Raw genomic sequence first — 57671 nt, forward strand, 5'->3', positions numbered from 1 at the left:
GGCCGGGTACGAAACCGGTCGGCGTGCTGGAGAAACCGAAGAAGGTCAGCACCATCAGGCCTGCATACACGAGCAGGGCGATGCCGCTGCTGCGGATGACCCGGCGCACGGTGCCGACGTAGCCATGACTGGCACGGTCGAAGAAACGGTTGAACGGACGGAACAGCCAGCCACCGAAGATTCTGTCGAGCACTTTCGAGAAGCGGTCTTTCGGCGCGTCGTGACTTTTCAGCAACACAGCAGCCAGTGCTGGCGACAAGGTCAGCGAGTTGAATGCCGAGATCACTGTCGAGATCGCGATGGTCAGTGCGAACTGTTTGTAGAACTGCCCGGTGAGGCCGGAAATGAATGCCGCCGGAATGAACACCGCACACAGCACCAGTGCCGTGGCCACGATCGGCCCGGTCACTTCACGCATGGCGCGCTTGGTCGCTTCGACTGGCGTCAGTCCGAGTTCTATGTTCCGTTCGACGTTTTCCACCACGACGATGGCGTCGTCCACCACGATACCGATGGCCAGTACCAAGCCGAACAGCGATAGGGCGTTGAGCGAGAAGCCGAACAGGTGCATGACCGCAAACGTACCGATCAACGATACCGGCACCGCCACCAACGGAATGATCGAGGCGCGCCAGGTCTGCAGGAACAGAATCACCACCAGCACCACGAGGATCAGCGCTTCGAACAGGGTGTGCACCACCGCCTCGATCGAGCCACGAACGAAGATCGTCGGGTCATACACGATGCTGTAATCCATGCCCTGCGGGAAGCCTTTCTTCAGCTCTTCCATCTTGCCGCGCACTTCGTTGGAAATGTCGATGGCGTTGGAACCGGGACGCTGGAAGATCGGGATCGCCACCGCTGGCTGATTGTTCAGCAGCGAGCGCAAGGCGTATTGGCTGGAACCCAGTTCAATGCGTGCAATATCCTTCAGGCGCGTGATCTCACCGTCGTCGCCTGCGCGAATGACGATGTTCTCGAACTCTTCCTCGGAAACCAGACGGCCTTGAGTGTTGACCGACAGCTGGAAGCTTTGCGCGGTCGGGGCAGGGGGCGCGCCCAGTTGACCGGCGGCGACCTGACGGTTCTGCTCGCGAATCGCGGTCACCACATCGGTGGCGGTCAGATTGCGCGAAGCGGTCTTGTTCGGATCAAGCCAGACGCGCAGCGAGTAGTCGCCCATACCGAACAACTGCACATCACCAACACCACCCAGGCGAGCCAGCTCATCCTTGATGTTGAGGATCGCGTAGTTGGACAGGTAGAGCATGTCGTAGCGCTTGTCCGGTGAGGTCAAGTGCACAACCATGGTCAGGTCGGGCGAAGCCTTGTCGACGGTGATACCGATGCGCGTCACTTCCTCGGGAAGCTTCGGCTCGGTTCGGGTCACCCGGTTCTGCACCTGCACCTGCGCGTTGTCCAGGTCAGTGCCCAGGGCGAAGGTGATGGTCAGGGTGATCTTGCCGTCGGCGGTCGACTGCGAGGACATGTACAGCATGTTCTCGACGCCGGTGATGGCCTGCTCCAGCGGAGCGGCCACGGTTTCACCGATGACTTTGGGGTTGGCGCCGGGGAAGTTGGCGCGCACGACCACGGTCGGCGGCACGACTTCCGGGTATTCGCTGATCGGCAACTGGAACAGCGAGATCGCACCGGCGATCAGGATCAACAGCGACAGCACCGCTGCGAAGATCGGCCGGGAAATGAAGAATTGGGAAAAATTCATCGGAGTTGTCGTCCCTTAACCGCGTGGGGTCGTAGCAGCCAGCTTCGCAGCCGAACCCGATGCGCCCTTGGCAGGGGCAACTTTGGGCAGGTTGCTGGCTTCCAGCGCTTGACGTTGTTGAGCGAGGGCGGCGAGGGTCTGCTCGCTGGCCATCGGAATCACCTCAGGGGTGACCGGTGAGCCAGGACGAACCCGTTGCAGACCCTTGACGATGATCGTGTCGTCCTTGTTCAGGCCGTTGCGGACGATGCGCAGGCCTTCGATTTTCGGACCGAGTTCAACGGCGCGGTAGGCGGTCTTGTTGTCGCCATCCATCACCAGCACAAACTTCTTGCCCAGGTCAGTGCCCACGGCTTCGTCATTGATCAGCATGGCGTTGTAGGTGCCGCTGCCGACCAGTTTCAAGCGAGCGTAGAGGCCAGGGGTGTAGGTGCCGTCAGCGTTGTCGAAGACTGCGCGACCACGGATGGTGCCGGTTTTCGGATTGACCTGGTTGTCGACGAAGTTCATCTGGCCCAGGTGCGGGTTGCCGTCCTCGTTGGACAGGCCCATGTACACCGGCGTAGTGGCGCCACGCTGGCCGTTGCGGGCCAGTTCGGTGTATTTGAGGAACACGCGTTCGTCGGCGTCGAAGTAGGCGTAGACCTTGTCGGTGGAGACGACGCTGGTCAGCGCGGTGGTGTCGGCGGTCACCAGGTTGCCGGCAGTGATTTCGGCGCGGCTGACGCGGCCGCTGATCGGTGCGGTCACGCGGGTGAAGCTCAGGTTCAGTTTGGCCAGGTCCAGTTGTGCCTGCAGAGCACCAACGGCGGCGCGGGCTTCTTGGGCGGCGCTGGTGCGCGAGTCGGCCAGTTCAGCGGAAATGGCGTTGCTGGCACGCAGACGTTCACCGCGCGCCGCTTCGTTTTCGCTGCGGGTGGCGGTGGCGCGGGCTTGAGCAACCAGAGCTTCGAGGCGGCGTACCTCGGCCTGGAACGGACGCGGGTCGATCTGGAACAGCAGGTCACCTTTCTTGACCAGCGCGCCTTCGGTGAACGCGACCTGATCGATCTGGCCCGAAACCCGTGGCCGGATTTCTACGGTTTCCGGGGCTTCGAGGCGCCCGGTAAATTCGTCCCACTCGTTGACCGGTTGTTCCAGCACCTTGGCCACGCTGACCTTGGCAGCGGGCGGGGCGCCGGCAGTCTCCGGAGTTTTGCCGCAGGCGCTCATCACCAGTACGGCCAGCATGGCCAACGGGAAGCGCAAATGTTTGAGTGATTGTTCCATGGATGCAATCCGCCGAAGTATTGAAGATGGGCGGATGATGCTCGGCGCGGGTGTGATGGCACGAATCGAATGAAGCAAAGGTAACTATCATTCGGAATGATATAAGCGCCGAGGCAGCCCTCTAGCATGCACCTTTCGTTAGGGGGCTAACAATGTGTTTTCTTGCAATTCTTTCTTGCGTGACGAGCAATGATCGAGCAAGGCCCTGTCGAGATGGGCGTCATAAATAAAGAAACGGCCATGAGGCCGTTTCGATCCGCGATTGCCGCTATTGATCAGTTGAAGCCTTTGCGATTGGCACCGAAGCGATTCGGGCCAGGCTGGCTGTCTTGCGCCAGAAACACGATGTTGACGATGGGCAGCAGAATCCACCAGCCGCTGCGGTCAGTGTCGTGCATGCGCCGTACGCCAACAGCGAGGCTCGGCAACAGCATTGCCAGGTTGTACAGGCTCTGCAAGGCGCCACCGGTCTTGAGCATGGCGTCAAAAACGCTCATGACAATAGCGATGCCCATGTTGATCAGAAAAAACATCCAGTATTCACGGCGCGTGGCGCGTCCGGTGAACACGGCATATTTCTTCAGTGCTTCCACGTATGGGTTGCCGCTCGCCATGACGGGGCCACTAGCAATGGAATGCAGTGGCGCTTGAGGTGCGCCGCATTGGGGGCATGCCGATGCCAGAGTACTTATTTCCTTGGCGCAACCACGGCAGAAAACCAGGCTCATGTTTTTTTCCCTAAAAAATGGTCAGTCGAAAGACGGGACAGATACATCCCGGTGTTTTCGTTGGTGCAGATGTCGTCGCCAACGAGAGCAGAGACTGAATGCCCGGCTCTCCATTGGCGGGGCGGCGGTAATCTAATCGTTACCATAAGGTTTGTCATCGGCTCTCCGCTGTCGATTTGTGGGTCTGCGGCTAAACCCAAACCCGATCGTCACCAAATCCACTTGGGGCGTGAGGCATGCGAACGCATTTCGCTCTAACATGAGCTGATATTCATGCCGTCAGCTTCTGCCACCCCCGGAACTTTCCTATATGCGCGACCTGCCCCCGACCGCGACCCTGCGGGCTTTCGAAGTGGCCACTCGGCACCCGACGTTCACCGCTGCCGCTCAAGAACTGCACGTGACCCAAAGCGCCGTCAGTCATCAGCTCCGGCATCTGGAAGAACTTTGGGGATTGCAATTGTTCGAGCGCGGCAAGGCGTTACGCCTTACAACAGCGGGGGCGACGCTGGCGCCGATCGTGCGCGAGTTTTTCATGAGCCTTGAAGCAACGCTGGAGGATCTGCGCGAGCAAAAGGACCGGGTTCGCCTGACCGTCAGCACCACTTATTCGTTTGCCTTGAAGTGGCTGCTGCCACGCTTGCCGAATCTGTCGCGCCTGCACCCGGAGCTGTTGGTGTCGCTGGATACCACGGACACGATCATCCATTTCGCCAGCGGCGAAGCTGATGTCGCCATTCGCTTGGGCAAAGGCAATTATCCCGGTCTGTATTCGGAGTTTCTGTTTGGGGAGCAAGTGTTTCCCGTGGCCAGCCCCGAGATGCTGCAGCGCGTCGGCACGCCGGGCAGTCCCGCGGAGTTGCTGCAGATGCCGTTACTTATCCGCGACGGCGCCGAGTTGGCGCCGAAATGGGAGGTGTGGTTTCAGTCCGTCGGGCTGGAGTTTTTACCGCTGCGCGAAGGCGTCAGGTTTGGTGATACCAATATGACGGTGGAAGCTGCGTTGCTCGGCCAGGGTGTGGCGCTGGTGCGCAGCGGCCATGTCGAAAACGAAATCGCCGATGGCCGTCTGGTGAGGCTGTTCGATGTGCCGTTCACTTCGCCTTTGGCCTACTATTTCGTCTGCCCCAAAGGCATCGAAGCCCAGGCACACATTCTCAGTTTTCGTGACTGGTTGCTCAGTGAAGCATTGAAGGTGCAGAACCCCCAACGCTGAAGCATGAGCTTTTGCTCATGCTGCAATGAGGAAACTTCGCTGTAATGCCAATGCCCGAGATGCCTAGAATGCGGCATGCCAATCCATCTCGTACTCCTCGTTCTGTTCGCCGCGCTCCTGCACGCCAGCTGGAACGCGTTGCTGCGCGGCGGCGCCGATCGGCTCTGGTCGATGACAATAATGTGTGTGGCCATCGCCATCGTCTGCCTCATCGCCACCTTTTTCATGGCCGCGCCTGCACCTGAGAGCTGGGGTTATGCGCTACTCTCGGCACTGCTGCACGTTGGTTATAACCTGTTTCTGGTGCGCAGCTATCGGGTCGGCGACCTTGGGCAAATCTATCCGATTTCCCGTGGGTCGTCGCCAGCGCTGATCACCCTCGGCGCCGCGCTGTTTGCCGGCGAAACCATTACCCCCGCCGAATTGCTCGGCATTGGTCTTGTGTCGGGCGGGATCATGTCCCTGGCTTTTCGCGGGCGCAGCCTGTCGGTGCCGAGCTTGCCGTATGCGCTGGGCACCGGTTGTTTCATCGCTGCCTACAGTGTGGTCGATGGCATTGGCGCCAGACTGTCGGGGGCGCCGCTGGCTTACACAGTTTGGATGAGCGCCCTGTGGGGCGTGCTGATGCCGCTGGTGTATATCGGCCTGCGCGATGCTCGCAGTCTGTTTTCCGTACGGCCCGGAATGCTGACCGCTGTGGTCGGCGGACTGGTCTCGTTGCTGGCCTACGCAATCGTTATCTACGCCATGAACGAAGCGCCACTGGGCGCGGTGTCGGCGCTGCGCGAAACCAGCGTGTTGTTCGCGGCATTGCTCGGCTATTTGTTTCTCGGTGAAAAGCTCACCGTCCGCAGGATGCTGGCGTGCGTGGTCATCGCCAGCGGCGCCATCATCATCGGCTGACACAGCCCAACTGCTGAGGAGAACGTCGCATGGGTAACGTTTCGCAGGCCCCGCTGATTCTGATCACCGGCGGCAGTCGCGGAGTCGGCGCCGCCACCGCCCGACTCGCCGCAGCACAAGGCTACGACGTTGCCATCAGCTACGTCGCTAACGAGTCCGCCGCTCTTGAGGTGGTGGCCGATGTCGAAGCGCTTGGGCGCAAAGCGTTGGCCGTGCGTGCCGACAGTGCCAACCCTGAGCAGGTCGCTGATTTGTTCTCGGCCATTGATCGTTCATTCGGGCGGATCGACGTTCTGGTCAATAACGCTGGCGTGCTGGCGAAACAGTCACGCATGGAGGACCTGAGCTTCGAACGCATGCAGCGCATCTTCGCGGTCAATGCTCTGGGACCGATCCTGTGCGCGCAGCAAGCGGTGAAGCGCATGGCGTATCAGCACGGCGGCACAGGTGGGGCAGTGATCAACGTTTCTTCTGCCTCGGCGCGCTTGGGCAGCCCGAATGAATACGTCGACTACGCAGCATCGAAAGGCGCGCTGGAAACCTTCACCATCGGCTTTGCCAAGGAAGTCGCGCGCGAGGGAATCCGCGTCAACTGCATTCGCCCGGGGCACATCTATACCGACATGCACGCCAGCGGCGGCGAGCCGGGGCGGGTGGATCGCGTGAAGGACTCGATCCCGATGGGCCGGGGCGGTCAGCCGGAAGAGGTAGCGCGGGCCATCTTGTGGCTGGCCAGCGCGGAGGCTTCATTTGTCACCGGGACATTTCTGGATGTGACGGGTGGCAAGTAATTGCTAGAGGCTATCCGGATCGCCGAAAAACATCTGAATTCGCGACCGTAACCACCGCTCTCCCGGGTCGTTATCCTGCGACCCACGCCATGCCATGTGCAATTCAAAGGTCCGCGTCGGCAGTGGCGGATCTTCAGCACGAAGCCCTCCAGCTGCCGTCAGTGCGTCCGCCGTGTAATCCGGCACGGTCGCGACGATATCGGTGCCCGCCAGCAGGGTGCCCAGTCCGTTGAACTGTGGCACTGCCAGCACCACGTGCCGTTTGCGTCCGAGTTTTTCCAGTTCTTCATCGACGAAACCACTGAGGTCGCCAGCGAACGACACCAGTGCGTGCGGTCGGGCGCAGTAGTCGTCGAGGCTCAGCGGCCCCGGCACGGTGTCGGCGCGCAGCAGCTTCGGTGCGCTGCGGCGCAGGACCTTGCGCTTGGCATTGGCCGGCAGGTCGGTGGTGTAGCTGACGCCGATCGAAATCTCGCCGGAGGCCAGCAGGCCCGGCATCAAGATGTAGTTGACCCGGCGCACGACGAGGACGATGCCTGGTGCTTCGGCGCGCAGGCGCTTGAGCAGCATGGGCAGCAGGGCGAATTCGACGTCGTCGGATAACCCAATGCGGAACACCGACGTGCTGGTCGCTGGATCAAAATCGGCGGCACGACTGACGGCGGTCGAGATCGAATCAAGGGCGGGCGAGAGCAGGGCGAAGATTTCCACCGCGCGCGCGGATGGTTCCATGCTGCGGCCGGTGCGGACAAACAAGGGATCGTCAAACAGGCTGCGCAGGCGCGACAGAGCCGCACTGATAGCCGGTTGGCCGAGGAACAATTTTTCCGCGGCCCGAGTCACACTGCGTTCGTGCATCAATGTTTCGAACACGATCAGCAGGTTCAGGTCGACACGACGCAGGTCATTACGATTCATCTGGAGTCCTGGCAGAGTCATCAAACTTGACGAGGGCGACCATATGAGAACAATGGCCGGCATGAATCTTACGGGGAAAGGCTGGTACTCTGCACCGGAAAATTCAGCTTTACTGCGACGGTGGCAGGCCTTTTTCCATGGAATTTGCCAATGCCGCCCTTGATGCGGAATCAATGACAGGCATGTCGACTATTAATAGCCGCTGATGGTCTTGGGTCGAAAGCCCAGATAGAGTTCATGGCATTAGAGGTTACTTTGACGAGGTTTGCGATGTCCCGCACGATCCGTTTTCACAAGTTTGGTCCGGCCGAGGTGCTCAAATGCGAAGAGCATGCGGCTGCTCAGCCAGGTCCTGGCGAAGTGCAGGTGCGTGTCGAGGCAATCGGCATCAGTTGGTACGACACCCTGTGGCGCCAGAACCTGGCGTCGTCCCAGGCACGTCTGCCTTCGGGCCTCGGTCATGAAATGGCTGGGGTGGTCACTGCGGTGGGCGCCGATGTCGACGACCTGTCCGTCGGCGACAAAGTGGCCAGTTTTCCAGCGGAAAGCCCGAACGACTATCCGGTGTACGGCGAGTCGATCGTCTTGCCGCGCACCGCGCTGACCCGTTATCCCGATGTGCTCAGCCCGATCGAAGCGAGCGTGCATTACACGCCGCTGCTGATCGCCTACTTCGCTTATGCCGATCTTGCGCGGGTCAAACCGGGTCAATTTGCGCTGGTGACTGACGCCAGCCACTGCGCCGGCCCGTCGTTTGTGCAATTGGGCAAAGCGCTGGGTGTGCGAGTGATCGCCGCGACCAAATCGGCGGAGGAGCGGGAGTACCTGCTGTCCCTCGGTGCGGAGAAGGTCATCGTCACCGAAGAGGAAGATCTGTTGATGCGCATCAACAAGATCACCGACAACCGCGGCGTCGATGTGGTGTTCGATGGTCTTGGCGGTCCGCAGATGTCGTTGCTTGGCGATGTGCTGGCGCCACGCGGCAGTCTGGTTCTGTACGGCCTGCAGGGTGGTAATCAGACTCCGTTCCCGGCGTGTGCAGCGTTTCAGAAGAACATCCAGTTCTTCGTGCACTGCATCGGCAACTTCACCGGCAAGCCGGAGCTGGGCATTGTCCAGGACCACGTCGCTCTGCAGCGTGCGCTGCGTGACATCAACCAGTTGACCGCTGACCGCGTGCTCCTGCCGCTCAAGACGCGTGTATTCCCGTTCAACGAGTTCGTCGAGGCGCATCGCTACATGGACGAATGCCCATGCCGCGAGCGAGTGGCCCTGCAAGTGGAAACCGCGTAAATCCGCTCATCAGAGTCCGTGGCCGCCACGGACTCTTTTCTGTTTAGATCCTCCGCTGTCAGTAAACCCTCCCTGATATCGACGCATTGGCCCTTTCAGTAACTGAACTGGTTTTTGCCGTTCATCTGTATCTTCTAATCACACTATAAGCACTGATAATTGAATGATTACTTTCATCTCAAGGAATGAGCTATGGCTGTGCATTCAATTTGTCCGAGGCAATATCAAATCGCTGGCTCGGCTGGCTTCGTCAATTTCTGTTTAATTGCTGTAGGGCGATTCGGAAGTTGCTTCTCCTTTTCTTGTAATGATTTGTCGTGGGACGTTGTGGGAAGTTTCCTCAGATCATTTGCGTATGGCGAAAGCCCAATGAATACAGGTAGTTGAGCGTGACGCTTGGCATCTGGATGGCTTTATTCAGGTGAAGTGTTTCAAATAACTACAACTTTGTAAGTGTTAGCATTTCAGCGTCTATTACTTATTGATCCAATTGCCGCGCGCCCATTGTCATGTCTGCGCGGCATGAAACTTTTGATACCGGGTAAATACCGATGAGCACGATCCATGATCAGGCAATGAACTATGTCTATCAGCAAGTATTGCAGCGTCTGCTGAGTTTCTTTTCCCGAGCCGAACGCACGGCATTGCAGTTGCTGATACAGCGCCTGGTGGTGGCCGCTGGCGGCATGGAAAACATTGGGCAATTCAAGGTGCTGGTGCCTCAGTCCGGCCTGCGTGACGGCTGCTACACGCTGGCCTTGCTTCGGGCTGCGCAGTTGACCATTGCCGGTCGTGCCCCGGCGACCTTCCAGTTGCGCGTGGCGTCCCTGCGCTGGAGTGGCGACAGCCCGCTCGCCCTGCAAAACCTGCATCGCAGCTACAGCGCACTGTTTCTTTATGACGATCCGCGGGTCGAGGTGCTGATGGTCGATAACCGCGAAGTGTTGCCGTTCGACCATCGCACACCTGTGAGCAACGAAGGACGCGAGGCCAGCCGCGTCAACCTGCTGCTGGTCGGGCACTGTCGCACCTGGCTGGAAACCCCTGAGTTATGGGATGACGCCTATCTGGCGACGGCCGAGTACTACAGCCAGATCGCGCGCTGGAACAATGGCGTCGACGCCATGATCAGCACCGAAACCAAAGGCAGTCAGCAGCATTTCCTCGAAGGTCTGAACCGTGCACTGCAGCGAGTGGCAATAGCCGGTCCAGAACTGGTCAATGCCGGATTCGAAGCGCTTTTTCCGCTGCTCGATGGGCTCGGTGATGATTTTTACCGCGAGCTGCGCGCAGATGATGACCGGATAGCGTGGCGCCCGGAAGGTGAGTTCGAAGCTTGCCGGCGCACCAGTTTCATCGACATCAACGATATGATGGTCGGCAAAATCGAGGATCGCTGGCCGCTGCTGGGCGAATTTCTCGGTTATGAACCTGATGATCTGGCGCTGTACCAGGGCGAAGCGGTCTTTGCTGATCCTTTGATCTCGGCGCACGTGCGAGGTTTGTACGCACGCTTCATCGAGGGGCGCGCCTATGAGGCGGGTATCGACGATTATGTTCGTCACACGCTGGTCGACATGCGGCGAAAACAGGTCGCTGAATCTGTCTGCGAGCACTTGCTGGCCAGCTATGACAATGCCGGCGGGCCAGAGCAGCTGCGGGTGCTTGCCGAGGACTACCTCGTCAATGGTTTCGGATTGAGCGAAACGCAGCTGGTGTGCCTGCTGTTTGCACCGTTCATCGACAACGGCAAAGGTCTCGAACGGTTCTTGCGCAATTGTCATCCCGGCATGCTGGTCGCCATGCCTGACCTGCACCGCGCCATGCAAGGCTTGCACGCGCCGGAGCAGGTTTTGAAATGGATAACGGAAGTGAGCGGGTTGCCAGTCAGGTTGGTGATCCGTCTCTATGCAACGGGCCCTGTGCAGATTCATCCGCCCGCGCAATCAGCCTCGGAGAATACGGATACTGATCAAGCGGGTTCGGCCTCGTCATTCGAGCGGTCGACGGAACGCTGACGGTGAGCCGGAGCCTGGATTGTGAACCGATATCTACGGAAATGAGGGTGTGAAAAGCGCGCGGGACAACGACTTTGTTTATCAGGCAGTTTATCGATATCTGACCACGCTGATTGATGCTGCCGGAGGTGGTGCGGCGGTACGCATGCCTTCCTTGCGACAACTGGCGGACCGGCTGAATGTCTCCATTTCAACGGTGCAATACGCCTATTCGCTTCTGGAAAAGGAAGGCCGGGTCTATTCGATAGCCAAGTCAGGGTATTACGCGCAAGCGCAGTTCAGCATGGACGCACCCGGCAACGGCAATGATCTGCTGGAGACCCTGTACGTCAACGCCAGACGTCCCGGAATGTGTGTGTTGAGCGCCGACGAACCGGCCTCGCTGCAACCGCTGGACAGTCCATTGTTGACGTTGGAACGTGAGCTTCTGCGCCAATATCCGCGTCAGCTACAGACGTTCGTGCAACCTTGCGGAGAGCTGGAATTGCGGGTTGCCCTGGCAGCGCGGTACACGAGTTCGACAGAGCATTTCTGGCATGCCGATGATATTTATATCGGTGCTGATCTGCGCGGAGTCCTGGAAATTCTGATTTCGGTGCTTGGGTTGCGTCAGGCTACCGTGATCGTCGAATCACCTTGCGACTGGGTGATATTGCGCCTGCTCGAGTCGTGCGGGGTGCGCGTGATCGAGTGGCCATTGCTTGCCCGAGGCGCGCTTGATCTGTCGGCACTCGAATCACTGCTGAAGAACGAGCCGGTACGTTTGATCCTGCTGTCTTCCGTGTTGAGCATGCCCCAAGGCAACGGTTTCACTCGCGAATGTCAGCGGGCCACGGCGCAGTTGCTCAATCATCATGGCGTCTGGGTACTGGAAAACGACTGCTACAGCGAGCTTGACGAGCGCAATGATTCGCAGCGTTTGCGCAGTTGGCTTGATCCTGAGCGTCTGCTGGTGTTTTCCACTTTCGAGAAATTAATCGGCGCGGAAGCACCATTCGGTTTTGTCTTGTCGCGTCACTGGCGCGAGGAATTGCAGCGCCATTTTCTGCTGCGCGCGTTTCGCTTGTCGCCCATTCGCCAGAAGGCGATTGCCCGGTTGTTGAATGGCGGGCGGCTTGATCAGCATTTATCTGTGCTGCGGCGAATGCTGGGTGAGCGGCGAGCCGTGTTGATCCAGGTGCTGCACGAACGTTTGGGCGATACGCTGCAGATAGTCGAGCCGCAGGGCGGGGCGACGGTGTGGGTGCGTTCGTTACGGCCGGTCGACATGGCGAATGTGTTCCGTCGTCTGCTCAAGCAACAGGTCATCGTGGCCCCCGGCGAGCTGTTCAGCCTGCAAGGTCTGCATGCGGATCATCTGCGGTTAAGCGCGTTGCACCACGGCGAGCGGGATCTGCCGAGTGTCATCGGCTTGCTCGGTGATGCCTTGCGCCTGTCACCCGGTGCATAACGTTAAAAAACATCGGGCGAGTTTCGGATACATCCCGTCGCACGGTGGTCAAACTGCCAGTAAACTGCGCTGCATTTCCTGAACCACTCCGATTTCAGAGGTTTTTGCATGACACTCAGTCCTTTTGCGGGCAAACCGGCACCGGCAGAACTGTTGGTCGATATCCCGCGACTGGTTACGGCCTATTACACCGGCCAGCCTGATGCATCGATTTCTACCCAGCGAGTGGCGTTCGGCACGTCCGGCCACCGCGGCAGTTCGTTCGATTTGAGTTTCAACGAATGGCACGTTCTGGCCATCAGCCAGGCGATCTGCCTGTATCGCGAAGCCCAGGGCATTACCGGCCCGCTGTTCGTCGGCATCGACACCCATGCATTGTCGACCCCGGCCGGCGCCAGCGCGCTGGAAGTCCTCGCCGCCAACGGCGTCACCGTGATGATCGCCGAAGGCGATGAGTACACGCCGACCCCGGCAGTTTCCCACGCCATTCTCTGCTACAACCGCGGCCGTACCTCTGGCCTGGCGGACGGTATCGTCATCACGCCGTCGCACAACCCGCCACAAAGCGGTGGCTACAAATACAACCCAACCAACGGTGGCCCGGCCGATACCCACATCACCAAGTGGATCGAAGCTAAAGCCAACGAGCTGCTGGCGAACAAACTGGCCGGGGTCAAACGCATCAGCTACGAACAAGCGCTCAAGGCCAGCACGACCCATCGCCACGATTACTTGAACACTTATGTCGCCGACCTGATCAACGTCATCGACTTCGATGCCATCCGCGACGCCAAGCTGCGTCTGGGTGTCGATCCGTTGGGCGGAGCAGGGGTGCGCTACTGGTCGGCCATCGCCGAACACTACCGTCTCGACCTGGAAGTGGTGAATAAACAGGTCGATTCAACGTTCCGTTTCATGACCGTCGACTGGGACGGCCAGATCCGTATGGACCCGTCGTCCAGCCACGCGATGCAGGGCCTGATCGGCCTGAAAGAGCGCTTCGACGTGGCGTTTGCCTGCGACCCGGATCACGACCGCCACGGCATCGTCACGCCGTCCGGTGGTTTGCTCGCGCCGAACAACTATCTGGCGGTATCCATCGACTACCTGTTCCAGAACCGTCCGCAATGGCGCGCCGATGCCGCCGTGGGCAAAACCGTGGTCAGCAGCGGTCTGATCGACCGCGTGGCCAAGCGCCTGGGCCGTCGCCTTTACGAAGTGCCGGTCGGTTTCAAGTGGTTCGCCGACGGTCTGTTCGATGGCTCGCTGGGTTTTGGCGGTGAAGAGAGCGCTGGCGCGTCGTTCCTGCGCAAGGACGGCGGCGTTTGGAGCACTGACAAGGACGGTCTGATTCCTGCCTTGCTCGCCGCCGAAATGACCGCGCGCACCGGGCGCGATCCAAGCCAGGCCTACCGCGCGCTGACCGACGAACTTGGCGAGCCGTTCTCGGTACGTGTCGACGCCAAGGCCAACCCTGAGCAGAAGGCACTGCTGAGCAAGCTGGCGCCGGAACAGGTCACCTCGACCGAGCTGGCAGGCGAGAAGATCCAGAGCATCCTCAGCCATGCACCGGGCAACGATCAAGCCATTGGCGGTCTGAAAGTCATGACCGAGAACGGTTGGTTCGCCGCGCGTCCGTCGGGCACTGAGGACATCTACAAGATCTACGCCGAAAGCTTCCTCGGCGATGACCACCTCAAGCAACTGGTGGCCGAAGCGCAAACGTTGGTGGATGGCGCTATTTCCACTAAGTGATGCGCACATAAAAAAGGGCAACCGTAATGGTTGCCCTTTTTTATTGCCTGCAGATCAAGCCAGGTCGACCAGTACGATCTCGCTGTCCTCGATCGCCGTGACCGTCAGCACTTGCTCGTGGGCCACCGCCACGCCGTCACGCGCTTGGGCACGCAAGCCATTGACCTCGATCACGCCGGTGGCCGGCACCAGATAGGCGCGACGCCCTTCATCCAGTCGGTATTCAGCGGTTTCACCGGCCTTGATGTTCGCCGCCACCAGACGTGCATTGGCGCGAATGTGCAGGCTCTCATCGTCGCCGTCCTTGCCGCTGGCCAATGTCACAAAACCCTCGCGCTCGCCTTTGGGAAACGGCTTGGCTCCCCACGAGGGCGGCGCACCGGTTTCGGTCGGCAGAATCCAGATCTGGAAGATCTTGGTTTCCTTGTCTTCCAGGTTGTACTCGCTGTGAGCGATGCCGGTGCCGGCGCTCATCACTTGTACGTCGCCAGCTTCGGTGCGGCCCTTGTTGCCGAGGTTGTCCTGGTGCGTGATGGCACCTTCCCGCACGTAAGTGATGATTTCCATGTCGCGGTGCGGATGCTGCGGGAAACCGGTGCCTGCGGCGATGATGTCGTCGTTCCACACGCGCAAGTTGCCCCAGCTCATCCGCTGCGGATCGTAGTATTCGGCAAAGGAAAAGTGGTGATGCGCGTCCAGCCAGCCATGATGGGCGCCGCCCAGCGAGCTGAAGGGTCTGAGTTCAAGCATGATCGTCTCCTGATAAGGGTCGTCAGGGGGTGGGCCCCGTGGTTGATGACGACGATCATCTATCAGGCAATCATCGATAAAAAGCGCAAAAACTGCTGCATCATGATCAAGTTATTAGATGGGAAGGCGCTACGAAATCATCGCATCCGACTTTCAATTCGTCGCCTAAACCGATGACCTGTAAGCATTTCGCTAGAACTGAGAAGCAAATGCAGACACCATAGCCGCCACAGCCTCACACCCTGGAGTCCGTCAGCGTGACGCAACACACCCCCGATCTTCCCCCTGAACTTCGTCCACTGGCCGAGATGCCCTGGTTCAAACGTCTGGCCGCGCGATTCTTTGGTCACGGGTTGACCAAGCTGCGCGCCCAGCACCGGGCGTCGTGGCTGCACGGGCAAGCCGACGGATTTCGCAGTGGCCACACCGCTGGTGTCGAATACGGTTTCAAGGAGGGCAAGCTTGAGGGTTTCGAGGAAGGCCGGCAGGTGCTGCTGATTCGCGACAGCCGCAACACCGAGCATCGGCCGCCCAGCGTCGATAACCACCTGTTCGATGACTGGCGCCTGCCGCTGACGGCGGAACTGAAGAAACGCATCAAGGCTGACGTTGCCCGTTTGCTCCCGCGCCACGCCCAGCCCAGCGCTGCACAGTGGAAAATGATCTTCAGCGATACGCCGTCCACCTCGGTGGTGGCCGGTGCCGGCGCAGGTAAGTCGACTACGTTGGTGCTGCGCATTCTGTTGCTCAGCCATTATCTGGGTTTTGAGCTGGATTCGATGACCGTGGTGACCTTCACCCGCGAATCGCGAAAGGACTTCATCAACAAACTGATCGAAATCTTCACGCTGTGGGGGCAGCCGCTGAACCTCAAGCAGGCCCGCGAGCTGGTCAGAACCTTCCACTCACGCATCTTGCCGATGGTCCGCAGCCTGCCGGGTTTCGAGCGTTTGCAGGCCTTCGAGAACCTCAGCGATCGCCCGCAAAGCGGCGCAGAGGAGGTCGACAGCAATCCGTTTGACCTGCGTATCAATGACGCGCAGCGCCAGCAACTTAATGCTTGTTATCACCGCCTGTTCAACGACGATGAGCGTTTCCGCCAGTTGATCCAGCCGCTGTCCCGTGCCGGATTACAGTTGAAGGAACTGGAACGCGATCACCCCGATGTGCAGAAACGCATGGCGGTCACCGAACTGGCGGCCAAGCGCGATGAAGAGCTCTGCGATGTGATTGAGGATCTGTGGTTTCGCGCAGGGGCGTGGCCGATCAAAGGCATCGAACCGAATCGGCAGGCCTTCGAAATCAATGGTTCGAAGTTCCACGTTCATGGCTATATTCCCAGTCTCGATGCCTGGGTGGTGCTCGGCTTTGATCCCAGGGAAAACGCCCAGCTGACCCGACCCAACGCCAAGCTGAGTGTCCGTGCAGAGTGGGCGGTCAAGCGCACCCTGTTTCAAGCTTTCTGTCGTAAGCCATTGATATGGCTGGATAGTTACGAGTCATCCAGGCGCGTTCTTGCGACGTTGGCCGGAGATGCCAGCGCCGGTCCCGGATTTGATTACAAGGTCAAGGGCGAGCTGGCATCCGCGCCATTGCTCGATTGTTTCGTCGGCGCAGCGGGCTTTATCGAAAACCTCGGCCTGGATGTACCGGACGCGGTCAGTCGGATGAGCTTCGCCAAGGACGATCCTGATCGCTTTTTCTTTGAGGCCCTAAGCCTGTTCTGGCGGGCATTTGAAGATCACTTGCTGGATCAGAAACCGCCAGTGATGACCTACAACCGCATGTTTGCGCTGTTCAGCGAGCACTCGCCGGAAAACCTCAAGCTGCTCAGCGATGAACTGCTGCGACCCATGGCGCATCTGATGATCGATGAATTCCAGGACGTTTCGCCGCAAATCGTTTCGTGGATTCGTGCCAGCCTCAATGAAATTCGCAGCCGCGGCCCGGCCATGCACGTCGGGCGCGGGGCACAGCGTTCGTCGCTGTTGTGTGTCGGCGATGACTGGCAATCGATTTACGGCTGGCGCGGCAGTTCGCCGAGCTACTTCATGGAGTTCAACAAGGAATTCCCCTCGCCGAGCACAACGCGGGTCATGCTCAGCGACAACTACCGCAGCCATCAGCACATCATTGATGCCGCCGAACACATTGTTCGTGCAGCGCCAGCGATCGCGGGCAAGAAGGCCAAGGCCAGTGGTGAGTCCAAGCCGCTGCACCCGGTGAATGTGCTTGAGCGTGATGATGAAGGGCTCGGTCAGCGCCTCGCCGAACATTATCGACGGGGCGATTCAATCTTGATGCTCTATCGAAAAAGCAGCGATAAGTTATTGATTGAACAGCATATTCAGCCTGTACTTAATGTCGATTCGAGCTTGCCTTACGATGCGCGGCGGCTGAAACAACTGACCTATCACAGCGCCAAAGGCTTGCAGGCCGATGCGGTGTTTCTGCTGGGCGACTGCCAGCATCTGACCAGCTCGCCGTACAAGAATCAGGTCTATCGCATGGCTGGACTCGGCAAAACCGGCGACAGCGAGCCATATGACAGTGCGCAAAAGGATGAAATCCTTCGCCTCGCCTACGTTGGCATCACCCGAGCCGTCAGCCATTGCTACTGGTACGTCGAACCGCAGGAAACCCAAGCGGTGAACATGCCGCGAGCTTCGGATCGGGTTGCCAAGGGCAAGCCATTCTTTGTCGATCATCGAAACGAAAAGGCCAGCGCCTGAGCAACAAAAAGCCCGCATCGCTGCGGGCTTTTTCTTTTAAATCAGTTGGTTATGCGTAGTTCTTCAGAGATTCCGGAGGAGTAAAAGCCTCCAGCTCATCCTCGATGGCTTCGATGATTCGCTCGACATCCGCCGCATTCATCACCGTCGCACAGGGAATACCGGCGATGGCAATCATGGTTTCGCCGCTGGCACGGTCGAACAGACGGGCGATCATGCTGCCCGGCGCATCCATCGTCGCCTCGAAGCCCATTGGATGAAAATGCCAGCGCATCAGCTGGCAGGCGTTGGGAAAAGTGACTTTGCTGAACCCTTTATTCATGGTGTTGCCCGCCTGCTTCATCGAGCGCTTCCTTTTGCTCATGTTAGGTGGGAAGAGCCTTCATTGGCTCAACCAGTGCTTGAGCTTTAAAAGTAGCATCCGTGTGTGAAAAAACTGTGAGTTTTTTCAGTCCGTTTAGCGATTGATTCGCATTTTTTGATGTAAGTCACTGGCTCGTCGATTATCGCCAAAACGCCACCATGGATTTTTCATTGAAGCGGCAGAGGAAGTTGGGCAAGCTCGGTTCTTTTTCGCCGAGCCGCTTATGCACGCTGATGACGACGGCCCAGAACAGACCCAGGCCACGGCTGCCACGGTCATGCGCTATCACCTGAGCTGGAAGCACCGGGATCTGGACAGCGTGATGGCGCTTTATCACGCCGATATCCAGTACAACGATTTCTTTCAGAACCGCGTGCTTGGTCTGGATGAGTTACGCGAATACGTGCGGGTGAGCATGCCGCGAGAATCCGACGAACTGCTCGAACATTGCGACCGCATTCGGGTGGACGGCAACACCGCGTTCATTCAGTACGAGGTGACCCTGCGCGGCGGCGATGGCCTGGTGTCGTTCCGCTCCAGCGAAGCGATCACGGTCAAGGACGGCTTGATCTGGCGTGTCAATGAATATGCCTCGCTGGTGCGTACCCAGGCCGACGGTAGCGCGACGCCGAGCCAGCGCCCGGCGGTCAGTCGTCTCGGTCTGTCACCGCGGCAACTGAGTTTCATGGCTGAAGACCTGCAGCAGTATTTCGAAAAGCAGCAACCTTATCTGGATCCTGAGCTTGACCTGCAACGGGTGGCGAAGGAGTGCGGCTACAGCCGCAATCAGATTTCCTATCTGCTAAACCAAGTGCTGGGGCAGAGCTTCTATCGCTACGTCAATCAGGCGCGCCTGCAACATTTGCTGCGCACGCTGGACCGCGCCACGCCACCGTTGCGCGTCGACGAGCTGGCCTTTGCCGCAGGCTTCAACTCGCTATCGGCATTCTATAAATGCTTTCGCGAGCACACCGGCCAGTCGCCCAAGGCCTATGCCAAACAAATTTCTCTGCGGGCACGCGCGCAAGACATCCACTGAAGGCAGCCACTAGGATCGACGCCATCGAAGGTTTTCAGTGGCGGAGTCTGGCATGTCGGCGTGGCGCACGATCAGTTTGTGGATGGATCAGCTCGATGAGCCGCTGCTGGCGCGACCTGCGTTGGAGCGGGACCTGGACGTCGACGTGGCGATCATCGGCGCCGGTTACACCGGTCTGTGGACGGCGTACTACCTGAAAAAACAGGCGCCCGGCCTGGATATCGCCATCATCGAGGCGCAAACCGCCGGATTCGGTGCGTCCGGGCGTAATGGCGGCTGGCTGATGGGCAACCTGCTCGGCGAGGATCGCCTGTTGGCCGGGATGTCGCCAGAGCAGCGCCGCGCCTCATTCGACCTGCTGCACAGCATTCCCGATGAGGTAGAGATCGTCCTCGAACGCGAAGACATCGACTGCGATTACCGCAAGGGCGGGGTGCTTTACTGTGCTGCGCGCTATCCGGAACAGGAGACCGTCCTGCGCGAATACCTGAGCAAGCTGCACGCCCAAGGCCTGACCGACAACGATTACCGCTGGCTCAGCCCCGAGCAACTGGCCCAACAGATCCGTGTGGCCAAGCCCTACGGCGGCATCTTCGCTCCCCATGTCGCGACCATTCACCCGGCGAAACTGGTCCGTGGCCTGGCGCGGACCGTGCAGAACATGGGCGTGAAGATTTACGAGAACAGCCCGGTCACCCACTGGCAATCCGGCAGTTTGCGCACCGCCAAGGCCAGCGTGCGCAGCCGTTGGATCGTCCCGGCCGTGGAAGGCTATTCGGTGACGTTGCCGCCGCTGGGCCGTTATCAGTTGCCGGTGCAAAGTCTGATTGTCGCCACCGAGCCGCTGTCCGCTGCGACCTGGGACGAAATCGGCCTCAATCGCGGCCAGGCGTTCAGTGAATTCAGCCGCCAGGTCACCTATGGCCAGCGCAGTGCCGACAACCGCCTGATTTTCGGCGCCCGTGGCGGATATCAGTTCGCCGGCAAGCTGCGCCAAGACTTCAACCTCACACGCGATGAGGTCGAATTGCGCCGCTATCTGTTCGGTGAACTGTTCCCGCAACTGAAAAGCGTACAGATCACCCACGCCTGGGGCGGCAACCTTGGCATGTCGCGGCATTTCAAACCGCACATGCTCTGCGACCGCGCCAACGGCATCGCATTGTCTGGCGGTTATGGCGGCGAGGGCGTCGGTGCCAGCAATCTCGGCGGCCGGACCCTGGCCGATCTGATTCTTGAGCGCGACAGCGAGCTGACCCAGCAACCGTGGGTCCTGCCTGACGGTGGCATTCATGCGCTGCGTGCCTGGGAGCCAGAGCCATGCCGCTGGCTCGGCTACAACGCGATCATCAAAAGTTTCGTGCACGAAGACCAGACCCTGGCCAATCCCGCGACCGCGCCCTGGCGGCGCAAGCTCGCCAGCCGGGTCGCCGGGTTCATGGAAGGTTTCATGCACTGAACGCCGTTTCCCTCAATAAACAGGTCACGCCATGAGCATCACCCAATTCAAGAACACCGCCACGCTTGAGCTCGAAGAATCCAACCCGGTCGCCGTGCCCCTCGGCGAGCCCGTCGCCATTGCCTCGACCACCAGTGTCGAGCGCGACGACGGTGTCGAAACCGGCGTCTGGGAGTGCACGCCGGGGCGCTGGCGGCGGCAGATCACCGCGCAGGAGTTCTGCCATTTCATTTCCGGGCGCTGCACCTTCACCCCCGACGGTGGCGGCGAAACCCTGCACATACAAGGCGGCGACGCACTGATGTTGCCAGCCAACACGCTCGGGATCTGGGATGTCCAGGAAACCGTGCGCAAGAGCTACGTGCTGATTTTCTGATTGTTCGATCCTTTGATTGCCTGCCAACAAAAAAAGCCCATACAGGAATCGCCCCATGATCCAGAAAACCCTCGCATTGGCGCCGCTGCTGCTGGCCGCTTCCGTCAGTCACGCGGCCGAGACGGTCAAGGTCTACAACTGGTCCGACTACATCGCCCCGGACACCACGAAGAATTTCCAGAAAGACACGGGCATTGGCGTCACCTATGACGTCTACGACAGCAACGAAACCCTCGACGGCAAGTTGATGACCGGCAAGTCCGGTTACGACGTGGTTTTTCCGTCGAACCACTTCATGGCGCGGCAGATTCAGGGTGGGGCGCTGAAGACACTCGACAAGAGTCAGTTGCCGAACTGGAAGAACCTCAACCCGGCGCTGCTCAAGGCCTTACAGACCAATGACCCGAACAACGAGCACGGCTTTCCGTACCTGTGGGGCAGCACCGGCATCGGCTACAACATCGCCAAGGTCAAAGCGGTATTGGGCGACGATGCGCCGGTGGATTCCTGGGATCTGATCTTCAAGCCCGAGTACATGGAAAAATTGCAGAAGTGCGGCGTGGCGATCCTCGACAACGGCCCGGAACTGCTCCCGGCGGCGCTCAACTACCTGGGCCTGCCGCACCACAGCAAGAATCCCGAAGACTACAAGAAGGCCGAAGCGCTGCTGATGAAAGTGCGGCCCTACGTCAGCTACTTCCATTCCTCCAAGTACACCAGTGATTTGGCCAACGGCGACATCTGCGTAGCAGTAGGCTTTTCCGGCGACATCCTGCAAGCGGAGAACCGCGCCAAGGAAGCGAAGAACGGCGTCGAGATCGGTTATGCGATTCCCAAGGAAGGCGCGGCGATCTGGTTCGATATGGTCGCCATGCCCGCCGACGCACCGGACGAAAAGGCCGGCTACGCCTTCATGAATTACCTGCTGCGCCCCGATGTCATGGCCGGCATCACCAATTACGTGCATTACGCCAATGGCAACGAACAAGCCGACAAACTGATCGACCCGGCGATCAAGAACGACACCAAGGTTTACCCGAGCCCGGAAATGATGGGCAAGCTGTTTGCGCTGGAAGCGATGCCGCTGAATATCGACCGGATTCGTACGCGGGTGTGGAACAAGATTCGTACCGGTAGCTGAGTTTCAGGCCAGTATACAAGACTCCTGTGGGAGCGAGCCTGCTCGCGAAGCGGTTTGTCATTCGACACTTATGTTGAGTGGCTTGGCGTCTTCGCGAGCAGGCTCGCTCCCACATTCGTTATTCGATGGATCAGAATAGTTGATATCAAAGCACTGGCACCGCTGACTGAAAGTGTGACTCGCCCAACAAATCCAAACTTACCGATATTTAATATTTAAATAGAAAATCGTCAGACAATTTCCACCCTCATCGCAACTAAAAACAATCTTTTCTCCCCGCACGCTTTGTTTACGGCAGTTTCCTGATACCACCAAATTGGATCGCAAAAAAACTCTTTACGACGGATTTCCAATTGTGTCAGGTTCGTTACGCCTTCATTGGGCGAGTGATAGGACGATCTCGCCAAAGATCGTCCTGTCGGACAAAAACTGTTCCATTGCTAAACAAGGAAGTGTGTTTATGTCGAAAGTTAAAACCAATGCTGTTGATTCCGCCGAACAGGCTTTCCAGCTGGCTGCATTCAGCTCGGCGTACAACCAGATCAATAGCTTCAGCCATCAGTACGACCGCGGCGGCAACCTCACGGTCAATGGCAAACCCTCGTACACCGTCGACCAGGCGGCTACGCAATTGCTGCGTGACGGCGCTGCCTACCAGGACAAGGACGGCAGCGGCAAGATCGAACTGACCTACACGTTCCTGACCTCGGCCTCGAACAGCACGATGAACAAGCACGGCATCAGCGGGTTCAGTCAGTTCAGCGCGCAGCAGCAGGCGCAGGCCAAGCTCGCCATGCAGTCCTGGGCCGACGTGGCCAATGTCACCTTCACTGAGAGAGCCTCGGGCGGCGACGGGCACATGACCTTCGGTAACTACAGCGGTGGCCAGGATGGCGCTGCGGCGTTTGCCTATCTGCCGGGGACCGGCGCCGGTTATGACGGCACCTCGTGGTACTTGATCAACAGCGGTTACACGCAGAACAAGAACCCGGATCTGAACAACTACGGTCGTCAGACCCTGACCCACGAAATCGGCCATACCCTGGGCCTTGCTCACCCTGGCGACTACAACGCCGGCAATGGCAACCCGACCTACAACGATGCGACTTATGGCCAGGACACCCGTGGCTACAGCGTCATGAGTTACTGGAGCGAGAGCAACACCAACCAGAACTTCAGCAAGGGCGGCGTCGAAGCCTATTCGTCCGGCCCGCTGATGGATGACATCGCCGCGATTCAGAAGCTCTACGGCGCCAACACCAGCACCCGTACTGGTGATACCACCTACGGCTTCAATTCCAATGCTGGCCGCGATTTCCTCAGCGCTTCGTCGTCGAGCGACAAAGTGGTGTTCTCGGTCTGGGATGCCGGCGGCAAGGACACCCTGGACTTCTCCGGTTTCACCCAAAACCAGAAGATCAACCTCAATGATGCTTCGTTCTCCGACGTTGGCGGCCTGGTCGGCAACGTGTCGATTGCCAAGGGCGCGATCATCGAGAACGCGATTGGTGGTTCGGGCAGCGATCTGTTGATCGGCAACGGTGTGGCCAACGAACTGAAGGGCGGTGCCGGCAACGACATCCTGTACGGCGCTGGTGGTGCTGACAAACTGTGGGGCGGTTCTGGTTCGGACACTTTCGTGTTCGCCGCCAGCTCGGACTCCAAGCCGGGTGCGATCGACCAGATCCTCGATTTCGTCAGCGGTCTGGACAAAATCGACCTGACCGGGATCACCAACGGCGCGGGCCTGCACTTCGTCAACAGCTTCACCGGTTCTGCCGGTGATGCCGTGTTGACCTCGTCGGGCGGCAATAGCCTGTTGTCGGTGGATTTCTCCGGGCATGGCGTGGCTGACTTTATCGTCAGCACCGTTGGCCAGGCAGCGACCAGCGACATCGTCGCGTGATGTGAAGGGAAAGCGGCGCCCTGGCGTCGCTTTCTTCACTTGCATCGGTAGGCATCGTACGCAACGCTAAAGGCTGGAGCGAAATTTCCCATGACCTACAGAGCTTTTACCTACACGGCATCGGCGTGGCTTTCAGCGGCGCTCGTTACGATTTCAGGAGCAACAGTGATGGCAAGCAGCCTCAGACTTGAAGAATCCTCCGTGTTTGCCGGGAAGTGGCAGGCAACACTGTCCAGCACACTCGATGACCTGCGAGCGCAAAAGCTCCAGGACAAGGCATCGAATACTTGTACCGTCGAACTGCTCGCCAACAAGACCGTTGGCCAGGGCGCAGACTGTCTGGGTGCGTGGCTCGAGCAAGCCCCGATCGGCTGGTTTCCTGATCCTGACGGCTTGTCGATCACCGGTAACGAAGGCTCAAGAATCCAGTTTTTCAGCCGACAACGTGACGGGTTATATCTGGCGACTTTGAAGTCCGGGCTGATCGTCACGCTGGAACGTACGGCGCCCAATAACTGATCTGCCTTTTACAAACCAATATAGCTATAGCGATTCGTCGCATGGTTATAAGCAAGGTAAATAAAATCAACTGCGCCGCATTAATCCGCGCTAGTTGTTATGAAAGTGTAAATGGGCACCACGGAAGTGTATTCCGGGATGGTCGCTTAATTAATTGAAGTCGCGCCTCTCCAGGGCGATGAATACTGTTCAGGAAGAATCAATGAAGATGGCGAAGGCCCCAGCCACCGCTCCGTTAATCAAGGCACTGGGTGACTACAAGAGCATCTTGATCAGCGTCGGGTGTTTTACCGCGCTGATCAACGTGTTGATGCTGGTGCCGTCCATCTACATGCTGCAAGTTTACGACCGGGTGCTGTCATCGCAGAACGAAACTACTCTGGCAATGCTGTCGCTGATGGTGGTCGGCTTCTTCGCCTTTATCGGCCTGCTGGAAGTGATCCGCAGCTTTATCGTCATCCGCATCGGCAGCCAGTTGGAGCGCCGCTTCAATCTGCGCGTCTACCAGGCCGCATTCGAGCGCAATCTGTTCAAGGGCGAAGGCAACGCCGGGCAGTCGCTGGGCGACCTGACCCACATTCGCCAGTTCGTTACCGGCCCGGCGCTGTTCGCCTTCTTCGATGCGCCGTGGTTTCCGGTCTATCTGTTTGTCATCTATTTGTTCAATGTCTGGCTCGGCGTGCTGGCTACGGCGGGCGCGCTGTTGTTGATCGCTCTGGCCTGCCTCAACGAATACATGACCAAAAAGCCCCTCGGCGAGGCCGCCGGTTTTTCCCAGCAGTCCAGCCAGTTGGCCACCAGCCACTTGCACAACGCCGAAACCATTCAGGCGATGGGCATGCTCGGCTCGCTGCGCAAGCGCTGGTTCGGGGTGCATTCGCGCTTTCTCGGCTTGCAGAACCAGGCCAGCGACACCGGCGCGGTGATCAGTTCGCTGAGCAAGACCCTGCGCCTGTGCCTGCAATCCCTGGTGCTGGGCCTGGGCGCGTTGCTGGTGATCAAGGGCGACATGACTGCGGGGATGATGATCGCCGGTTCGATCCTGATGGGCCGCGTGCTGAGCCCGATCGATCAACTGATCGCCGTTTGGAAGCAGTGGAGCGGGGCGAAGCTGGCTTACCGCCGTCTCGATGCGCTGTTGCAGGCGTTTCCGCCCAGCGACGAGGCGATGGCACTGCCGGCACCGAAAGGCCAGATCACCTTCGAACAAGTCAGCGCCGGCCCGCCCGGGCAGCGTGCAGCCACTTTGCACATGGTCAATTTCAATCTGAGTGCTGGTGAAGTGCTGGGTGTGCTCGGCGCTTCCGGTTCCGGCAAATCGACGCTGGCTCGAGTGCTGGTCGGCGTGTGGCCGGTTCTGGGCGGCACCGTGCGCCTCGACGGCGCCGATATTCATCGCTGGAACCGCGATCAGCTTGGTCCTTACATCGGTTATCTGCCGCAAGACATCGAGCTGTTCAGCGGTTCCATCGCCGAGAACATTGCGCGTTTCAGTGAAGCCGATCCGCAAAAAGTCGTAGCCGCCGCGCAACAGGCCGGCGTCCACGAAATGATCCTGCGCTTGCCGCAGGGCTACGACACCAAACTGGGCGAGGACGGCAGCGGCTTGTCCGGCGGCCAGAAGCAACGCGTGGCCCTGGCTCGCGCCCTGTACGGCACGCCGAGTCTGGTGGTGCTCGATGAGCCCAATTCCAACCTCGACACCGTCGGCGAAGCGGCACTGGCCAGCGCCATCGCACAACTCAAGGCGCAAGGCACGACGGTGATTCTGGTCACCCATCGTTCATCGGTATTGGCTCAGGCTGACAAATTGCTCGTGCTCAACGATGGTCGTTTGCAGGCGTTCGGCCCGAGTCAGGATGTGCTCAAGGCACTTTCCGGTCAGCAGGAACAGCAACGCGAAAAAGCCGCACAAGCACCGGGCGGGCTCAGCATGAGCCGGCAGTATCAGCCCACGACAAGGAATTCGGGTGTATGAGCAGCGCCAGCATGAACACTGAAAACGAAGCGAACATGGAACACGCCTACCTCACCGAGCGCCCGGAACGCGATGCAAAATTCTTCGCGCGCATGGGCTGGATCCTGGCCATCGTCGGCGCTGGCAGTTTCTTCACCTGGGCGGCACTGGCGCCGCTGGATCAGGGCATTCCGGTGCAGGGCACCGTGGTGGTGTCGGGCAAACGCAAGGCTGTGCAGTCGATGAGCAGCGGCGTGGTCAGCCGGATTCTGGTGCGCGAAGGCCAGATCGTGAAGCAGGGCCAGCCACTGTTCCGCCTCGATCAGACGCAGGTCGCCGCCGATGTGCAATCGCTGCAGGCGCAGTACCGCATGGCCTGGGCCAGCCTCGCGCGCTGGCAGGCCGAGCGCGACAACCTCAAACAAGTGACCTTTCCGCCTGAATTGAGCAACGACCCGGACCCGCGCCTGGCGCTGGTGCTGGAAGGCCAGCGGCAACTGTTTAGCAGCCGCCGCGAAGCGTTCTCCCGGGAACAAGCGGCACTGCGCGCCAACATCGAAGGCGCCACCGCACAACTGGCCGGAATGCGCCGCGCCCGCAGCGACCTCAATGCCCAGGCCAGTTCCTTGCAGCAACAGTTGAGCAACCTGCAACCGCTGGCCGACAACGGCTACATCCCGCGCAACCGCTTGATGGATTACCAGCGGCAACTGTCGCAAGTGCAGCAACAACTGGCAGAAAACACCGGCGAAAGCGGCCGTGTGGAGCAGGGCATCCTTGAATCGCGCCTGAAGTTGCAGCAGCACGGCGAGGAATACCAGAAGGAAGTGCGCACGCAACTGGCCGATGCGCAGCTGAAAAGCGTGACGCTGTCCGAACAGCTGACCTCCGCCGGTTTCGACCTGCAACACAGCGAGATCCTCGCCACCGCCGATGGCGTGGCGGTCAACCTCGGTGTGCACACCGAAGGCGCCGTGGTGCGTCAGGGCGAAACCCTGCTGGAGATCGTTCCGCAAGGCACCACCCTGGAAGTCGAAGGGCACTTGCCGATCAACCTGATCGACAAGGTCGGCACGCATTTGCCGGTGGACATTCTGTTTACCGCGTTCAACCAGAGCAAAACCCCGCGCGTGCCCGGCGAAGTCAGCCTGATCTCCGCTGACCAGATGGTTGATGAGAAAACTGGCGTGCCGTATTACGTGTTACGCAGCAGCGTCAGCGATCAGGCGATGGAAAAGCTCAACGGCCTGGTGATCAAGCCCGGCATGCCGGCGGAAATGTTCGTGCGCACCGGTGAGCGTTCACTCCTCAACTACTTGTTCAAACCGCTGCTTGATCGCGCCGGTTCTGCGTTGACCGAGGAATAAGGATGTTCGGCTGTATGAAAAAGCTTTGCATGCTGGGGGCCGCAATGACGCTGCTCGCGAGTCACTCGGCAGTCGCGGCCATGGGGCCATTCGAGATTTACGAACAGGCGTTGCGCAACGATCCGGTGTTCCTCGGTGCAATCAAGGAACGCGATGCCGGCCTGGAAAACCGCGTGATCGGCCGCGCTGGGCTGCTGCCACGGATCGGCTACACCTACAACAAGGGCCGCAACTCGTCCAAGGCGACGTCTCTGGATGATCGTGCGCGTAATCGCACAGATGAGCGCAACTACAACAGTTACGGCTCGGCGCTCACGGTGCAGCAACCACTGCTCGATTACGAGGCTTATGCGGCGTATCGCAAAGGCGTGGCCCAGTCGTTGTTCGCCGACGAAGCGTTTCGCGGCAAGAGTCAGGAACTGTTGGTGCGCGTGCTGGATAACTACACCAAAGCCTTGTTCGCCCAGGACCAGATCGACATCGCCCAGGCGAAGAAGAAGGCCTACGAGCAACAGTTCCAGCAGAACGAACACATGTTCAAGCAGGGCGAGGGCACGCGCACCGATATTCTCGAAGCCGAGTCGCGCTATGAGCTGGCGACTGCCGAGGAGATCGAAGCGCGCAACGAGCAGGATGCCGCCTTGCGCGAGCTGGGCGCGCTGGTGGGCGTGCCGGCGGTGGACATCGGCGATCTGGCGCCGCTTGGTCAGCAATTTCAGACCTTCACCCTGCAACCGGCCAACTTCGACACCTGGCATGAATTGGCGATCAGCAACAACCCGAACCTCGCTTCGCAGCGTCAGGCCGTGGAAGTGGCGCGCTATGAAGTCGAGCGCAACCGCGCCGGGCATCTGCCGAAAGTCAGTGCTTATGCCTCGATGCGCGACAACGAGTCCGAAAGCGGCAACACCTATAACCAGCGCTACGAAACCAACACCATCGGCCTGGAAGTCAGCGTGCCGCTGTACGCCGGCGGCGGGGTGTCGGCCTCCACACGGCAGGCCAGCCGCACCATGGAGCAGGCCGAATACGAGCTGGATGGCAAAACCCGCGAAACCTTGATCGAACTGCGCCGCCAGTTCAGCGCCTGCCTGTCCGGAGTGAGCAAGTTGCGCGCTTATCAGAAGGCCTTGAAGTCGGCCGAGGCGCTGGTGGTCTCGACCCGACAAAGCATTCTGGGTGGCGAACGGACTAATCTCGACGCATTGAACGCCGAGCAGCAACTGTTCACCACCCGCCGCGACCTTGCCCAGGCGCGCTACGACTACCTGATGGCCTGGACCAAATTGCATTACTACGCCGGGACGCTGAATGAGCAGGATCTGGCGCGGGTGGACGAAGCATTTGTGGTCGCGCAACAGCCCTCACCCTAACCCTCTCCCAGAGGGAGAGGGGACCGATCCGGGGAGATTGGCGAGATGCACCGACTTGAACGAGCTGTGCTGAATCCGTAATCGACTGGTTTTCTCAGGTCGCTGAATGACTGAAGACAATACGGTCGGCTCCCTCTTCCTCTGGGAGAGGGCTGGGGTGAGGGGAACGGGCGACACCGCAGGATCTGAGGGTTTGCACCGAGACGTTAATGAGCAGGTTCTGGCGCGGGTGGACGAAGCATTTGTGGTCGCGCAACAGCCCTCACCCTAACCCTCTCCCAGGGGGAGAGGGGACCGATCCGGGGAGATTGGCGAGATGCACCGACTTGAACGAGCTGTGCTGAATCCGTAATCGACTGGTTTTCTCAGGTCGCTGAATGACTGAAGACAACACGGTCGGCTCCCTCTCCCTGGGGAGAGGGCTGGGGTGAGGGGAACGGGCGACACCGCAGGATCTGAGGGTTTGCACCGAGACGTTAATGAGCAGGTTCTGGCGCGGGTGGACGAAGCATTTGTGGTCGCGCAACAGCCCTCACCCTGACCCTCTCCCAGAAGGAGAGGGGACCGCGATAGCTGCATCGACGTGAACGACCGAGCCGGACGCAGGTTTTGACATCAACACAAATCGGCTCCCTCTCCTCGGGGAGAGGGCTGGGGTGAGGGGAACGGGCGACACCGCAATTCAGCCCTGAACAAAACAACAAAAACGAGAGTGATGAACATGGACGTACGCATCAAGCCGATCTCGGTCGGTACCCTGTTGCTTGTGATTTCTGCAAACCAGGCTCAGGCCCAATACCTCGAACCCGGCCAGCCCGGCAATCCGGCCAGTTGGCGCAGCGCCGAGTTCCTGCGTGACTGGGGTCTGCAACGCATGCAGGCCGATCAGGCCTACGCAGCCGGCATCACCGGCAAGGGCATAAAAATCGGCGCGCTCGATTCCGGTTTCGATGCCGCCCATCCCGAATTCTCCGCCGATCGCTATCACCCGGTAACCGCCAGCGGCAGCTACGTCGACGGCTCAGCGTTCAACGTCGACGGCACGCTCAACCCGAACAACGATTCCCACGGCACCCACGTGGTCGGCACCATGGGCGCAACCCGGGACGGCAGCGGCATGCATGGGGTGGCGTACAACGCGCAAATCTACGTCGGCAACACCAACAAGAACGACAGTTTCCTCTTCGGCCCCGGCCCTGATCCGCGCTATTTCAAAGCGGTCTACGAAAGCCTCGCCGACGTCGGCGTGCGAGCGATCAATAACAGCTGGGGCAGTCAGCCGCCGGATGTCAGCTATCGCACCCTGGCGGATCTGCACGCCGCCTACGCGCAGCACTGGAACAAGGGCACCTGGCTCGACGCCGCTGCCGACGTTTCCCGACGCGGTGTGATCAATGTGTTCAGCGCTGGCAACAGCGGCTACCCGAACGCCAGCGTGCGCTCAGCGCTGCCGTACTTTCAGCCGGATCTGGAAGGCCACTGGCTGGCGGTGTCCGGGCTCGATCAGAGCAACCAGCAGAAGTACAACCAGTGCGGGATCGCCAAGTACTGGTGCATCACCACGCCGGGGGCGAAGATCGACAGCACCATTCCCGGCGGCGCTTATGCGATCAAGTCCGGCACCTCGATGGCGGCGCCGCACGCGACCGGCGCCCTGGCGCTGGTGATGGAACGCTATCCATACATGAACAACCAGCAGGCGCTCGAGGTGCTGCTGACCACCGCCACGCAACTCGATGGCTCGGTCACTGACGCGCCGACCGAGCGCGTCGGCTGGGGCGTCGCCAACCTCAACCGAGCGATGCGCGGGCCGGGGCAATTGCTCGGTGCGTTCGATGCCAATCTGGGGGCAGGGCAGCGCGATGTCTGGAGCAATGACATCTCCGACAAGGCGCTGCTCCAGCGCCAGCGCGAAGACCTCGCCGAGCACAGCGTCTGGCAGCAAACCCTGCAGGACAAAGGCTGGCAGAACGGAGTTCCGGCCGGCGCCAGTCAGCAGGACCAGACCGATTACGCCGTCGGCATGCTCCGTGATGCGGCAGCGGCGAACCGGGTGTACGAGGGCAGCCTGATCAAGTCCGGCGCCGGGCAATTGCTGCTCAGCGGCGCCAACACCTATCGCGGCCCGACCACCGTCAACGGCGGTCTGCTGACGGTCAACGGTTCGCTGGCGTCAGCGGTCACCGTCAACAACAGCGGCACCCTCGGCGGCTCCGGACGCATCGGCGCGTTGACCGCCAACAGCGGCGGCCGGGTCGCACCGGGCAACTCCATCGGCACCTTGAACGTCGCTGGTGATGTGACACTCGCCCCCGGCTCGACTTACGCCGTCGAGCTATCGCCCACCAGCAGCGACCGCATCGTCGCCGGCGGCACGGCAACCGTCAGCGGCGCCAGCGTCAGCCTGGCGCTGGAAAACAGCCCGACCTTGCTCAGCAGCGCCGAAGCGCAAAGCCTGCTCGGTCGCCAGTACAACATCCTGCAAGCGTCCGGCGGCGTGCAGGGGCAGTTCGCTGCGGTGGTGCCGAACTACCTGTTCATCGGCGGCGCCCTCGACTACGCCGCAAGCGGCATCCAGCTGAATATCCAACGCAACGCGACCAGCTTCGCCAGCGTCGGGCAAACGCCGAACCAGCGTTCGGTGGCGGCGGCAGTCGAAGGTCTGGGCGCCGGCAATTCAGTTTACGAAAGCGTGCTTCGTGCACCCACTCAAGCCTCGGCGCAGCAAGCCTTCCAGCAACTGAGCGGCGAGATTTATCCAGCGCTGGGGACAATGCTGATCAACGACAGCCGCCAGTTGCGTGATGCGCTCGGCGAGCGGCTGCACGATGAATCGGCGACCCGCAGCAACGGCTGGATCAAAGCCCTCGGGGCTTGGGGCAGCACCGATTCCAGTCACGACACGGCCGGCTACAACACTTCGATCGGCGGTCTGCTGGCCGGTGTCGACGGCGCGCTGGACGAGCAGACCCGCATCGGTCTGGTCACCGGTTATAGCGACAGCTCCTTGAGCATGGGCTCGGGCACGCATTCCTCGGCGAAAGTCGACAGCTACCACCTCGGTGCTTACGCCGGGCACGACCTCGGCGCGTGGCGCTTGAGCACTGGCGCGGCCTACAGCTGGCATCGCGGCGACGTAAAGCGCGATCTGCAATACGACGGCGTCAGCGCCAAGCAGAAAGCCAAGCTTGATGCGACCACCACCCAAATCTTCGCCGAGGCGGCGTATCGCTTGCAGCTGCAAGCGCTGGCGCTGGAACCGTTCGCCAACCTGACCTACCTGCATCTCGACACCGAAGGCTTTACCGAGAAGGGCGATGCCGCGGCGTTGAAAAGCTCCGGCGATCAGCGCGATGCGGTGCTCAGCACCTTGGGCATGCGGGCGAGCAAAACCTTCAACCTTTCCAGCCAGCAAGCGCTGGACGTCAGCGCCCGTCTCGGCTGGCAGCACAGCCTCAGCGATATCGAATCGGAGCAGCATCTGCGTTTTGCCAGCGGCGGCACGCCGTACTCAGTGGAGAGTTCGGCGCTGGTGCGTGATGTCGCACTGGTCGGGGTGCAGGCCAGTCTGGCGTTGAGCGAAGACGTGCGGGTCAACCTCGATTACAACGGCCAACTGGCCAGCCGCGAGAAGCTGCATGGCGTAGGGCTGAGCCTGAACTGGCAGTTCTGATTGCATGTGTTTGAGCCACCGTGGCGAGGGGATTTATCCCCGCTCGACTGCGCAGCAGTCGCAAAACCTGTGTTTACGTAGGTTGGAAAAATTGCTGGGGGGTCGCTTCGCAACCCAACGGGGATGAATCCCCTCGCCACAGGTGCGGTTTGTCATTGGCTACAGCGGACAAAGGTGCCTCTCGCCACAGCTATTGAAGCAACCGGATTTTTCGCAACATCACTAAGGAAGGTCGTGGATGGATAACAACAATACCCCCGCGCAAACGGGTGGCCGCTTTGCCCTGAAAACCCTGACAGTCGCCATGCTCTGTGCCAGTGCGATGGCACAGGCAGCGCCTTACGTTGAGAACGGCCGCAACGGCGATCCGTCGAGCTGGCGCAGCAATGAATTCAAGGCCGACTGGGGCCTGGGCGCGATCGGCGCGGATTACGCCTACGCCGCCGGCTACACCGGCAAAGGCGTGAAACTGGGCATCTTCGATCAGCCGGTCTACGCCGCGCATCCGGAGTTCTCTGGCAGTAACAAAGTCGTCACTCTGGTCACCAGCGGCATCCGCGAATACACCGACCCGTATATCCCGGTGAAAGCCGGCGACGCGTTTCGCTATGACGGTTCGCCCTCGGTCGGCTCCGATGGCAAGCTTGGCGCCCATGGCACCCACGTCGGCGGTATCGCGGCGGGCAGTCGCGACGGCGGGGTGATGCACGGCGTTGCGTTCGGAGCGCAGATCATCAGCGCCGACAACGGCGACCCAGGTCCCGAAGATGGCATCGTGCGTGGCAACGACGGCGCGGTGTACAAGGCCGGTTGGGATGCGCTGATCGCCAGCGGTGCGCGGATCATCAACAATAGCTGGGGCATCGGCATCACCGATCGCTTCGACCTCGGCGGCCGCGATCCGGCGTATCCGCACTTCACCGTCAACGACGCGCAGTTGCAGTTCAACGAAATCCGCACGCTGCTCGGCACCAAACCCGGCGGCGCCTACGACGGCGCGATTGCCGCCGCACGCAGCGGCATCGTCACTATTTTTGCCGCCGGCAACGACTACAACCTGAACAACCCGGATGCCATCGCCGGCCTCGGCTATTTCGTCCCGGACATCGCGCCGAACTGGATCACCGTCGCCGCATTGCAGCAGAACCCGGACACCGCCAGCGCCAATCCGTACGTGATCAGCACCTTCTCCTCGCGCTGCGGCTATACGGCGAGTTATTGCGTCTCGGCGCCGGGCACCAAGATCTACAGCTCGATCATCGAAGGCACTAACGCCGACAACTTGACCACCGGCTACAAAAACTACAACGGCACCTCGATGGCCGCGCCGCACGTGGCCGGTTCCATCGCGGTGCTGATGGAACGCTTCCCGTATATGTCCGGTGATCAGGTCGCCAGCGTGTTGCGCACCACTGCGACCGACCTCGGCGCACCGGGCATCGACGCCTTGTACGGGTGGGGCATGATCAACCTGCGCAAGGCCATCGATGGCCCGGCGATGTTCGTCACCGAGCAGGACATTCCCGAGGAATTCCGCGTGCAGGGCGCTTACGGCTCCGGCCAGTTCGTGGCTGACTTGCCGGGCATCGGCGCGATCATCGATCAGGGCAAACCGACCGAGCGGGTGTGCAGCGACATCACGTGCGGCCTCGACACTTGGCGCAACGACATCGGCGGCCACGGCGGTCTGACCAAGCAAGGCATCGGCACCCTGGTGCTGACCGGCAACAACACTTACAGCGGCCCGACCCTGGTCAATCAGGGCCGTCTGGCCATCAACGGTTCGCTGCAATCGGCGGTCACCGTCAACAACGGCGGCATCTTCGGCGGCAATGGCCGCATCGGCGCGCTGGCGGTGAACAGCGGCGGTACGGTGGCACCGGGCAATTCCATTGGCACCCTGAATGTGGCGGGGGACGTGACCTTCGCGCCGGGTTCGACCTACGCTGTAGAGCTGTCGCCAACCAGCAGCGATCAGATCGTCGCGGGCGGCAAAGCCGTCATCGACGGCGCCACGGTGAGCCTGTCACTGGAAAACAGCCCGACCCTGCTCAGCACCGGCGAAGTGCAAAGCCTGCTCGGCACTCGCTACAACATTCTGCAAGCGGCGGGTGGCATTGAAGGGCGTTTCGGTCAGGTCTTGCCGAATTACGCCTTCCTTGGCGGCACTCTGGATTATTCGGCGGGCGGCATTCAACTGGCGGTCGGGCGCAATGAGGCATCGTTCGCCAGCGTCGGTCTGACGCCGAACCAGCGCGCCGTCGGTGCGGCTGCCGAACGTTTGGGTGCGGGCAATTCGCTGTTCGAAACCCTGTTGCTGTCGCCCAACGCGGCGTCGGCGCAGCAGGCCTTTCAACAGTTGTCCGGCGAGATTCACCCGGCCATAGGCACGCTGCTGATCAACGACAGCCGCTACCTGCGCGAAGCCGTCGGCGAACGCCTGCGTGAGCGTGATCTGTTCAACGCCGATGCGCCGACTGATGAGCGCAGCAACGTCTGGGTCAAGGTGCTGGGATCGTGGGGTGAAAGCGATGGCGGCCATGACAATGCCGATTCCAACAGCTCCATCGGCGGGCTGCTGGCTGGCGTCGACGGTCTGATTGCTGAAGATACCCGTCTCGGTTTCGTCACTGGTTACAGCGACAGCTCGTTGAGCATGGGCAGCGGCACGCATTCGTCGGCCTCGGTCGACAGCTACCACTTGGGTGCGTATCTGGGCCATGAAATCGACGCGTTGCGCCTGACGGTCGGCGGCGCCTACAGCTGGCATCGCATCGATGTGAAACGTGATCTGCAGTTCGGCGACGTCAGCGGCAAACAGAAAACCAAACGTGACGCGACCACCGCGCAACTGTTCACCGAGGCCGCGTACGATCTGGGCCTGCAACCGATGAATCTGGAGCCGTTCGCCAATCTGTCCTACGTGCACCTCAACACCGACAGCTTCACCGAGAAGGGTGACGCTGCCGCACTGAAGGGTGGTGAGGACAACCGCGACGTGGTGCTGTCGACCCTCGGCGTGCGCGCCAAGCGCAGCTTCGCCTTGTCGGATAAGCATCAGCTGGAACTGGGCGCCAGCCTCGGCTGGCAGCACAACCTGAGCAGCGTCGATGCCGACAGCCATCTGGCCTTCGCCAATGGCAACAGCGCGTTCACCGTGCAGAGCGTGTCGATGGATCGTGACGCTGCCGTGGTCGGCGTGCGCGCCGGGCTGGCACTCAATCGCGACGTGCGGGTCAACCTCGACTACAACGGCCTGATCGGCTCGAACGAGAAGGATCACGGCGTCGGGCTGACCCTTGACTGGCAGTTCTGAGGCGTAACCGGCAGCGCTTCGCGGGCTGCCGGTTTTTCAAGGAAAAGGAGCGCTGCACATGGGATTGTTCGATTACAAAAATGCCGACGGCAAGGGGCTTTACAGCGATGCCATCGCGCTGACGCTGTATGCCTACACGCCCACCGGCAAACCATTGCCGGCCACCGCGTGGGCACCGGTCACAGCGACGGCGCTGGGCTATCAGGGCAACGTCGGCGCGCAAGGCACATTCTTCGGTGAACAGGACGGTTTCACCAGCGCCGAGGCCGAAGTGCTCGGCAAGTATGACGCTGCGGGCAAACTGATCGGCCTTGGCATTGCCTTTCGCGGCACCGGCGGACTGGGTTACAGCGACACTTTCGGCGATCTGAAAAACAATCTGCTGGCAGCGGTCGGGCCATCGGATTACGCCAGCAGCTATGCGAAAAACGCCTTCGACAATCTCCTCAAGGCCGTCGCCGCTTTCGCGATCACCAACGGTATTGCCGCCAAGGATGTGTTGATCAGCGGCCATAGCCTCGGCGGGCTTGGGGTTAATAGTGTTGCTGAATTGAGCGCGGACAACTGGGGTGGCTTTTACAAGGATGCCAGTTACATCGCCTTCGCCTCGCCGACCCAGAGTTCCGGCAGCCAGGTGCTCAATATCGGTTTCGAAAACGATCCGGTGTTCCGTGTGCTAGATGGCACCACGTTCAGCACGGCGTCGATGGGCAAGCACGACAAGCCCCACGAATCGACCACTGACAACCTGGTCAACTTCACCGACAACTACGCCTCCACGGCGCAGAACCTGGTGCCGTTCAGCATCGCCAACCCGCTGAACTGGTCGGCGCACAGTTCCCTGGGCTACGCCGATGGCTTGAATCGGGTGATCGATTCGGCGTTCTACAACCTGACCGAGCGCGACTCGACAATCATCGTCGCCAATCTCGACGAGGCATCGCGGAGCAAGACCTGGGTCGAGGACCTGGGCCGCAGCGGCGAGCTGCACAGCGGCAGCACCTTCATCATTGGCACGCAGAGCAGTGACTGGCTCAAGGGCGGGGCGGGTAACGACTTTCTTGAAGGACTGGGCGGCGACGACCGTTTTCGTGATGACGGCGGCTACAACGTCATTTTCGGCGGGCAGGGCCATAACACCTTCGAACTGCAGAAACCGTTGCAGAACTTCAGCTTCGCCAACGACGGCGACGGCACGCTGTACGTGCTCGACGCCTACGGCGGCATCAGCCTGACCCGTGACATCGGCGCGCTGGTCAGCAAAGAAGCCGGTTCGTGGTGGGGCAGCAAGGAGATCACTTGGGGCGTCACCGCCAAGGGTTTGAGCAACGGCAGCGAACTGACCCCGTACAACCATTCGCTCAGCGGTGATGGTTATGGCAATGCCTTGCATGCCACGGCCGACGGCGACTGGCTGTTCGGCTTTGGTGGCGATGATCAACTGATCAGTGACAAGGCGCAGGTGACTTTCGTCGGTGGCGCCGGCAACGACGTAATGACGGCGGTGGGTGGCGGCAACACCTTCCTGTTCAGCGGCGCGTTCGGTTTCGATGCGATCAACGGTTATCAGGGCAGCGACAAACTGCTGTTCATGGGCGTAGAGGGCGCAGGGCAGGGGTATGACTACAAACAGCATGCCGCGCAGTCAGGTGCCGATACCGTGCTGAAGATTGGCGATTATGCCGTGACGCTGATTGGTGTCGGCGTGGCTAACCTGACGGATTCGAGTTTCGTCTTTGCCTGATTCCGAAGTTGCAGGAGATCTCATTGTGGGAGCGAGCCTGCTCGCGAAAGCGCTGGTTCAGGCGATTGTGATGTTGATTGTGCTAACGCCTTCGCGAGCAGGCTCGCTCCCACAGGTACGGCGTACACATGACATTTGAGGGACCGTTAAACGACAAATGAAATGCTCCAGAGCCCCGCGCTCTGGCTGTGAGCTATCTCTGACAATTCCAACAACAAGAGAGGCAATGGCAATGGGTGTATACGACTACAAGAACTTCGGCACAGCCGATTCCGCGGCGCTGTTCAGCGATGCCATGGCGATCACGCTGTATTCCTATCACAACCTCGATAACGGCTTCGCCGCCGGTTACCAGCACAACGGCTTCGGCCTCGGTCTGCCGGCGACGCTGGTTACCGCGCTGATTGGCGGCACCGATTCGCAAGGGGTGATCCCCGGTATCCCGTGGAATCCCGATTCGGAAAAACTCGCCCTCGAGGCCGTGCAAAAGTCCGGCTGGACGCCGATCAGCGCCGCGCAATTGGGCTATGAAGGCAAGACCGACGCACGCGGGACGTTCTTCGGCGAGAAGGCCGGCTACACCAGCGCGCAAGTGGAAATCCTCGGCAAGTACGACGCCCAGGGTCACCTCGTCGAACTGGGGATCGCCTTTCGCGGCACCAGTGGCCCGCGCGAAATCCTCATCGGTGATTCGATTGGCGACGTGATCAACGATCTGCTCGCCGCGTTCGGCCCGGCCGATTACGCAAAAAACTACGTCGGCGAAGCCTTCGGCAATCTGCTCAACGATGTCGTCGCATTCGCCCGGGCCAACGGCCTCAGCGGCAAGGACGTGCTGGTCAGCGGTCATAGCCTGGGCGGCCTGGCGGTGAACAGCATGGCTGACTTGAGCGCTGGCAAGTGGGGCGGTTTCTTCGCCGACTCCAACTACATTGCCTACGCCTCGCCGACTCAGAGCAGCACCGACAAGGTGCTTAATATTGGCTACGAAAACGACCCGGTGTTTCGTGCCCTCGACGGTTCGACCTTCAGCAGCGCTTCGGTGGGCGTGCACGACGCGCCGCATGCCCCGACCACCGACAACATCGTCAGCTTCAACGATCACTACGCCTCGAACGCCTGGAACGTGCTGCCGTATTCGATCCTGAATATCCCGACGTGGATTTCGCACCTGCCCACTGGCTACGGCGACGGCATGACCCGCGTGCTGGAATCGAAGTTCTACGACCTGACCAGCCGCGACTCGACGATCATCGTCGCCAACCTGTCGGACCCGGCGCGGGCCAACACTTGGGTGCAGGACCTCAACCGCAACGCCGAAACCCACAAGGGCAGCACGTTCATCATCGGCAGTGACGGCGACGACCTGATCCAGGGCGGCAGCGGTAACGACTATCTGGAAGGCCGCGCCGGCAATGACAGCTTCCGCGACAGCGGCGGCTACAACATCATTCTGGGCGGGCAGGGCAGCAACACCCTCGACTTGCAGCAGACGGTGAAGCACTTCGATTTCGCCAACGACGGCGCTGGCAACCTGTACATCCGCGATGCCAACGGCGGGATCAGCATCACCCGTGACATTGGCAGCATTGTCAGCAAAGAGCCGGGTTTTCTCTGGGGCGTGTTCAAGGACGACGTGCTGCACAGCGTCACGGCCACCGGGTTGAAAGTCGGCAGTAACCTCACCGCTTATGAATCGAGCGTTAGAGGAACGGCCGCCGCTGACACACTGAAGGCGCATGCCGGCGGTGACTGGCTGTTCGGGCTGGAGGGCAATGATCATTTGCTCGGCGGTGCGGGCAATGACGTGTTTGTCGGTGGTGCTGGCAATGACCTGCTGGAATCGGGCGGCGGGGCGGATACGTTTCTGTTCCACGGCGCGTTCGGCCAGGATCGTGTGGTTGGCTATACGGCCGATGACAAACTGGTGTTTCTTGGCGTGCAGGGCGTGTTGCCGGGGGATGATTTCCGTGCCCATGCGTCGGCGGTCGGGCAGGATACCGTGCTGACGTTTGGTGGGGATTCGGTGACGTTGGTGGGGGTGGCGCTGGGGAGCTTGAGTGCCGACGGGATTGTTATCGCCTGAGGTTGATGCGGGGCCTGTGCCGGCCCCTTCGCGAGCAGGCTCGCTCCCACACTGGATCTGTGTCGTTCACAAATCCCTACCAGGAGCTGCCGAAGGCTGCGATGTGATCGTTCCCACGCGGAGCATGGGAACGATCATTCAGGCCAAGTCAGTCTTCCTTGCGCACGGTCGCGACTTCATCCGCGCGAACCTTGACCTTGGCGCCGGAAATATCCTCGAACTCATAGAAACCGTCCTCGGTCTCGGTCTTCGGCATGTCCTCGGTCAGGTACTGGGTGCCGTTCTGCAACGTCACCACGGTCTGGGTCGAACAGCCCCCCAGCGCCAACAGGGCGGCGACCGCTACAGGAATGCCCAGCATCTTGATTTTCATACCCACCTCTGACTCCTTGCTTGAATGTGATTGCGGGCATTGTCGGCCCTGTAACGCGGTTGGTGCCAGCAGCGGCGGAAAAGTTCGATGGCGGCGCGAAAAAATGCCATTGATCTTTTTCCGTTTGCGCCGGGCAGGGCTGAGCTGGTATCTGTACGCATAACCAGTGTTCGCTTGCCGTGGCTTTGAATTCCCGTGACCTCCAACCCTCTCGACGATCCGTTCTACTACCTCAACAACTTCCGGCAAGTGCTTGATTGGCTTGGGCTTCGCTATGCCGATGTGATGAGCGCGAGCGAGCATGGCTTCATCCGCGACTTCAATACGCTGCCGCAAGCCTCGCAGGGATTGCTGGTACGCATGGTCATGCGCAAGGGCATTCACTTTCGCGCGAGCAAACTCAATTATCTGGAAATCGGCGACATTGCCGAGGCGGCGCGGCCGTTGCTCGAACACGGCTGGCTTGATGAACACGCGGATTTGACACTGGCAGAACTGTTCGATGTCTTGCTCAAGGCCGAGCTGCTGCAAGCGTTCGGCACCATTATCGATCAACCGAAAGGGCGCAAGGACGAGTGGCTGCCCGTGCTGGCCGAACAGTTCAGCGAGGCGCAGACCCTGCGTGTCTGGGCGCCGCAACTGGCTGAGCGGCTGTTCAGCCTGACCCTGATGGACCTGTGCGATCGCCTGCGGTTGATGTTCTTCGGCAATCTGTATCAGGACTGGTCGGAGTTCGTGCTGGCCGACCTGGGCATCTTCACTTATGAAAAAGTCGAGTTCTGTGCCGATTCCCGAGGTCTGCGCAGTCGCGAAGACGTCGACGCCTGCCTGTTCCTGCATCAATGCCAGTTGCGCTTCGAGGCCGGTGAACCGCTGGAAGAGATCGTCGAACAGATCAACGCCGTGCAATTCGACAACCCGTGGCTGCGCCGCCGGCAAGCCAAGGCGTTGTTCCAGATCGGCCAGTATGCCGAGCGCATCGGCGACTTTGCCCTGGCCCTGAGTGTTTACCGCGACTGCGCTTATCCGGGCGCACGGCTGCGGATGATCCGTGTGCTCGAACGCTGCGGCGAATATGCATTGGCGCTGGAACTCGGCACGCTGGCCGAACAGGCACCGCAAAGCGCGGCCGAGCAGCAAGGCTTGCAGCGCATCGTCCCGCGCCTGCGGCGCAAACTTGGTGGCCCGCCGCTCAAGCGTGCCAAGGCCAGAGCGGTCGAGCGCCTCGACTTGCACTTGCCGCGCATCGATCCGGCGCGGTCGGTGGAATTTCACGTACAAGCGCACTTGCACGCCGATGACGGCCCGGTGCATTACGTCGAGAACAGCCTGATCAATTCACTGTTCGGCCTGTTGTGCTGGCCGGCGATCTTCGCGCCGTTGCCGGGTGCGTTCTTTCACCCGTTCCAGCGCGGCCCGGTGGATCTGCTCAGCGAAGACTTCCTCGAGCGCCGCGCCGAGCTGTTCCAGGCCTGCCTGGGCGAACTCGATGACGGCCGCTACGCCGAGACCATCCGCCAGCGCTTCGTCGACAAGTGGGGCATCCAGTCGCCATTCGTGTTCTGGGGCGCGCTCAACGAAGACTTGCTGGAGCAGGCGCTGGCCTGTCTGCCCGCCGAACACCTGAAACACTGGTTCAATCGCCTGCTGCTCGACATCAAGGCCAACCGTGCCGGCATGCCGGACCTGATCCAGTTCTGGCCGCAGCACAAAACCTACCGGATGATCGAAGTCAAAGGCCCCGGCGACCGCTTGCAGGACAATCAGCTGCGCTGGCTGGAGTTCTGCCACGAGCACCAGATGCCGGTGGCCGTGTGTTACGTGCAATGGGCGGAGCAGAGCGCTTGAGTTACAGCGTTGCCGTGCGTGCACTGTGCGAGTTCACCGCCAAGACCGGCGACCTCGACCTGCGCTTCACCCCGTCACCGACCGCGCTGGAAGGCATCGTCGGCCATCGCACCGTGGCCTCGCGGCGCAGCGAGCAGTACCAGAGCGAAGTGGCGCTACAAGGTGAGTTCGGCGAGTTGAAGGTCAAGGGCAGGGCGGATGGCTACGATCCGGCGCAAAACTGCCTGGAAGAAGTCAAAACCTATCGCGGCGACCTGAGCAAGCAACCGGCCAATCACCGCCAGTTGCACTGGGCGCAGGCGAAAATCTACGGCTGGTTGATGTGCCAGAAACTGCAATTGCAGCAGATCAATCTGGCGCTGGTGTATTTCGACGTCGTCAGCGAAAAGGAAACCTGCCTGGTTGAATCCCACAGCGCCGAGTCGCTTCAGGGGTTTTTCGCGCAGCAGTGCGCTTTGTTCCTGCAATGGGCCGAGCAGGAAATGGCCCATCGCGAAGCGCGCAATCTGGCCGCGCAGCAACTGGCGTTCCCGCACGCGGATTTTCGTCCCGGCCAACGGCATCTGGCCGAATCAGTGTTCAAAGCCGTCAGCACCGGCCGCTGCCTCATGGCCCAGGCGCCGACCGGCATCGGCAAAACCCTTGGCACGCTGTTTCCGATGCTCAAGGCCTTGGCGCCGCAGCAACTGGACAAGGTGTTCTTTCTCACCGCCAAGACTCCCGGACGCAAGCTGGCGCTGGATGCCAGCCAGGTGTTGTTCAGGCAAACGCCGGACTTGCCGCTGCGGGTGATGGAAATGGTTGCTCGCGACAAGGCCTGCGAACACCCGGACAAGGCCTGTCATGGCGAATCCTGCCCGCTGGCCCAGGGTTTTTATGATCGCCTGCCGGCTGCCCGCGAAGCCGCCAGCCGCATCAACCTGCTCGATCAGGCGGCGATGCGTGGAGTCGCCGCGCAGCACAGCGTGTGCCCGTACTACCTCAGTCAGGAAATGGCTCGCTGGGCGGATGTGGTGGTTGCCGACTACAACTATTACTTCGACTTCAGCGCGCTGCTGTTCGGTCTGGCCCAGCTCAATCAGTGGAAAGTCGCGGTGCTCGCCGACGAGGCGCACAACCTGGTCGAGCGCGGCCGGCAGATGTACAGCGCCAGCCTCGACCAGTTCACCCTCGCCAGCGTGCGCAAAACCGCGCCGGCAGCGCTGAAGAATGCCCTGCAACGGGTCAACCGTGAATGGAACGCGCTGCATGCGCCGCAACTGGCGGCGTATCAGGCCTACGACAAGGCGCCGGACAAGCTCCTGCAAGCCATCTCGCTGTGTTGCGCGGCCATTGGCGATTACCTCAACGAACATCCGCAAGGTCTCGACAGCGGCCTGCAGAACTTCTATTTCGACCTGCTGCAATTCGCCCGGGTCGCCGAGCTGTACGACGAGCATTACCTGTTCGATATCAGCAAACGCGACCTCGACCGCAAGCGTCCGTTGTCGCAACTGTGCCTGCGCAACGTGGTGCCGGCGGCGTTCATCGGTCCGCGCCTGAGCGCGGCGCGCAGCAGTGTGCTGTTCTCGGCCACGCTGAGCCCGCGCAACTATTACGCCGACCTTCTCGGCACGCCCGCCGACACGGTGTGCATCGACGTCGAATCGCCGTTCAGCGCCGAGCAGTTGCAGGTGCACATCGTCAGTCAGATCTCCACGCGTTTTAACCATCGCCAGGCCTCGCTGGAGCCTATCGTCGAGCTGATCGCGCGCCAGTTCAGCGAGCGCCCGGGCAACTATCTGGCGTTCTTCAGCAGTTTCGATTACCTGCAACAGGTCGCGACCTTATTGGCCGAGCGCCATCCGCACATCACTCAGTGGCTGCAATCGCGGGGCATGGCCGAGGGCGCGCGGCAGGCGTTTCTCGACCAGTTCAGCGCCGACAGCCAGGGTGTGGGGTTTGCGGTGTTGGGCGGCGCGTTTGGCGAGGGCATCGATTTGCCCGGCGCGCGGCTGATCGGTGCGTTCATCGCCACGCTGGGACTGGCACAGCTCAACCCGGTCAATGAGCAGATGAAACGGCGCATGGCCGCCATTTTTGGCGCCGGCTACGACTACACCTATCTGTACCCGGGCATGCAAAAAGTCGTACAAGCCGCCGGGCGGGTGATCCGCACCCGTGAGGATCGCGGCACGGTCATGCTCATTGATGACCGCTTTGCCGAAAGCCGCATCCAGCAACTGCTGCCACGCTGGTGGGCGATCAAAAGCGAACCGGCGCTTTTCAAATCGACGGATTCACGCATACTTCAGCCCATGACAGTGGCTGGTGAGTGTGATGAGTGAAAACAACAGGACCGCAGCGATCGAAGACAGTCGTTTCCGGCTGCTGATCGACGCGGTTGTCGACTATGCGATCTACATGATCGACCCCGACGGTATCATCACCAGTTGGAACTCCGGCGCCAAACGCTTCAAAGGTTATGAAGAAGCGGAAATCATCGGCGAGCACTTCTCGCGCTTCTATACCCCGGAAGACCGCGCCAACGGCATGCCGCAACGGGCGCTCGACACGGCGATCCGTGAAGGTCGCTTCGAAGGCGAGGGCTGGCGCGTGCGCAAGGACGGCACGCACTTCTGGTCGCACGTGGTGATCGACCCGATTATCGACCCCAACGGCAAGCTGCTCGGGTTCGCCAAGATCACCCGCGACCTCACCGACCGCAAAATGGCCGAGGAAACACTCAAGCAAAGCGAACAGCAGTTCCGCCTGCTGGTGCAGGGCGTCACCGACTACGCGATCTACATGCTCAGCCCCGAAGGCTGCGTCAGCAACTGGAACCAGGGCGCGCAGCGCATCAAGGGCTATTTGCCGGAAGAGATCATCGGCCAGCATTTTTCGATTTTCTACACCCCCGAAGACCGCGAACTCGGCGAGCCGCAGCGTTCGCTGGAGATTGCCACCCGCGAAGGCCGCTTCGAGAACCGCAGTTGGCGGATGCGCAAGGACGGCACGCGCTTTCTGGCCCACGTAGTGGTCGATGCGATTCGCGGCGACACCGGCGCGTTGCTCGGCTTCGCCAAGATCACCCGCGATGTCACCGAGGCCCACGAAGCACAGCAGGCCCTGGAAAAGACCCGCGAGGCGTTGTTCCAGGCGCAGAAGATGCAGGCGATCGGCCAACTCAGCGGCGGTATCGCCCATGACTTCAACAACCTGCTGACGGTGATTCTCGGCAACCTCGAGATCGTGCAGAAACGCATCGGCGACGCGCCGAAAATCGCTCGACTGCTGGAGAACGCCACCCAGGGTGCCTTGCGCGGTGTCTCGTTGACCCAGCGCATGCTGGCCTTCGCCCGGCGTCAGGAACTGAAGACCGAATCGGTGGATATCCCGCAATTGGTGCAAGGCATCACCGGGCTGTTGCGCAGTTCGCTCGGACCGGGGATTCGCATCGAAACGCGCTTTCCCGACGACCTGCAGCCAGTACTGGCCGACAGCAATCAGCTGGAACTGGCGATCCTCAATCTCGCCACCAATGCCCGCGATGCCATGCCCGACGGCGGCACGGTGATCATTCAGGCGCAAGCCGAAGTGGTGCTGGAACAAACTCATTCGACCCTCGCGGCGGGGCGTTACGTGTGCCTGAGCCTGATCGACAGCGGCGAAGGCATGGACGAAGCCACGCTGGCCTGTGCCCGTGATCCGTTCTTCACCACCAAGGGCCTGGGCAAAGGCACCGGGCTGGGCTTGTCGATGGTGCACGGCTTCATCGAGCAGTTGGGCGGGCGCTTTATTCTGAAAAGCGAGAAGGGCCACGGCACGGCGGCCGAGCTGTGGATTCCGGTAGCGCTTGAGCGTACGGCCAGTCGCCCGGCGTACAGCAACGCAGCGCCGATCGCAGTACCGAGACTCAGCGTGCTGGTGGTCGATGATGATTCACTGGTGCTGACCAGCACCAGTCTGTTGCTGGAAGACCTCGGCCACCGCGTCATCGGCGCGACCTCCGGTGCTCAGGCGCTGGCGCTGTTCGATGAGGGCGAAGTCATCGATCTGGTAATCACCGACATGGCCATGCCAAAAATGAGCGGCGCGCAACTGGCCCATGCCTTGCGCATGCTCAAGCCGGATCTGCCGATCATTCTCGCCACCGGATATGCCGAGCGCCTCGAAGGCTTCGCCGCCGAACTGCCGCGCCTGCCGAAACCGTTCACCCAGCTGAACCTGGTACAGATCATCGCCCAATCGATGAAATGACGCGCTGGTCGATCCGGCTGAACTAGTGCTGACGCGTGCCTTTCCAAAAGTCTTGTTCACTTTTGGAGGGCACGTCTCTTGTCTCGCATATTGACCCAGCCAAGCGCTGTTGAAGAAGCCTTGGCCGAACACGACGCCAAGATGTTTGGCTCACCCAAGGAACGCCTGGATTTCTATCGCCGGGAAATCCAGTACGAAACCAGCATCCTCGCCAACCGCACCGACGCCTACCTGGCGGCGCAGTCGTTTCTGGTCATCGCTTTCGCCTCGTGCATGGCCAACCTCAATCCGGAGTGGGGCAAGATGTTCACCCTCGTCGTGCCGCCGTTTCTCGCGCTGCTCGGGGTGCTCAGTTCATTGAATGCCTGGCCGGGGATTCGTGCGGCATACGACATCATCGACCACTGGCACTTCAAACAGAGCCAGTTGCTGCACAGCGAGCCGGTAATGGGCGCGGCGTATGACGAATCGCCGCTGTTCAGCGAAATGGAATCAAGTCACAAGGGCTATCGCAAGTCGCTGCTGTTCTCGGTGCGCACGCCTTGGATTTTTGCCACGTTCTGGGTGATGTTGGGGGTTTATGCGGTGTTTATACAGGTGACCAATCCTTGAGGTGGGTTGGTCGGGGGCAGGTGCTGGATTTTGTGTGTCTGTGAGATCTTACCCCCTCACCCCAGCCCTCTCCCCCAAGGGGGCGAGGGGGAAAGGGAGCAGATCTCGGTCGTATTCAAGGCCTGAGTTCGACGCGGTATTTCAGGTCGGTGTAATACGAGAGACAAACCCGGTCAGTCCCCTCTCCCTCGGGGAGAGGGCTAGGGTGAGGGGCTCTTGACTTTTATTACGCAGTTTCCAGCTCACGCCGCGCAGTTACAGCATTCTGCACCGCCGCCGGAATCGGCGGGAAATCCTCATTCAGCACACACAGATGATCAATCGCATCTTCAAATTTCGTATCGGCTTTCTTGCGCAGTGCCCGGTATTGCTCAAAGCGTTCGAAGTCGGTCGGCGTCTGTTCCAGCAGCGCGTTGGCCGCTCGGTTCAGTTCGTGGGCTTCTTCGAACAGTTGACGATTGCGTTCCAGAGCCAGTGCTCTGCAAGCCTTGATTTGCGCAGGAGTCGAGCATTCGTTCATGACCGTGACCTTGTTTGTGTCGGGGTTCCGTTTAATAGGCTGTTCACCGCAGGGGAACCGAACCTGCCGGGCCGCGCGGGATGATTGGCGCGGTTAAAGTTGTGACCGTTGGGTCGCGCCCGGCGATCCATTTTTTTGCAGAAAAATCTTCGATGATTTCCAGCCAAGCGCAGCGGCTGAAGAATCAGCTTTTTCGTTGCTTCAAGCTTTCATAGCGCGCCAGCATCGGCTGTGTGCTGACGCCATGCAGCAGAATGCTCAGGGCCACTACTGACAAAGTGATGTCGGTACAGACCTTGGCCACGTCTGAATCCAGGCCATGGTTCAAGGCGAAGAACAGATAGAACAGGCTGCCGATGCCGCGAATGCCAAACCAGCCGATCAACAAACGCTGCGGCCCGCTGAGCAGATTTCCCCACGGCATTAGCGCCACGCTCAGCGGGCGGATCAGGCAAAACAGCACCGCGCCGATCCACAAGGCCCGCCAGTCCCAATGAGCTATAAGCACGACGCCGAGCAGGGTCACCAGAAACACTTCCATCGCCCGCTCGACCAGACTGCCGAATGCGAGCATGTCGCCCATCATGATCCCGGCCGCGACCTGGCTGTCTTCCAGCTTCTCGGTATCGCCATGCACGGCGTTCTGTGGTTCGACGTTCTGATGACCGACCACCGGCTGCACCAGATGCTCGGCAGGTGCCTGGGTGATGCCCGTGGATTTGACTTCCTCCTGACGCAGCCCAAGGCCAGCAGCGAAGACCGCGAGAAAGCCGTAGCCGCCAATGGCGTCGGCGACCACGTAGGACAGCGCGATCAGCGCGAGGGTCAGGTAATCGTTGGGGCCGAGGGTGCTGTCCTCGTTGTGAATGCGCAGCAGCAGGGCGAGCCGGCCGATGCTACGGCCCATCCAGTAACCGGTGAGCAAACCCGCCGGCACCGCCCACAAAAGGCTGCGAACCACCCAGTGCTGCCACTCGCCGGCGCTACCGTCACCGTGCAGCAACAGCAAACCGAGAATCACGAAAGGGAAGGCCACGCCATCGTTGAGCCCGGCTTCACCGGAGAGGCCGAACCGCACGCTGTCGATGTCCTGCGCATCATTGACCTGCACCAGCGCGGCGAGCACCGGATCGGTCGGCGCCAGAATCGCGCCGATCAGCAAGGAAGGCCCCCACGGCAATTGCAGGCCCCAGTGCAGCAGCAGACACACGCCGATGATGCTCAGAATCATCACTGGTCCGGCGAGACCAAAAGCGATGCGCCAGGTCTTGTTGCGTAGTGGCAGGCGCAATTTCAAACCGCAGACGAACAAGGAAAACAGCACCGCGACTTCCGTCAGGTGCTCCATCCACAACGACGATTCTTCCAGCGGCAATTGCAGCAGGTCGAGGCCGCTGGGGCCGATGCCGATGCCCAGCAGCAGGCACACCGCCGAGGTGGTGACCGGCATCCAGCGCAACCATGACGACGTCAGGGCCAGCGTCAGCAGCACGGCGCCGAGCACCGCGACCCATACGCCAAAACTCATGACGGCTCACTGCGGTGAATTTCCAAGGGCAGGCGCACCGGGTCAGCTCACGGTCGTGCGCAGGTACTCGGGGATGAGCACGTTGAACCACAGCAGAATCATCGACACCAGCATGGTCACTAGCACCAGCAGGCCAACGCCCCACACGCACGCCGAATACAGCAGGCCCTGCTCCTTGCGCTCATGCATGAAGGTCGGCAAGCCGACGAACAGCAGAAACGTCGAATAGATCGACGCCGCGCCGAGCACCAGAATCGCCAGCCAGCGACTCGGGTACAGGCCGGCAATCCCCGCGAGGAAAAACGGCGTCACCGTGTAGGCGGCAAAACCGATGCATTGATTGAGCGTCGGCCGCGCATCGAACGATCGCGACATCCAGCGAATGAACCCGCCCATGACCGCGACACCCGCGACGATCGTCACGTACAGCAACACGCTCAGTTGCAAGGCGCTGGCGGTGCTCAGGCGCACGTTTTCACCCACGGCCAGGCTCCAGCCGACCTGGGTGGTGCCGATGAACAGGCACACGGCGGGAATCAACGCGAGCAGCAGCAGATGCGCGAGATAGTGGCGGGGATGGGTTTCTTCTTCGCGGCGGATATCGGTCCAGGCGAAGTTGGGTTGGGTGAAGAGTCTGACGAGGGGGGCGGACATGACAACCTCCTGTTCCTGTTGGCCCGTAGGCGCTTACAGGTATGGAGAGATGCCATGCCGCTCGGGTTCAGTTTTTCTGCTGCACGGTTACAGCATCGGTTTGCCGCCGGTCACGCCGTAGCGCTGGCCCGTGATATAGCTGGCTTCGTCGGAGGCCAGCAGCACGTAAATCGGCGCGACTTCCACCGGTTGGCCCGGACGGCCGAGCGGGGTGCTGCCGCCGAAGTTCTGCACTTCTTCATCGGGCATGGTAGAGACGATCAGCGGCGTCCAGATCGGGCCAGGTGCGACGCTGTTGACGCGAATTTCCTTCGGCCCGAGCATCTGCGCCAGGCCACCGGTGAAGTTGGCGATTGCGCCTTTGGTGGTGGCGTAGGCCAGCAGGGTCGGCTTGGGCATGTCCGAGTTGACAGAACTGGTGTTGATGATCGACGAGCCGGGGCGCATGTGTTTGATCGCCGCCTGGCAGATCCTGAACATGGCAGTGATATTCACGTCGAAGGTCATCACCCATTCGTCATCGGGGATTTCTTCAAAGTTTTCGTGGGTCATCTGGAACGCGGCGTTGTTGACCAGAATGTCGATGCGGCCAAAGCGCTCGACAGTTTTGTCGACCAGCGCTTGGCACTGCGCTTTCTCGGCGATATCGCCCGGCAGCAGGATGCACTGACGCCCGGCCTGCTCGACCCAGCGTGCGGTTTCCTTCGCGTCTTCGTGTTCGTTCAAGTACGCCACGGCGACGTCGGCACCTTCACGGGCGAAGGCAATCGCCACCGCGCGACCGATGCCGCTGTCAGCGCCGGTGATCAGCGCAATCTTGCCGGCCAGACGGCCAGAACCGACGTAACTTTGCTCGCCGCAGTCTGGATACGGTTCCATCTTGCGTTGCGAGCCGGGCACCGGTTGGGCTTGTTTCGGGAAGGGTGGTTTTGGATAGTCAGTCATCGCAGGGTCTCCTGATTTCAAGGCCAGTGTTCCGGGTTGACCCGGTGGGTTTGCCTTGAGTTCGATCGGATTTGCGTTGGATTTTGGTTGGCTATGCAAAACCAATGTGGGAGCGAGCCTGCTCGCGAAAGCGTCTGTCAGACGGTAAATATGTCGACTGACAGACCGCTTTCGCGAGCAGGCTCGCTCCCACAGGGGATCACTTACACAGGGGAATCTCGGGGCAGGATCAGAGATTGCGGTTAGCCAAAGCCCGCTCCATCCGCGCAATCCCTTCTTCCAGCAACGCCCTCGGGCAACCGAAGTTCAAGCGCACAAACTGCTGATGCCGGTCGCCAAAATCCAGTCCGGCACTCAGCCCGACCTTGCCTTGTTCGAGGAAGAACCGCTGCGGATCCGGCAGGTCGAGCGCGGTGCAATCGAGCCACGCCAGATACGTGCCCTGCGGCACATTGATGGTCACCCCCGGCAGGCGCGTGCGCACCGCGTCTACCAGCCAGTCGCGGTTGGCCTGCAGGTAGGTTTTCAGTTCGGCGAGCCACGGCGCGGCTTCGCTGTAGGCGACGCGGGTGGCTTCCATGCCCAGCGGGTTGACGCTGTCGACCATGCCGCAGCGGGCGTGGTTGACGCGCTCACGCAGGGCGGCGTCCTGGATGATCATGAACGAGGTCTTGAGGCCGGCGATGTTGTAGGCCTTGCTCGCCGACATCAGGGTGATCGTGCGTTTGGAAATCTCGGGGCTCAGCGATGCGGTGGGAATGTGCACGCGGCCGTCGAAGCACAGTTCGGCGTGAATCTCGTCGGAGATGATCCACGCGTCCTGCGCTGCGCAGATATCCGCCACTGCCTGCAATTCTTCGCGGGCGAAGACCTTGCCGATCGGGTTGTGCGGGTTGCTCAACAGCAGGGCGCCGCCGCCTTTCAGCGACTCGCGCAGTGCGTCCAGCGGCGTGGCGTAGGTGCCATCGGCCTGGGCGTTGAATTCCAGCTCGACCTTGTTCAGGCCCCAATGCCCCGGCGCATGACGCAGTGGCGGGTAGTTCGGCACTTGCACGACGACATTCTGCTGCGCCTGGACCAACGCCTTCAGCGCCATGTTGAAGCCCGATTCCACACCCGGCAGGAAGATCAGTTCCTGCGGTTTGACCTGCCATGAATACTTGTTCCACAGGTCGGCGACGATCGCTTCACGCAGGTTGTCCTGGGCCACGCTGTAACCGAGCAGCGGGTGCAGCAGGCGCTGTTGCAAGGTTTCGACGATGACCGGCGGCGCGGCAAAATCCATGTCAGCGACCCACATCGGCAACACATCGGCCGGGTAGCGGCTCCACTTGGTGCTGCCAGTGTGGTGGCGGTCGAACAACTGATCAAAATCGAAAGTCATGCGCGGTCTCGTCAAGGCGGAGTTGGTTCTGCCGGACATTCTATGCGCAACGCCATCTGTGTGGGAGCGAGCCTGCTCGCGAATACGTCGGGTCAGGCAGCATCGAGTTGGATGACCCAGCGCTTTCGCGAGCAGGCTCGCTCCCACAGGGGGGTGTGCACTGGCTGGAAATCCGGGCCAGACACCCGACGGTCGGTTTTCACACAATCGGCAAGGTCTTTGTCTACAGTGAAAAAGTCGGCGCCAAGGCGTCGCAACCGTGATTGTCCAGATAAAGCCCGGCGCAAGTACCGGGTTCCACCTGATCAGGAGTGCACGATGGATCTCAGCCGTCGTCAGTTCTTCAAGGTCGCCGGTATCGGCCTTGCAGGCTCAAGCCTGGGCGCGTTGGGCATGGCCCCGACGGCGGCCTTCGCCGAGCAGGTGCGTCACTTCAAGCTCGCCCACACCCGTGAAACCCGCAACACCTGCCCGTATTGCTCGGTCGGTTGCGGTTTGATCATGTACAGCCAGGGCGATGCCGGCAAGAACGTGGCGCAAAACATCATTCACATCGAAGGCGACGCCGACCACCCGGTCAATCGCGGCACGCTGTGCCCGAAAGGCGCGGGCCTGCTCGACTTCATTCACAGCCCCGGCCGCTTGCAGTACCCGCAGGTGCGCAAGCCCGGCAGCAATGAATGGACGCGCATCGGCTGGGACGAAGCCCTCGATCGCATCGCCGACCTGATGAAGGCCGACCGCGACGCCAACTTCATCGAGAAAAATGCCAACGGGCAGACGGTGAATCGCTGGCTGACCACCGGTTTCCTCGCGGCATCGGCGGCATCCAACGAAGCCGGCTACATCACTCAGAAGGTGATACGCAGCCTCGGCCTGCTGGGGTTCGATAACCAGGCGCGTGTCTGACACGGCCCGACGGTGGCAAGTCTTGCCCCGACGTACGGCCGAGGTGCCATGACCAACACCTGGACCGATATCGCCAACGCGAATCTGATCCTGGTAATGGGCGGCAACGCAGCAGAAGCGCATCCGTGCGGCTTCAAATGGGTGACCGAGGCCAAGGCGCACAACGCCGCGCGGCTGATCGTGGTCGATCCGCGTTTTACCCGGACCGCTTCGGTGGCCGACTATTACGCGCCGATCCGCACCGGCACCGACATCGCCTTCATGGGCGGGCTGATCAATTACCTGCTGACCGAGGACAAGATCCAGCACGAATACGTGCGCAATTACACCGACGTGTCGTTCATCGTCAAAGCCGGTTATGGCTTCGAAGACGGCCTGTTCAGCGGCTATGACGCGGAAAAACGCAGCTATACCGACAAGTCCGGCTGGGGCTACGAGTTCGCCGAGGACGGTTTCGTCCGCGTCGACCCGACCCTGCAAGACCCGCGCTGCGTCTATCAACTGATGAAGCAGCATTACAGCCGCTACAACATCGACTTGGCCAGCCAGATCTGCGGCATGCCGGTCGACGCCATGCAGAAAATCTGGGAAGAGATCGCCACCTGCTCGACGCCGGGCAAGACCATGACGATTCTCTATGCCCTCGGCTGGACGCAGCACTCGATCGGCGCGCAGATCATTCGCAGCGCGGCGATGGTGCAACTGCTGTTGGGCAACGTCGGCATGCCCGGCGGTGGCGTCAACGCTTTGCGCGGGCACTCGAACATCCAGGGTCTGACCGACCTTGGTCTGCTGTCCAACGCCTTGCCCGGCTACCTCACGCTGCCCAGCGACAGCGAGCAGGATTACGGTCAGTTCATCTTCAAACGCACGCAGGTGCCGCTAAGACCGGGGCAGCTTTCGTATTGGCAGAACTACAGCAAATTCCACGTCAGCCTGATGAAATCCTGGTACGGCGCCAACGCCACCGCCGAGAACAACTGGCTGTTCGACCATTTGCCGAAGCTCGACATCCCCAATTACGACGTGCTGAAAATGTTCGACCTGATGAGCCAGGGCAAGGTCAACGGCTACTTCTGTCAGGGCTTTAATCCGATCGCCGCGTTGCCGGACAAGAACCGCGTGATGGGCGCATTGGCCAAGCTCAAGTGGCTGGTGGTGATGGACCCGCTGGCCACCGAAACCTCGGAGTTCTGGCAGAACGTCGGGCCTTACAACGATGTGAAAACCGCTGAAATCCAGACCGAAGTCATTCGCCTGCCGACCACCTGTTTTGCCGAAGAGGACGGCTCGCTGGTCAACAGCAGCCGCTGGCTGCAATGGCACTGGAAAGGCGCCGACGGCCCCGGCGAAGCGCAGACCGACATTCGCATCATGAGCGAATTGTTCCTGCGCCTGCGCCAGCGTTATCAGAGCGAGGGCGGCAAGTTTCCTGATCCGCTGTTGAAGCTGTCGTGGCCGTACAAGATCCCCGACGAGCCGTCGCCGGAAGAACTGGCGCGGGAAATCAACGGCACCGCTGTCAGCGATTTCACCGATGCCAGCGGCGTCACGGTCAAGGCCGGTACGCAACTGGCCGGCTTCGGCTTGCTCAAGGATGACGGCAGCACCGCGTCGGGCTGCTGGATTTTCGCCGGCAGCTGGACCGAGGCCGGCAATCAGATGGCCCGTCGCGACAATGCCGACCCGTTCGGCATGCACCAGCATCAAGGCTGGGCGTGGGCGTGGCCGGCGAATCGGCGAATCCTCTACAACCGTGCTTCGGCGGACCCGGCGGGCAAACCGTGGGATCCGAAAAAGCGGCTGGTGTGGTGGAACGGCAAGGCCTGGACCGGCACCGACGTGCCGGACTACAAGGCCGACGTGCCGCCGGAAGCCGGGATGAACCCGTTCATCATGAACCCCGAAGGCGTCGCGCGGTTCTTCGCCGTCGACAAGATGAACGAAGGCCCATTCCCTGAGCACTACGAGCCGTTCGAAACGCCGATCGGCATCAACCCGCTGCACCCGCAGAACAAGAAGGCCACCAGCAACCCGGCGGCGCGGATCTTCGATTCGGTCTGGGAAACCCTCGGCGAGGCCAAGGACTTCCCGTACGCCGGCACCAGTTACCGGCTCACCGAGCATTTCCACTTCTGGAGCAAGCACTGCAAGTTGAACGCGATTGCCCAGCCTGAGCAGTTCGTCGAAATCGGCGAGGTGCTGGCGAACGAGAAGGGCATTGCTGCCGGTGATCGTGTGCGGGTCAGCTGCAAACGCGGGTTTATCGAAGCGGTGGCGGTGGTGACGAAACGGATCCGGCCGCTGCAGGTCAACGGCCAGGTCGTCCATCAGATCGGCATCCCGCTGCACTGGGGTTTTACCGGCCTGACGCGTCACGGTTACCTGACCAACACCTTGGTGCCGTTCCTCGGCGATGGCAACACTCAGACCCCGGAATCCAAGTCATTCCTGGTCAACGTGGAGAAACTGTAAATGGCCAGCCAAGACATCATTGCCCGCTCGGCCACCACCACCGTGCCGCCGTCGGTGAGGACTCAGCAGGGCGTTGCCAAGCTGATCGACACCACCAAATGCATCGGCTGCAAGGCCTGCCAGGTCGCCTGCTCGGAATGGAACGAGCTGCGCGATGAGGTCGGCCACAACCACGGTACCTATGACAATCCGCAGGATCTGACGGCGGATTCGTGGACGCTGATGCGCTTCACCGAGCACGAAACCGACACCGGTAACCTCGAATGGCTGATTCGCAAGGACGGCTGCATGCACTGCGCCGAGCCCGGTTGTCTGGCCGCGTGCCCGAGCCCCGGGGCGATCATTCAGCATGCCAACGGCATCGTTGATTTCGATCAGGACCACTGCATCGGTTGCGGCTATTGCATCACCGGTTGCCCGTTCAACATCCCGCGCATTTCGCAGAAGGATCACAAGGCCTACAAATGCACGCTGTGTTCCGACCGGGTGGCGGTCGGGCTGGAGCCGGCCTGCGTGAAAACCTGCCCGACCGGCGCGATCGTCTTCGGCACCAAGGAAGACATGAAAGAACACGCCGCTGAACGCATCGTCGACCTGAAAAGCCGTGGCTTTGAAAACGCCGGTTTGTACGATCCGGCCGGGGTCGGCGGCACCCACGTGATGTACGTGCTGCACCATGCCGACACGCCGAAAATCTACGCCGGTTTGCCGGACCATCCGGCGATCAGTCCGCTGGTGGGTTTGTGGAAAGGCATCAGCAAACCCCTCGGCCTGCTGGCGATGGGCGCGGCGGTGCTGGCCGGGTTCTTCCACTATGTGCGCATCGGGCCGAATCGTGTCGAGGAGGATGAACTTCCGCCAGCGCCCGACAACTCGGTGCACGTGGTCGATCCGGCGGTGCACACCTTCGATCCACGCGGGGAGGAGCGGCCATGAGCAACAAGACGATCCTGCGTTACAGCGCCAACCAGCGCACCAATCACTGGCTGGTGGCGATCCTGTTTTTCATGGCCGGTTTGTCCGGGCTGGCGTTGTTTCATCCGTCGCTGTTCTGGCTCAGTAATCTGTTCGGCGGCGGCACCTGGACGCGGATTCTGCACCCGTACATGGGCATTGCCATGTTCGTGCTGTTTCTCGGCCTGGTGTTCAGCTTCTGGCGCACCAATTTCTTCATCGCCAATGACCGCCAATGGCTGCGGCGGATCAATCGGGTGATGGTCAACGACGAAGAAAGCGTGCCGCCGGTGGGCAAGTACAACGCCGGGCAAAAGTTGCTGTTCTGGACTTTACTGCTGTGCATGCTCGCGTTGCTGTTCACCGGGCTGGTGATCTGGCGCGCGTGGTTCAGCGCGTATTTCGGCATCACCACGATCCGCTGGGCCATGCTGTTGCATGCGCTGGCCGGGTTCGTGCTGGTGCTGAGCATCATCGTGCACATCTACGCCGGTTTGTGGATCAAGGGTTCGGTCGACGCCATGTTGCATGGCTGGGTCAGCCGGCCGTGGGCGAAGAAACACCATGAACTGTGGTACCGCGAGGTGACCCGCGACGAACAGCCTCGGGACGTGCCCGAGCGACCGCTGACGAAAAAGGGCTGACTTTTGCCAAGCATTCTTGAACCTGGGGAAATCGAGGCGGCGGCCAGTTCGCCGCCGTTTTTGTACCTGCCACCGCCTAACCTGTTTGCCCTGCGCGCTGAGCGCCTTGAGCGTCTGGCCGAGGGCAACGGGTTGGCGGATTATCTGCGGCTGATGGCCGGATTGTGCCGGGCGCAGCAGCAGGTGTTCGACGATCCGCCGCTCACCGCGCCGTTTGATGCGCAGCGTTTCGAAGCCTGTCAACAGCACGGTCTGCCGCCGTTCGCCGCAGACACTTTGGTGCGTGAGGATGCCTGGCAGCCGTGGCTGGATGCTTTGCTGCAGCGCTATGCGCCAGCGGATCAACCTGCAGTGATCGACGCGCTGGATACTCTGCGCGCCGCAGGTCCCGGCCAGTTGCGCGCGTGGGCGGTGGCGCTGGTCAGCGGCCAGTATTCGCTGGTGCCTGCGCAGCTGGTGCCGTTTCTCGGTGCGGCGTTGCAAACCGCGTGGAGCCACTGGCTGCTCAGCGTGCCGCAACTGCAACTCAAACCCGGCGACAGCCTCAGCCAATGCCCGGCCTGTGGTTCACCGGCCATGGCCGGGGTGATTCGCCATCGCGGCAAGCACAACGGTTTGCGCTATCTGGTGTGTTCGCTGTGCGCCTGCGAATGGCATGTGGTGCGGGTGAAGTGCGTGTATTGCGAGCAGAGCAAGGGCCTTGAATATCTGAGCCAG

General features: G+C 60.7%; 41 protein-coding genes (2 of these 41 running past the window's edge). 29 read left to right on the forward strand and 12 right to left on the reverse strand.

Annotation, left to right across the window (positions count from 1 at the left end):
- The 3 genes from KVG85_RS06320 to KVG85_RS06330 form a co-directional block, all read right to left on the reverse strand.
- Positions 1-1726, reverse strand: partial view of an efflux RND transporter permease subunit gene (locus KVG85_RS06320; RefSeq protein ID WP_024013078.1) — the 5' portion only. It extends 1466 nt beyond the left edge of the window; only the first 1726 of its 3192 coding nucleotides appear in the window; the start codon lies at positions 1724-1726; its stop codon lies off the left edge, out of view.
- A gap of 15 nt (positions 1727-1741) precedes the next feature.
- Positions 1742-2995, reverse strand: a complete 1254-nt coding sequence (gene mexE / locus KVG85_RS06325; RefSeq protein ID WP_217863301.1) for a multidrug efflux RND transporter periplasmic adaptor subunit MexE — start codon at positions 2993-2995, stop codon at positions 1742-1744.
- 275 nt (positions 2996-3270) lie between these two features.
- Positions 3271-3723 carry a DUF805 domain-containing protein gene (locus tag KVG85_RS06330; RefSeq protein ID WP_217863302.1) on the reverse strand — a complete coding sequence of 151 codons (453 nt, stop codon included), beginning with the start codon at positions 3721-3723 and terminating at the stop codon, positions 3271-3273.
- A gap of 310 nt (positions 3724-4033) precedes the next feature.
- On the opposite strand from KVG85_RS06330, the gene gcvA reads away from it, so the two are divergent.
- The 3 genes from gcvA (at position 4034) to KVG85_RS06345 (ending at position 6633) form a co-directional block, all read left to right on the forward strand.
- Complete coding sequence (gene gcvA / locus KVG85_RS06335) at positions 4034-4939, forward strand: transcriptional regulator GcvA (protein ID WP_217863303.1); 906 nt, start codon at positions 4034-4036, stop codon at positions 4937-4939.
- Between the two features lie 75 nt (positions 4940-5014).
- Positions 5015-5842 carry an EamA family transporter gene (locus KVG85_RS06340; RefSeq protein WP_217863304.1) on the forward strand — a complete coding sequence of 276 codons (828 nt, stop codon included), beginning with the start codon at positions 5015-5017 and terminating at the stop codon, positions 5840-5842.
- Positions 5843-5871: 29 nt separating this feature from the next.
- Positions 5872-6633 (forward strand): SDR family oxidoreductase, encoded by a 762-nt coding sequence (locus KVG85_RS06345; protein ID WP_217863305.1) that lies wholly within the window; start codon positions 5872-5874, stop codon positions 6631-6633.
- A gap of 3 nt (positions 6634-6636) precedes the next feature.
- Here the strand turns inward: KVG85_RS06345 and KVG85_RS06350 are convergent, their stop codons facing one another.
- Positions 6637-7551, reverse strand: coding sequence for a LysR family transcriptional regulator (locus tag KVG85_RS06350; protein WP_225926638.1), 915 nt, complete (start codon positions 7549-7551; stop codon positions 6637-6639).
- 270 nt (positions 7552-7821) lie between these two features.
- Here KVG85_RS06350 and KVG85_RS06355 point away from each other — a divergent pair, with 270 nt between their 5' ends.
- From KVG85_RS06355 to pgm, 4 genes are all read left to right on the forward strand, one after another.
- Complete coding sequence (locus tag KVG85_RS06355; RefSeq protein ID WP_041480274.1) at positions 7822-8844, forward strand: zinc-dependent alcohol dehydrogenase family protein; 1023 nt, start codon at positions 7822-7824, stop codon at positions 8842-8844.
- A gap of 551 nt (positions 8845-9395) precedes the next feature.
- Positions 9396-10862 (forward strand): hypothetical protein, encoded by a 1467-nt coding sequence (locus KVG85_RS06360; RefSeq protein WP_217863306.1) that lies wholly within the window; start codon positions 9396-9398, stop codon positions 10860-10862.
- Between the two features lie 49 nt (positions 10863-10911).
- The gene (locus KVG85_RS06365) at positions 10912-12312 is read left to right on the forward strand and encodes an aminotransferase-like domain-containing protein (RefSeq protein ID WP_217863307.1); all 1401 of its coding nucleotides are present in this window, start codon (positions 10912-10914) and stop codon (positions 12310-12312) included.
- A 108-nt stretch (positions 12313-12420) separates the two neighbouring features.
- Positions 12421-14067, forward strand: coding sequence for a phosphoglucomutase (alpha-D-glucose-1,6-bisphosphate-dependent) (pgm, locus tag KVG85_RS06370; RefSeq protein ID WP_016774846.1), 1647 nt, complete (start codon positions 12421-12423; stop codon positions 14065-14067).
- A 54-nt stretch (positions 14068-14121) separates the two neighbouring features.
- Here pgm and KVG85_RS06375 read toward each other — a convergent pair whose 3' ends face one another.
- Entirely contained in the window at positions 14122-14817 is a 696-nt protein-coding gene (locus KVG85_RS06375; protein WP_016774845.1) for a pirin family protein, read from the reverse strand.
- Between the two features lie 257 nt (positions 14818-15074).
- Here KVG85_RS06375 and KVG85_RS06380 point away from each other — a divergent pair, with 257 nt between their 5' ends.
- The gene (locus tag KVG85_RS06380) at positions 15075-17549 is read left to right on the forward strand and encodes a UvrD-helicase domain-containing protein (protein WP_217863308.1); all 2475 of its coding nucleotides are present in this window, start codon (positions 15075-15077) and stop codon (positions 17547-17549) included.
- A 49-nt stretch (positions 17550-17598) separates the two neighbouring features.
- Here KVG85_RS06380 and KVG85_RS06385 read toward each other — a convergent pair whose 3' ends face one another.
- Positions 17599-17871, reverse strand: a complete 273-nt coding sequence (locus KVG85_RS06385; protein WP_039761582.1) for a DUF1652 domain-containing protein — start codon at positions 17869-17871, stop codon at positions 17599-17601.
- 265 nt (positions 17872-18136) lie between these two features.
- On the opposite strand from KVG85_RS06385, the gene KVG85_RS06390 reads away from it, so the two are divergent.
- From KVG85_RS06390 to KVG85_RS06450, 13 genes are all read left to right on the forward strand, one after another.
- Positions 18137-18952 carry a helix-turn-helix domain-containing protein gene (locus KVG85_RS06390; RefSeq protein ID WP_217863309.1) on the forward strand — a complete coding sequence of 272 codons (816 nt, stop codon included), beginning with the start codon at positions 18137-18139 and terminating at the stop codon, positions 18950-18952.
- Between the two features lie 52 nt (positions 18953-19004).
- Complete coding sequence (locus KVG85_RS06395; RefSeq protein ID WP_217863310.1) at positions 19005-20411, forward strand: NAD(P)/FAD-dependent oxidoreductase; 1407 nt, start codon at positions 19005-19007, stop codon at positions 20409-20411.
- A gap of 31 nt (positions 20412-20442) precedes the next feature.
- A complete protein-coding gene (locus KVG85_RS06400; protein ID WP_217863311.1) occupies positions 20443-20787 on the forward strand; it encodes a cupin domain-containing protein in 345 nt (114 codons plus the stop codon).
- A gap of 55 nt (positions 20788-20842) precedes the next feature.
- Entirely contained in the window at positions 20843-21928 is a 1086-nt protein-coding gene (locus tag KVG85_RS06405; protein WP_217863312.1) for a polyamine ABC transporter substrate-binding protein, read from the forward strand.
- A gap of 460 nt (positions 21929-22388) precedes the next feature.
- On the forward strand, positions 22389-23834 hold the full coding sequence (locus tag KVG85_RS06410) for a serralysin family metalloprotease (protein WP_217863313.1): 1446 nt from the start codon (positions 22389-22391) through the stop codon (positions 23832-23834).
- A gap of 168 nt (positions 23835-24002) precedes the next feature.
- Positions 24003-24353 carry an AprI/Inh family metalloprotease inhibitor gene (locus KVG85_RS06415; protein WP_437182177.1) on the forward strand — a complete coding sequence of 117 codons (351 nt, stop codon included), beginning with the start codon at positions 24003-24005 and terminating at the stop codon, positions 24351-24353.
- 202 nt (positions 24354-24555) lie between these two features.
- Positions 24556-26331, forward strand: a complete 1776-nt coding sequence (locus tag KVG85_RS06420) for a type I secretion system permease/ATPase (RefSeq protein WP_217863315.1) — start codon at positions 24556-24558, stop codon at positions 26329-26331.
- Positions 26328-27677, forward strand: coding sequence for an HlyD family type I secretion periplasmic adaptor subunit (locus KVG85_RS06425; RefSeq protein ID WP_217863316.1), 1350 nt, complete (start codon positions 26328-26330; stop codon positions 27675-27677). Before KVG85_RS06420 ends, KVG85_RS06425 begins: the two co-directional genes overlap by 4 nt.
- Positions 27678-27679: 2 nt before the next feature.
- Complete coding sequence (locus KVG85_RS06430; RefSeq protein WP_024013060.1) at positions 27680-29050, forward strand: TolC family outer membrane protein; 1371 nt, start codon at positions 27680-27682, stop codon at positions 29048-29050.
- 721 nt (positions 29051-29771) lie between these two features.
- Positions 29772-32723, forward strand: a complete 2952-nt coding sequence (eprS, locus tag KVG85_RS06435; RefSeq protein WP_217863317.1) for an autotransporter serine peptidase EprS — start codon at positions 29772-29774, stop codon at positions 32721-32723.
- A gap of 238 nt (positions 32724-32961) precedes the next feature.
- Entirely contained in the window at positions 32962-36039 is a 3078-nt protein-coding gene (locus KVG85_RS06440) for an autotransporter serine protease (RefSeq protein ID WP_217863318.1), read from the forward strand.
- 58 nt (positions 36040-36097) lie between these two features.
- On the forward strand, positions 36098-37783 hold the full coding sequence (locus KVG85_RS06445) for a polyurethane esterase (RefSeq protein ID WP_217863319.1): 1686 nt from the start codon (positions 36098-36100) through the stop codon (positions 37781-37783).
- Positions 37784-38015: 232 nt separating this feature from the next.
- The gene (locus KVG85_RS06450; protein ID WP_217864942.1) at positions 38016-39869 is read left to right on the forward strand and encodes a polyurethane esterase; all 1854 of its coding nucleotides are present in this window, start codon (positions 38016-38018) and stop codon (positions 39867-39869) included.
- 148 nt (positions 39870-40017) lie between these two features.
- Here KVG85_RS06450 and KVG85_RS06455 read toward each other — a convergent pair whose 3' ends face one another.
- On the reverse strand, positions 40018-40242 hold the full coding sequence (locus tag KVG85_RS06455) for a YgdI/YgdR family lipoprotein (RefSeq protein WP_016774830.1): 225 nt from the start codon (positions 40240-40242) through the stop codon (positions 40018-40020).
- A 195-nt stretch (positions 40243-40437) separates the two neighbouring features.
- Here KVG85_RS06455 and KVG85_RS06460 point away from each other — a divergent pair, with 195 nt between their 5' ends.
- From KVG85_RS06460 to KVG85_RS06475, 4 genes are all read left to right on the forward strand, one after another.
- Positions 40438-42090: a VRR-NUC domain-containing protein gene (locus tag KVG85_RS06460; protein ID WP_217863320.1), complete on the forward strand. Its 1653-nt coding sequence runs from the start codon at positions 40438-40440 to the stop codon at positions 42088-42090.
- Positions 42087-44417 (forward strand): ATP-dependent DNA helicase, encoded by a 2331-nt coding sequence (locus KVG85_RS06465; RefSeq protein ID WP_217863321.1) that lies wholly within the window; start codon positions 42087-42089, stop codon positions 44415-44417. Before KVG85_RS06460 ends, KVG85_RS06465 begins: the two co-directional genes overlap by 4 nt.
- Complete coding sequence (locus tag KVG85_RS06470; protein ID WP_217863322.1) at positions 44410-46329, forward strand: hybrid sensor histidine kinase/response regulator; 1920 nt, start codon at positions 44410-44412, stop codon at positions 46327-46329. Before KVG85_RS06465 ends, KVG85_RS06470 begins: the two co-directional genes overlap by 8 nt.
- Before the next feature lie 78 nt (positions 46330-46407).
- Positions 46408-46941 (forward strand): hypothetical protein, encoded by a 534-nt coding sequence (locus KVG85_RS06475; RefSeq protein ID WP_016774826.1) that lies wholly within the window; start codon positions 46408-46410, stop codon positions 46939-46941.
- A gap of 226 nt (positions 46942-47167) precedes the next feature.
- On the opposite strand, the gene KVG85_RS06480 is transcribed toward KVG85_RS06475, so the two are convergent.
- From KVG85_RS06480 to KVG85_RS06500, 5 genes are all read right to left on the reverse strand, one after another.
- The gene (locus KVG85_RS06480; protein ID WP_217863323.1) at positions 47168-47461 is read right to left on the reverse strand and encodes a hypothetical protein; all 294 of its coding nucleotides are present in this window, start codon (positions 47459-47461) and stop codon (positions 47168-47170) included.
- Between the two features lie 184 nt (positions 47462-47645).
- Entirely contained in the window at positions 47646-48989 is a 1344-nt protein-coding gene (locus tag KVG85_RS06485) for a cation:proton antiporter (protein ID WP_217863324.1), read from the reverse strand.
- 42 nt (positions 48990-49031) lie between these two features.
- A complete protein-coding gene (locus KVG85_RS06490; protein ID WP_130926696.1) occupies positions 49032-49643 on the reverse strand; it encodes a Yip1 family protein in 612 nt (203 codons plus the stop codon).
- 87 nt (positions 49644-49730) lie between these two features.
- Entirely contained in the window at positions 49731-50588 is an 858-nt protein-coding gene (locus KVG85_RS06495; RefSeq protein WP_016774822.1) for a glucose 1-dehydrogenase, read from the reverse strand.
- Positions 50589-50817: 229 nt separating this feature from the next.
- Entirely contained in the window at positions 50818-51972 is a 1155-nt protein-coding gene (locus KVG85_RS06500) for a MalY/PatB family protein (RefSeq protein WP_217863325.1), read from the reverse strand.
- 318 nt (positions 51973-52290) lie between these two features.
- Here KVG85_RS06500 and fdnG point away from each other — a divergent pair, with 318 nt between their 5' ends.
- The 4 genes in view from fdnG to fdhE are tightly spaced (at most 3 nt apart) and all read left to right on the forward strand, a layout consistent with a single transcriptional unit that may run on beyond the window.
- Positions 52291-55356, forward strand: a complete 3066-nt coding sequence (gene fdnG / locus KVG85_RS06505) for a formate dehydrogenase-N subunit alpha (protein ID WP_157115948.1) — start codon at positions 52291-52293, stop codon at positions 55354-55356.
- A complete protein-coding gene (gene fdxH, locus KVG85_RS06510; RefSeq protein ID WP_217863326.1) occupies positions 55357-56292 on the forward strand; it encodes a formate dehydrogenase subunit beta in 936 nt (311 codons plus the stop codon).
- The gene (locus KVG85_RS06515; protein ID WP_071172525.1) at positions 56289-56954 is read left to right on the forward strand and encodes a formate dehydrogenase subunit gamma; all 666 of its coding nucleotides are present in this window, start codon (positions 56289-56291) and stop codon (positions 56952-56954) included. The genes fdxH and KVG85_RS06515 overlap by 4 nt, the downstream gene beginning before the upstream one ends.
- 3 nt (positions 56955-56957) lie before the next feature.
- On the forward strand, positions 56958-57671 hold the 5' portion of the coding sequence (fdhE, locus tag KVG85_RS06520) for a formate dehydrogenase accessory protein FdhE (RefSeq protein WP_217863327.1). Its footprint extends 213 nt past the window's final position; the window shows 714 of its 927 coding nt (coding positions 1-714); the start codon lies at positions 56958-56960; the stop codon falls past the right edge of the window.

It is taken from the genome of Pseudomonas triticicola (assembly GCF_019145375.1).
GTDB lineage: Bacteria > Pseudomonadota > Gammaproteobacteria > Pseudomonadales > Pseudomonadaceae > Aquipseudomonas > Aquipseudomonas triticicola.

What these genes read in the sequence shown, in the direction of transcription:
- mexE (WP_217863301.1), bottom strand. Translation starts at nt 2,995, where the DNA reads ATGGAACAATCACTCAAACATTTGCGCTTCCCGTTGGCCATGCTGGCC.
- KVG85_RS06330 (WP_217863302.1), bottom strand. Translation starts at nt 3,723, where the DNA reads ATGAGCCTGGTTTTCTGCCGTGGTTGCGCCAAGGAAATAAGTACTCTG.
- gcvA (WP_217863303.1), top strand. Translation starts at nt 4,034, where the DNA reads ATGCGCGACCTGCCCCCGACCGCGACCCTGCGGGCTTTCGAAGTGGCC.
- KVG85_RS06340 (WP_217863304.1), top strand. Translation starts at nt 5,015, where the DNA reads ATGCCAATCCATCTCGTACTCCTCGTTCTGTTCGCCGCGCTCCTGCAC.
- KVG85_RS06345 (WP_217863305.1), top strand. Translation starts at nt 5,872, where the DNA reads ATGGGTAACGTTTCGCAGGCCCCGCTGATTCTGATCACCGGCGGCAGT.
- KVG85_RS06350 (WP_225926638.1), bottom strand. Translation starts at nt 7,551, where the DNA reads ATGAATCGTAATGACCTGCGTCGTGTCGACCTGAACCTGCTGATCGTG.
- KVG85_RS06355 (WP_041480274.1), top strand. Translation starts at nt 7,822, where the DNA reads ATGTCCCGCACGATCCGTTTTCACAAGTTTGGTCCGGCCGAGGTGCTC.
- KVG85_RS06360 (WP_217863306.1), top strand. Translation starts at nt 9,396, where the DNA reads ATGAGCACGATCCATGATCAGGCAATGAACTATGTCTATCAGCAAGTA.
- pgm (WP_016774846.1), top strand. Translation starts at nt 12,421, where the DNA reads ATGACACTCAGTCCTTTTGCGGGCAAACCGGCACCGGCAGAACTGTTG.
- KVG85_RS06375 (WP_016774845.1), bottom strand. Translation starts at nt 14,817, where the DNA reads ATGCTTGAACTCAGACCCTTCAGCTCGCTGGGCGGCGCCCATCATGGC.
- KVG85_RS06385 (WP_039761582.1), bottom strand. Translation starts at nt 17,871, where the DNA reads ATGAATAAAGGGTTCAGCAAAGTCACTTTTCCCAACGCCTGCCAGCTG.
- KVG85_RS06390 (WP_217863309.1), top strand. Translation starts at nt 18,137, where the DNA reads ATGCACGCTGATGACGACGGCCCAGAACAGACCCAGGCCACGGCTGCC.
- KVG85_RS06395 (WP_217863310.1), top strand. Translation starts at nt 19,005, where the DNA reads ATGTCGGCGTGGCGCACGATCAGTTTGTGGATGGATCAGCTCGATGAG.
- KVG85_RS06400 (WP_217863311.1), top strand. Translation starts at nt 20,443, where the DNA reads ATGAGCATCACCCAATTCAAGAACACCGCCACGCTTGAGCTCGAAGAA.
- KVG85_RS06405 (WP_217863312.1), top strand. Translation starts at nt 20,843, where the DNA reads ATGATCCAGAAAACCCTCGCATTGGCGCCGCTGCTGCTGGCCGCTTCC.
- KVG85_RS06410 (WP_217863313.1), top strand. Translation starts at nt 22,389, where the DNA reads ATGTCGAAAGTTAAAACCAATGCTGTTGATTCCGCCGAACAGGCTTTC.
- KVG85_RS06415 (WP_437182177.1), top strand. Translation starts at nt 24,003, where the DNA reads ATGGCAAGCAGCCTCAGACTTGAAGAATCCTCCGTGTTTGCCGGGAAG.
- KVG85_RS06420 (WP_217863315.1), top strand. Translation starts at nt 24,556, where the DNA reads ATGAAGATGGCGAAGGCCCCAGCCACCGCTCCGTTAATCAAGGCACTG.
- KVG85_RS06425 (WP_217863316.1), top strand. Translation starts at nt 26,328, where the DNA reads ATGAGCAGCGCCAGCATGAACACTGAAAACGAAGCGAACATGGAACAC.
- KVG85_RS06430 (WP_024013060.1), top strand. Translation starts at nt 27,680, where the DNA reads ATGTTCGGCTGTATGAAAAAGCTTTGCATGCTGGGGGCCGCAATGACG.
- eprS (WP_217863317.1), top strand. Translation starts at nt 29,772, where the DNA reads ATGGACGTACGCATCAAGCCGATCTCGGTCGGTACCCTGTTGCTTGTG.
- KVG85_RS06440 (WP_217863318.1), top strand. Translation starts at nt 32,962, where the DNA reads ATGGATAACAACAATACCCCCGCGCAAACGGGTGGCCGCTTTGCCCTG.
- KVG85_RS06445 (WP_217863319.1), top strand. Translation starts at nt 36,098, where the DNA reads ATGGGATTGTTCGATTACAAAAATGCCGACGGCAAGGGGCTTTACAGC.
- KVG85_RS06450 (WP_217864942.1), top strand. Translation starts at nt 38,016, where the DNA reads ATGGGTGTATACGACTACAAGAACTTCGGCACAGCCGATTCCGCGGCG.
- KVG85_RS06455 (WP_016774830.1), bottom strand. Translation starts at nt 40,242, where the DNA reads ATGAAAATCAAGATGCTGGGCATTCCTGTAGCGGTCGCCGCCCTGTTG.
- KVG85_RS06470 (WP_217863322.1), top strand. Translation starts at nt 44,410, where the DNA reads ATGAGTGAAAACAACAGGACCGCAGCGATCGAAGACAGTCGTTTCCGG.
- KVG85_RS06480 (WP_217863323.1), bottom strand. Translation starts at nt 47,461, where the DNA reads ATGAACGAATGCTCGACTCCTGCGCAAATCAAGGCTTGCAGAGCACTG.
- KVG85_RS06485 (WP_217863324.1), bottom strand. Translation starts at nt 48,989, where the DNA reads ATGAGTTTTGGCGTATGGGTCGCGGTGCTCGGCGCCGTGCTGCTGACG.
- KVG85_RS06490 (WP_130926696.1), bottom strand. Translation starts at nt 49,643, where the DNA reads ATGTCCGCCCCCCTCGTCAGACTCTTCACCCAACCCAACTTCGCCTGG.
- KVG85_RS06495 (WP_016774822.1), bottom strand. Translation starts at nt 50,588, where the DNA reads ATGACTGACTATCCAAAACCACCCTTCCCGAAACAAGCCCAACCGGTG.
- KVG85_RS06500 (WP_217863325.1), bottom strand. Translation starts at nt 51,972, where the DNA reads ATGACTTTCGATTTTGATCAGTTGTTCGACCGCCACCACACTGGCAGC.
- fdxH (WP_217863326.1), top strand. Translation starts at nt 55,357, where the DNA reads ATGGCCAGCCAAGACATCATTGCCCGCTCGGCCACCACCACCGTGCCG.
- KVG85_RS06515 (WP_071172525.1), top strand. Translation starts at nt 56,289, where the DNA reads ATGAGCAACAAGACGATCCTGCGTTACAGCGCCAACCAGCGCACCAAT.